Consider the following 57,671-nt stretch of genomic DNA (forward strand, 5'->3'; position numbering starts at 1 on the left):
GCCGACAAAGGTCGTCACCAGGATGATCGCCAACGCAATCGCCGAAAGTGACGTCAAGAAGCGCACCGCCCATTCGACCGGAGTCGAATGGGACAGGCCACACTGCTTTTGCGTTGACGAGGCGTCAGTCATTCTTCAACGCTTCAACATAGGCGCGAGCCGGCGCGCCGGTTGCCTCGACTTCCGCGATCACCTTATCCACGGCCTCGGCAGAAGCGGCGTTGAACTTGGCGATCTCGTCATCGGAAAGCGTAATGAGTTCCTTGCCCTCAGTCTTGGCGAAGCCCTCAAGCGCGGAGGTTGCAACCTCTGCCCACGCCTTGTGGCCATTGCGGGCTGCGTCCTGGCCTGCCTCGAGCACGACCTTCTGCTGGTCCTCGGACAGTTCGTTGAAGCTGTCGCGGTTCATCACGAGGAAGAACTGTGAAATCGACGTGTCCATGCCAACAGTGATGTACTTGGTGACCTCCGCCAGACGGAACGCCTGAAGCGTCGTGGTGTCAATCATCGCGCCGTCGATGACGCCCGTCTGCATCGAGTTGTAGACGTCAGATGCCGGCATCGAGACCGGCACGCCGCCCCAGGCTTCAACGACCAGACCTGCGTTGCGCGATGGCACGCGGATCTTCATGCCCTTGAGGTCTTCGAGGGTACGGATCGGTTTGTTAGCCGAGAACAACACGTTCGGCTGGTTGATCCACAACGAGACGAGCTTCGCGCGGCGATATTCCTTCGCGAGCAGATCCTGCGCCGCGATAAGCGACTCCGTGCCGTTTTCGGCGTCAATCACACCCGGCAGCTCGGCTAGCAGCGTCAGCGGGAAAGTGGACGCGGTATAGCCAGGAAGGCTGAAGGCGAGATCGGCAACGCCGTCGACAGCCCGGTTATATTGCTCAGCGGGGCCAGGTCCAAGTTCTCCGCCCATGTAGGTTTTGAGGGTGACCTGGCCATCGGTGCCAGCTGCGACGGCCTCACCGAACGGCTTGAAAACCTTTTCAAGGACGAAGTGGGTGGACGGATGGAAGTCCGCAAGCTTCAGCTCTTTGGCCGATGCTGCGGATGAAGCGAGAAGGCTCGCGGCCATCATCGCCGCCGTAATCATCTTGGGAAACATGCGTACCTCCTAAACAAGTCTGCCCCCAGGCAGATTGCCAACCATGAGGGCAACCGTACCGTTCACCGCATCGCGGCGACTGATCGGTCATCCTTGGATGTGCCAGACAGCAGGTTCAGCCGAACTGGCAATCGACGCCCATTAGTCGAAAGGGCAAATCGCTGGCAAGAGTAAAGGCAGCGAGCAAATCGTTTAATTGCGTATTAAATCGCTGACATTCAGGAAATATCGATAAAAAAACCGCAGTGCGCCAAGCAATAACGTTAGGTAACTCCAGCGGGAGTTGTCGTTACGTCAATTTTATACACATTTTAGTTATCTACATGCGGACGTAGCGTAAGAATAAATGGGTGACGTAACGGGAGGCGCGCGCGATTAAGGGCGCGCTCATGGCTGTGACAAATTCGAGTTCTGATGGAAAAGGCGGGGAGGATGCCTGTCGAGCGCAGGCGAAAGCCTGAAACGAACACAAAGTTCATTTGCCATAAACGGCGAGCGGCGGCCGAACGAAGTTCGACCGCCGCATCTTGGGAGGTAACTATTAGATATTAGAGCCGGGGGGACATCGGATCTGTGATCCGGTGCGCCTGGAAGGTCTCCGGCAGGGGTGTCAATTCAATGGTCTCGACGATTCCTGCTACAGTGAACGCGTCGCCCTCAGCAAAGGCACGTGCGTCCTCCAGCGTTTTTGCTTCAAGGATGCCAAAGTTCCCGGCGGTCTCGCCATTTTCTTTGAGAATCGCAGAGCCGATCAGCACGGATACGAGACCGTTTCCGCCTGAGCTAACCCAGGCGCGATGAGCGGGGCGGTGTTCGTCGCGGGCAGCATCCTGGCCTGGCTTGTGCAGGCATTTCATCAGAACAAACATGATCAGGCCGCGTTCTCGAGGACAACCATGCCAGCACCGGTCATCGATGCGGGAGCGTAGTAGTGCTTGTGGACGAGGTCGACCTTCTCGTTCATCGCGGCGCGCATGACGAGCCACATGATGAGTTCTGCGCCTTCCGAGCCGAACTGCTCGACATAATCCTCGCGGGTCATGTTGCGGTAGTGCTCAGGGTTAGACGCGATGCCGTCTAGCCAGGCGCGGTCTGCTTCCTGGTTGATGAAGCCGGCGCGCGCGCCCTGCAGCTGGTGCGACAGCCCACCGGTGCCGAGAATGACGACCCGCTCGTCGCCCGGCCATGACTCGATCGCCTCGCGCAGCACCTTGCCCATTTCCCAGCAACGCTGCGGGGTCGGGATCGGATACTGGATCGTGTTGACCCAGATCGGAACCACCTTGACCGGCCACGTCTCCGGGCGACCGAAGAACAGCTCCATCGGCACCTGCATGCCGTGGTCAACTTCGATCTCGCGGCAGACCAGCGGGTCGAAGTGACGCTCGACAAGCTTGTCAACGAAATGCCAGGAGAAGTCCGTAGCGCCCTCAAAAGGTGGGATGGCGCGTGGACCCCAGCCCTCATCGACCGGGTTGTAGGTATCGGCGACGCCGACCGCGAAGGTCGGAACACGGTCAAGGAAGAAGGTGTTGCCGTGGTCGTTGAAGACCACCACTGCGATGTCGGGCTTGGCTTCCTTCACCCATTCCTTGCCGGCTTCATAGCCGTCGAAGAAAGGCTTCCAATCTGCGGTGTCGCGCAGACCCTTGTCGAGTGCAGCACCAATGGAAGGAACATGGCTGGTACCCAGCCCACCAATAATCTTAGCCATTTGCACGCTTTCCCAGGCGTTCGTAGAGGAAGTCTTCGTGGCTCATGCCAGCCTGTGCCGCGCCGATCTTGGTGATCGGGGTCGGGTCGATGGCAGAGATCTTCAGGATGAAGAAGAGGTTGCCGCCAAGGCGTACCATCTCATGCCAGTCACGGGACATGACGGCTTTCTTCTCTTCAGCGGTGAGGCGGAAGCGATCGAGATAGGCTTCCTCGTTCTCCTTGAAGGCTTCGCGGTTGGCGGCTTGGCCAAGGGCCATCGCCATCTTGTTGATCCTGTAGCCCCTGATCGACCCGGAACGGTCGAACAGCGGCGTGTCGGGAATGCTCTGATTAGCCATTCTTATATCCAAACCTCCGTTCGAGCCACGAAACGATCTGGGAGGTGACCGCCTCTGGCTGTTCAACCGGCGCGAAGTGTCCGGCGTCCTCGATGATCGCCAATTCCGCATCCGGAACTACGTCAGCGATTTCCTGATGCTGCGCGATCGGGCTCCAGCCGTCCTGGCGGCCAGTGAGAAGCAGGATCGGGCAGCTTATCTGCGAAAGATATTCCGTGGCGTTGGGGCGGCCGATAAGCGCCTTGATCTGGCGCTCGTGAACGTCGGGACCCGCACGCAGGACCATTTCCTTTAGTTTCGCCACCAGGTCCGGATCGTTTCCGCTCCGCTCCGGATGCATCATTGGCGGCAGCCACACATCGGCGAGCGCCGCCATGTCCTTATGGCCGCGCTCGATCATCTCATAGCGCTTCGGCAATTCGGCATCCCTTTTGGGGCCGTGGCCGGTATTGGCGAGCACGAGGCCGCGTACCCTGCTTGGCGCGATGCGGGCCATTTCGAGCGCAACGCGCCCGCCCATCGAGTGGCCGACGACGATGATTTCACCCGCAGTCTCTTCAAGGAGCCGCTCGGCCATCGCGGTGATGGAATCGTCACGGGTCACGTCAGCATGGTGCGAGGGCAGCGGTGCCGCATCGGCCACTGGCTGCCAAACGATCGAGTCCGAGATCAAGCCCGGTATCAGAACGAGCGTTGTCAATGTTCACTCCCTTAACTGGAGGTGAGATACATGCTGTATACAACGTCGTCAATGCGTCGGCGTGTTCCGGTTGAATTTTGCAGAATTGAACGCAGGGGAAGCAATTCTGTATCCAGAGATACACCGCCTCGTGGACAATGGAGTCAGCAGAGGCTTCCGCCCACCGTTAATGGTTCACCCGTGAAAAACGCGCAAAAAAAATGGCCGGTCATGGGAGAGCCGGCCGAGTTGGCTATGGACAAAGGACCGGTGGGGAGGGGCAAGCCGCCGATCCGGCACATTTTCTGAGAGGTCAAGATCTCGTGCCTGACCTACGAACCAGCGCACGCCGTGATTGTTCCATATGCAATTCCCAGGAGTGGTCACGGGAGCCGGTGCCATGAGGCGGGCCGGCTCGATGAGCTTGGGGAAGGTCAGCGAAGCGGGTGATCTTCGACGCGAGCCTGTTTGGAAGCGCGAAGATCAAGGGCGACGATAGCGCCAGCCTTTACCTGCAGAATATTAGAGTACCGAGATCATGCCGCCGTCGACATAGATGATCTGACCGTTCACGTAGTCGGCAGTCGAGGAAGCAAGGAACACGGCGGTGCCGGCAAGTTCCTCCGGTTTGCCCCAGCGGCGTGCAGGTGTTCGACCTTTGACCCAGGCATCGAATTTGGGGTCGTTTATCAGCGCCTCGTTCATATCGGTGAGCATGTAGCCGGGGCCGATGGCGTTGGCCTGAATGCCGTGTGCTGCCCATTCGGCAGCCATCGCCTTGGTCAGCATCTTGATGCCACCTTTGGCGACCGTATAGGGGGCGACGGTTGCGCGGGCGAGTTCGCTCGTCAGCGAGCCGATATTGATGATTTTGCCGTAGCCACGCGCCGCCATGCGCTTTGCCGCTTCACGGCCTACCAGGAAGGCGCTGGTAAGGTTCGTGTCGAGCACGCGTTGCCAGTTTTCTGTTTCAAGCTCCAGCATCGGCTTGCGGTACTGGATGCCAGCATTGTTGACGAGGATGTCGACGGCGATGCCCTTTTTGTCAAAATCCGCGAAAGCTCTGATGACCGAGGCTTCGTCGGTGACATCAAACGCGGCTAGGTCGACGTCGTATCCCTCTCCTCTCAAGGAGGATGCAGTTTCGTCGAGGCGCTCAATATTGACGCCGTTGATGAGGAGGCGTGCACCGGCATCGCCGAGACCTTTTGCAATGGCAAGGCCAAGGCCGCGGGATGAGCCGGTCACCAGGGCGGTCCGGCCCGTGAGATCAAATGGGTTGGTTCTGTTCATATCTCAAAGCTCCGAATTGCGGCTGGTCAGGTCTGGGCGATCGAAGATCGCTGGCTGGAGTTCGGTACCGAGGCCCGGCCCCTCCATTGGCAGGACGTGGCCATCAACGACCTTCGGAAGCTCGGTAACGAGCTCCTTGTACCAGCCAGTATAAAAGGCGCGCACGGATTCCTGGATCATGGTGTTCGGTTGAGAAAATGAAGAATGTACGGCAGCTACATAAGCCACGGGCCCGGTGCAGTCGTGCGGAGCGTAGGGTCGGTGATAAGTGTCGGCGAGTGCCGCGATCTTGCGCCCTTCGGTCAGGCCGCCCGTCCACACCAGATCGGTCATGACGATCCCGACCGCGCCGGCCTCCAGCATGTCCTTGTAGGGGAAGCGCGAGCCGAGTGTCTCCGATGCACAAATCGGAACGCTTGTCGACGCTGCCAGCTCCGCCAGCGCAGAAACGGAGTTCATGCGGATCGGATCTTCGTACCAGGTAGGGTCGAAGGCTTCCAGCTGGCGGGCGATGCGCTTGATCGTAGGCAGGTTCCACAGCGAGTGGAACTCGACCATGATCTGCATCTTGTCGCCAACGCGCTTGCGGATCTTCTCAAAGGGCTCAAGCGCAGTGCGCATCTGCTCGCCGGTGATGAAGCGACCATCATTCTCGATCGCGGCCGGATCAAACGGCCAGATCTTCATCGCCGTGATGCCGTTTTCGAGGAGGTTTTCCGCCAAAGCGCCTGCATCAGTCATGAACGCCTCAAGGTCCTCATAAGGCCCCTCGCCTGCCCGAAGGTTCCAGGTGTCCACGGGCTTGATCTTGTTCGAGCGGACATAACCGTACCCGGCGCACGTGTTATAGACGGGGATGGACGCGTGGCAGGTGCCGCCCAGCATCTGATGTACCGGAAGGTCACAAACCTTGCCGAAAATGTCCCACAGGGCGACGTCGATTGCCGAGGCTGCGCGATATTCCGCGCCGGTCGAGGCCTGTGCCAGCGGCAGGTTCACCATCTCACGTGACAGCGCTTCGATATGAAGCGGACTTCGGCCCAGCAGGCGATGCGAAAGCACGTCGTGGATATGCGCTTCCACCGAACCTGCGCCATAAAAGGTTTCACCGAGACCGGTGATCCCTGCATCTGTCTCGACATGGACCCAAAGGACATTGGCGAACTCTGCCAGTCGAAAGGTTCGGATGGCCGTAATTTTCATGGATCAGCTCCGGAAGGCGGCTTCGGCGGAGATCGCCGGCGAGCGTTCTGTATGCGAGGTTCATGGATCAAGATACCAAAGGGATCGACCACGGTTGGCACGGGGTCGATCAGGGATTCGTGCATCGATTGCGGATTATGGTAACACCACAATGCGCTGGGATTCATGAACGAACTTAGGGAAAGGCGTTTGATTAAAAGTTCAATCCGCCGATGAGTTGGAAACGCATCTTGTAACATCATGGCAAGAGTCAAGAATCGGCTAAGCTGATGAAGAAACTTTTCTACGAAAGAGAGGTGCCTTCTTGATGAGGAGGGCAGCGTTTTGGAAGTAACATCTTCGTCCTGGTGATATATTTTCATTTTGGCACGGAGGGTCCGGGTGTACGCTTATCAAATGAAGATATATCGTAGAGGACGGTCATGGCTGAGCAGAGAGTTCCCACCAGGCGCGATGAATATTGTGCGTTTCGGGTGCTGACCACTCGCTGGCTCGACAACGATATTTATGGGCATCTAAACAATATCGTGCACTACGCGCTCATCGACAGCGCCGTGAACGGGTGGCTGATCGAGCACAAGCTGCTTGATCTTCACCGCAGCACGCAGATCGGCGTGGTGGTTGAAAGTGGTTGTCGGTATTTTTCCTCCATCGCCTATCCGGATCTCGTCACCGCAGGTATCCGCGTTTCCAACATCGGAAACACGTCCGTCCGCTATGAGATCGGGCTGTTTCGGAATGATGAGGATGTTGCCTCGGCAGAGGGATATTTCGTCCACGTCTACGTTGATCGGGACAGTCGGGAGCCACTTCCATTAACGCAGACTTTCCGGGCCGCTGTTGAAACTTTGCAGCGGTGAAAACAATTTCATTTCTGGGTGGAACCTAGACCCTCTCAGTGCATTGGTCGGCCAACAATCGTCACAGGCTTCCAATGGAGCAACCCATGCCGGGTGGGTCCGATCTCACACCGTCCGCTGATGAAATTGTTGCCCTCATACCGGCCCTGCGAGCGTTCGCCCGCACCTTCCGGAAAATTCCTGATGACATTGATGGTCTCGTCGAGACGACGCTGAGATTTGCAATCGCGAACCTCGACGAGTTCAGCCCTGGCCTTGGCATGCGGACCTGGTTGCTCTCGGTCATGCGGGAGGCGGCCAAAGTTCCGTACTCACCGACGAGGGCAAGGGCTGATGGCGACGGTGCTGATCCGAGACCGTCGTCCGAAGCTGAGCGGCAGATATCCGCAGTGATCGATGAACTGGCTACGCCCCTGCGCGAGGTGGCGATGCTGGTGGGGGTATTAAGCCTGCCGTACGAGGAAGCCGCCGTAATCTGCGAGTGCTCGGTTCGAACAGTGCAGGAGCGGGTCGCCGAGGTTGAGCGGGCCCTTTCCGAGAAAGCAACCGGTGTCAGCTTGTACGAAGTCGAAGAGTAAGTCTGTTGTTTGAGATCGGGAGGGGGTGCCGCCTCCCGATCATTTCAAATCAGGACGGCTTGGTGTCAAGTGCGTGGAGGATACCACGCAGCTCAGCAAGGCCGCGCAGGCGACCAATTGCCGGATATCCGGGAGTGACCGTCTTGTTCAGGTCGTCCAGGATACGCTGACCATGATCCGGTCGGAAGATGATGTCCTTTCCGGCTTCACGCTTGCGGTCCTCCGCGACGAGTTCCTTGAGAACTGCGACCATATCGACGTCACCTTCGAGGTGGGCGCTTTCGTGGAACGATCGGCCATCGCCCTCGCGTTTGGTGGCGCGCAGATGGGCAAAGTGGATCCGCGAGCCGAACCGTCGCGCCATCTCGACCAGATCATTGTCGGCGCGAACTCCGAGACTGCCAGTGCAGAAGCACATTCCATTCGCCTCTGACGGAACTGCGTCGAAAAGAGCAGCATAATCGTCGGCAGTGGAGGCAATGCGCGGAAGACCGAACAAGGAGCGCGGTGGATCGTCCGGGTGCAAAGTGAGCTTGACGCCCCTCGCCTCTGCTGCAGGTGTGACGGCAGCAAGAAATTCAATCAGGTGCTGGCGAAGCCTGCCCGCGTCGATGCCTCGATAGGCTTCCAGCTTGTCGCGGAATTCAGGAATCGTGAGCGGTTCCGTCGTCGAGCCCGGCAGCGCCGAAGTGATATTTCGGGTGATTTCCGCAATCTCTTCGTCGGTCATTTCTTCGAACACTTCGCGGGCGCGCTCGATGTCCTGTTGTGAATATTCGGCTTCAGCGCCCTTACGCTCGAGAATGAAGAGATCAAATGCAGCAAAGCGTTCGTGATCGAAACGCATGGCGGTCGACCCGGTTGGTGTCACGTAATCCAGTTCGGTACGCGTCCAATCAACCACCGGCATGAAGTTGTAGCAGATGACCGGGATGTCGCAGGCTGCAACCGCTTCAAGGCTCGCAATCCACGCTTCGATCTCGTCTTTTGCCTGTCCGCCAAGGCGCTTGACAGCATCCGGGATCGGAATGCTTTCAACCACGGACCAGACGAGTGGAGGCCGGCCGGCCGGCGTGGTTTCGATCAGTGATTTCCGCTCGGCGACCTCCGCCTCAGTCCATGCCCTTCCAATCGGGACCTCATGCAACGAGGACACGATATTCGTTGCGCCAGCCTGGCGAACCTCATCGAGGGTAACCGGTGCGTTGGGCCCGAACCATCTCCAACCTTGTCTCATATTATCCTTGTCTCCGGTGTTTAGCGGCCTGCTGTGGGGTCAGCAGAAATAGTCAGGGTGACGAGCGGAGAGTTCCGCCACATCGGGAATCACGGTGCTCAGATGATGAAGCATTGCCTCGCGCGCCGCGGCCAAATCCTGTGCTGCGATGGCGTCCCGGATCGTCACATGCTCGTCGACAATCTGATGCATGCGGCCAAATACGGGCACAGACAAACGCCGCGCACGGTCAATCTGGACTTTCACAGTCCGCAGGAGCGTCCAGATGCCGGGATAGCCTGCAAACTTCGCAATCGCCCCGTGAAATGCCTCATCTTCCTCGTGGAAACCGGACGGGTCGTCCAGGGCTGCGAACTTCCTTTGCCGCTCTATGATGGCATCGAGTTCGGCAATGTCGTCGTGCGTCGCTTTCTGAGCGAGCGCTTCGACAGTCACCGTTTCCAGCGCCTTGCGAACGACCACAGCTTCCGGAATGGCCGAAACAGGAACGCGCGATACAACTGTCGCGGATTGCGGAAAAATATCGACGAGGCCGCCTTCGGATAGCCGCAAGATTGCCTCGCGAACCGGCGTCCGGCTGACGCCAAACTCCTCCGCTATGCGCTTCTCCTGCAAGGATGCGCCTGGCGCGAGACGGAGGGCCACGATGTCGTCGTACAGCTGATTGTAGATTGCGGATGCGGCAGTAACGCGACGCAATTGCAACTGGCGTGACGGGCGGGCGCCCTGTGACTCTGTTGTCATGCTGGTGTCGCGCGCGTCTGACACGAAGGTTCCTCTCCTCAGCTGCCGAACTGGTTCGATCGAAGGGAAACTCGCTCAGCGCAGTTAGTGGATACTAGTATATTAATTTGGACGTTATGCCAAGGGACGTTCGCTGGTTTGCTGCAGCAATTGTCCGGCTCAATGTTGACTGATGGGTCCGCCTTTGCAGCGAAGGCGGTTGGGGAGATTGTTGTGGATCGCGGTGGCGGCTGTCGCAGCCTGACCGAACGCGACGGCAATCTGGTTCAGCGAATGCACCACGTCGCCGGCAGCGTATACGCCTTCGACAGTCGTCTCCTGCCGCTTGCCGACAAGAATGTGCCCCAGATCGTCTCGTTCGATACCCAAGGATCCCGTGAGGTGCGATCGGACCTTGCATCCAAGCGCTGGATAGATCACGTCGAAGGCCTCGCCTTCCTCTGGACCGATTGCCACCAATCCCTCAAAGCTGCTCTCGAAAGATAGTGCAACGGCGATACGGATCCCGTTTCGGCGTGCTTCCTTCTCGAGGGCCACTTCCACAGGGTTTCCTTCTCTTGCGATAAGAGACACGTCAGAAGAGTAGCTTCGTAAAAAGATGGCTTCACGCAGCGCGTGCTCATCGCTGCCAATCACGCCGATCTTAAGGTCGCTTGCTTCGTATCCGTCGCAGACCGGGCAGAGACAAAGCGCCTTGCTACGGATATTGGCTTCGATGTCGGGTATGTTCGGTTCAACGTCAACGACGCCGGTGGCGAAGAGGATCGTGTTGGCAAGAAACTCGGTGGACCCGCACGAGACGCGAAACGACGGATCCATTCTTTCGATCGAGTCCGCGATCCCTTCAAAAAGTTCAATCTCGTAGCGATCGACTTGATCGCGCAGCCGCCTCAATAGATCCAATCCGCTTATTCCATCCGGGAAGCCGGGACAGTTTTGAATTATCGGAATGCGGCGTGCACGGCTCTCGCCTGCGTCAATAAGCAACACGCTGCGTCGAAACCGCGCCAGATACGTCGCGGCGAGAAGTCCAGCCGGTCCGCCGCCAATGATGATGCAGTCGAAGAGCTTCGCTGGTGGCTTCATTTGCATACGCGCGATGATGGGTGGCGGACGTGAAAAGGGGCGAGGCTGGAAAGCCTCGCCCCTTGGAGCTTGGGGTTTAGTAGGATTGAACCTTGGCGCAGAGCTCTTCCATGCTAGCCATGTCAGGCATAGCGGTTGCGGATGCGCCGCCAGTGGTTCCACCTGCCGTGCCGCTCATCGAGCTGTCAGCCGTGCTACCCGTGGTGCTGGAGGTTGCTGTGCTGTCAGTTCCGGTGGTCGCTGATCCGGAAGCGGCGGTATCGGTGCTCGTTCCGCCGGTCGCTGCGGTGCCGCCGCTTGCACTGTCGGTGCTGGTGGTCCCGGTACCGGTGGTTGCGCCACCCGTCGTGCCAGTTCCCGTTGTTCCGCCAGCGCTCGCATATTGTTGGCAGTCGCTGCGAAGTTGAGCCTGTTGCTCAGTGCCAAGGGCGTCGAAAGCAGAGCGGACTTCCTCGTCTCCGCGGAGCGAGCCATCATTGAAGAAGGCATCCTGCGAAGACTGATCCCATTGGAAGCCAGCTGCTTCGGACCCGCCGCCTGCTGCGCCGGTCGTCGTGCTCGTGCCGGAAGTCTGCGCCATGGCCAGACCGCCGCTGACGAGAACGATGGCACTTGCAGTCATGAGCTTGTTGAACATGATTGTTTCCTTCCTGTATGGGTTGGTTGTTCTTGCGATACCCGTGCACCCTCCCAACAGGGTGTGCGAACGATTGTTCCAAATCGCCGGCGTCGGCTTGAATCGCTGGAAAATGTCGTCAATCCGAAGTCGGCCGCCGCTGTTGACAGGAAAAATCAGTTGAACCGCGTGAATTATGTCTTGATCGGGCAAGTTGCTGCACTGGGACCGGAGGGCGTACCGAGTGGCATCAACAAATGTCCGGTGAGCAGAAGCGTTGAGGTCCTACACGAGGGAATTGCGGGAGACGCACAGGGAGATCTGAAGGTACACGGCGGCCCGGAGAAAGCTCTGCACCACTATCCCATGGAGCACTACGCGGTCTGGCGTGAGCGCATCGGCCCTCACGCGCTGCTGACTGCCCCAGGCGCATTTGGCGAAAACCTCTCCACCTTCGGTGTCACGGAAAAAGATGTCGCCGTCGGTGATACGTTTCGTCTCGGGAGCAGCTTGATCCAGGTGAGCCAGGGCAGGCAGCCCTGCTGGAAGCTCAATCTGCGTTTCGACGTTCCCGCAATGGCGACTGATGTTCAGAAAAGCGGAATGACAGGCTGGTACTACCGTGTCCTCGAGGAGGGAATGGTCGCGCCCGGCAGCGATTTGATCTTGATAGACCGTGTTGCACCTGAGTGGACGATTGAGCGCCTGTGGCGTGCTCTTTACGTCAATACGATGAACCTCGAGGAACTTGCGGCGATTGCCGAGCTACCTTTCCTTCCCGAAAAATGGCGAGGATATGCTGCGCGTCGACTGGCCTCGCGCAAAGTAGAAGATTGGTCTTCCCGCCTCACAGGCAAACGATCCTAGGCGTCGCGACCTTCCCGTGGTGACGAGGACGCGGCGGGCGTATGTCATCGCCAGGCAATTATTGCATCGCGTTCAAAAATTACGTGGTTCGAGGAACCTCGAGCGTTCCTGCGCATTTCGTGATGTGGGGCAAGGGGGCGTCAGCACGCGCACAGGGAGAGGACCGTGGCCGGAGAGACTGATCACGCGACTGCGACGGCTAAGTCGGAGGTCGTTGAACTCATACCGGCCCTGCGAGCGTTTGCCCGTACTTTTTACAAGGATCCGTCAGCCGCGGACGATCTTGTACAGGAAACACTGATGCGGGCGCTCGCGAGTATCCATCAGTTCCGACCAGGAACGGCCATGAAATCATGGTTGTTCACAATCATGCGGAATGCTTTCTACACCAAGATCAAGATCGAGACCCGTGAGGCTCCTGGTGCGGCTGATTGCGCGTCGTCGCGCCCGGCGACCAATGCGACTCAAGAATGGTCTGCGCGAGGGCGCGAGATTGCTGAGGCGATCGAGCGCCTGCCTGAGCAGCAGCGTGAAGTCATTATGCTTATAGGCGTCCTCGGTGTTTCCTACGAGGAGGCTGCTCAGATCTGCGAATGTGCGATCGGAACGATCAAGAGCCGGCTAAATCGAGCGAGACAGCGATTACTGGAAGAGCTTGGAGAGGATTCGCCAGATGCTTCCTGGGAGCAGGATCAGGCGCATCCGGTGGAATCCATTCCTCAAAATCGCGTGGGTTAGCGTGACGCTGCGGCAGTGCTCGGTAGCGGAAATGTCCCAAAATCTTCGTAATCAGACAAGACGGCCGCCAATTTTCAGGCTGTAGATATGTCGGGACTCGCGGGACATCTCCAATAAGCTCCCAATTCTGGGACGAAGGAGGTGTTCATGAGCAAGGTTCGACGCGAGATCACACGCAAGCTTCGTATTCTTCAACATGCTGAAGAGACCGGTGACGTTTCGAAGACCTGTCGATATTTTGGCGCCGAGGAGAGCCTTCAGCAGAAGGATCTAAGCCCGCCATCATGTGCCGTCAGGAGAAAAAATCGCCCTCGGCCTGAGCCGAGAGGGATTTGTCGTTAAGAAGGACTATTTCGCGTCGAGTTGCTTCACGTGCTCTGCATGTCGTTCGATGACCGGTGCGGTCTTTTGCGCGTGAGCCTTTAGGGCTTCCTCGTCGCCATTTTCAGCGTAGCCTTCCATCAGTGCCAAAGCTTCTTCGTGTGCGGCGACTTGGGCGTCGATATAGGCAGCGTCGAATTCGGTGCCTGACAGGCTCTCAAGGCTTTGAAGCTGGGAGGAATGTTTCTCGTCCATCCCCCCAGGCAGGGAGACGCCGGCGGATTGGGCCGCTGCCGCCAGTTCTTCACTCGCCTTGGTGTGGTCGGCGATCATCATATTGGCGAATTCTTTCACCTCTTCGCTTTCTGCCAATTCGCGCGCAAGTTCGCTGGATGAAATTTCGAACATGTCGGAGCTGGCGGCGGTGGCCACGAACTCACTCGCGCTCATCTGTTGAGCGAGGCCGGGGGCCGAAAGTGTCAAGATGAAAGCGGCGGCGGTAAGCAAACGGGTCTTCATGGAGAACTCCCTGTGCGTCCAGTTGGAACGTGCTTGGTAGGCGAACCCAACCGAAAGGCCGTCGCGATGTTCCACGGCTCGTGGAACCAGAATCAGGCCGGGGCCGCGCCAGCAGCACCCTGCCCGCTCATCGTTTATGAGTCAGTGTCCCAGCACTCTCTCGATCGCGTCCGGTCGATCGTGTTCTGCAAACTTGTCCATGATGGTTGTGCTTGCCTCGTTCAGGCCGATCACGGAGGCGCTGATGCCGTTCTTGCGAAACTTGACTACGGCCTTGTCAATCGCGTTGACGCCTGTCAGGTCCCAGATGTGTGCTCTGCTGACATCAACGATCACGTCATCGATCTTCTCGTCAAAATCAAAGGCGGCGAGAAACTCATCCGCTGATGCGAAGAAGAGCTGTCCGATCACCCGATATTCCCGCCGTTTGCCGCTTTCCGACAGTGTCGACGTGACCTGAAAGATCTGAGCGACCTTCCAGGCAAAGAAGAGACCGGAAAGCAACACCCCGACCCCCACACCCAGCGCCAGATTGCTCGTTCCCACGACAGTTCCAACTGTTGCGAGCATCACGACGCTCGATCGGCGCGGATGGCGGGTGAGATCGAGAAGAGAACGCCAGTTGAAGGTACCGACCGAGACCATGATCATGATTGCCACAAGGGCAGGCATCGCGATCAGGCCAACGAGATCGCCGAGCACCATCAGGAGGAAGAGCAAGAACGCTCCCGCAGTGAAGGTGGAAAGGCGGGTTCGTCCTCCGGACTTTACGTTAATCACTGACTGGCCAATCATGGCGCAACCGGCCATCCCGCCAAACAGGCCGCTCGCTATGTTGGCGATGCCCTGCCCGATGCTTTCCCGATTTTTGTCGCTGGTTGTATCTGTCATCTGGTCGACGATTGATGCAGTCAGCAGGCTTTCAAGCAAACCAACTGCCGCCACCGCGACGGACGTCGGCAGGATGATCCACAGCGTTTCGAAGTTAAGCGGCACCTGAGGCCACAGGAGCACAGGCAGAGCGTCGGGCAGCTCCCCGAGGTCGGCGACAGTGCGTACATCGACGCCCTGCCATATCACGAAGCCAGTCACGACAAGGATTGCGATGAGCGGCGAAGGAACTAGCTTCGTGAGGCGCGGGAACAGGTAGATGATTGCCAGGGCAAGTGCGATCAGCACGTAAGTTTGCCATGTGACGCCGATCAGCTCCGGTAGCTGGGCCATGAAAATGAGGATCGCAAGAGCGTTGACGAAGCCTGTCATGACAGAGCGGGAAACGAAGCGCATGACCTGACCGACCCGAAGCCAGCCGGCGAGGATCTGGATGGCGCCTGCAAGAATTGTCGCTGCAAGGAGGTATTGAAGGCCGTGCTCGCGTACCAGAGTGCCAAATAGCATCGCGGTTGCCGCTGTGGCGGCGGAGATCATGGCGGGCCGGCCACCTGCGAACGATATGACGATCGCTATGACGACTGACGCGTAAAGCCCGACGCGGGGATCAACGCCAGCGATAATCGAGAAGCCGATGGCTTCGGGAATGAGCGCAAGCGCGACGACGATGCCCGCGAGAATGTCAGCCCGGATGTTAGACAGCCAGTTACGCCGAATTTTATCAAATATCATGGTCATTTCGGGAAGCGACGAGCCGGCGCGAAGGGGCGCCAAGGGATTCGCATCTTAGAAGGTCCGGCGGATTGGCGGCCGGAAGAGCCACCCGGATTTTCACCGGGTCCAGATGAGTACAGCGCTAATAGCGCATGTGGAAGGGCGGGTGCAACCGGTCGCCACGACGTCTCGTCTGATGCTGGCTCAGACGGCGATCGTGGCAGCGCGCAAACCCTTGTCCGGCAAGGCATAGCCGGCTTTGCCAGATTGGTAATATTCGAGCGGGATGATTGGCTAAATGTCGGCTCGTAGGGAGGGTTTTCTCAGATGATCCGGGGATGCTTTTGGCAGGAAGCGAGCAAGTCGGGTTGCCTAACGATTTAATATCTTTATAAGGACGGCACACTGACCTTTCGCCAACCTTCGGCGCCCTGCGAGATATATGTCCGCGGGTCAGTTTTCTATTGCAGCAACTCTCGCTGCTGTCTTGTCCAAATCTGGACGTTACTTCCTCTGGGTCTGACAAAACGGTCGTCTTTCCCTCAGACGGTACGAATTGAGTAAGAACAGAAGCAAACATGCAACTTCAACAATTAGGTACGCCCCTTACGATTTTTCTCCTGATCATGTTTTTTGGTGCCACGTTCGTCGTTACGCTTTCCATCGGAAAGAAGAACGAGAACGCGGACGCCTACATGACGGCGGGGAACAATGTGGGCTTCGGCGTCTCTGCCGCTTCAATGACGGCGACGTGGATCTGGGCATCATCGCTCTACGCCTCCGCAACCTCTGGCTACACCTATGGCGTCTCCGGGCCGATCCATTACGGGCTCTGGGGTGCGCTGATGATCCTCTTCATTTATCCCTTCGGAAGGCGCATTCGTAAGTTGGCGCCGAATGCGCATACCTTGGCCGAAATTCTGCATGCGCGTCACGGGCGCGCCAGTCAGCTGATCCTTGCCGGCTCCAATGTCATGGGCAGTCTGCTGAGCCTTGCATCGAATTTCATCGCTGGCGGTGCCCTGATTTCGATCGTCTCGCCGCTCTCGTTCTCTTCCGGCGTTTTGATTACGGCTGCGGGTGTCCTTCTCTATACGCTGTGGTCGGGCCTGCGAGCCTCGATCTTGACCGACTTCATTCAGGTCTGCGCCATGCTCGGCGCTGTCGTCATCATCGTTCCTGCTGTCTTCCTGGCCTCGGGCGGAATTGGCGTATTTGAGACCGGGCGCAGCAACCTGTCGCCGGAACAGCTCGATTTCTTCTCATCCGACGCCTTCTTCAATCAGGGCGCGCCTTATATCGCGGCCGTGCTGGCCTATGCGATCGGCAACCAGACGATTGCGCAAAGGCTTTTTGCCGTGCGTGAAGACAAGATCAAGATGACCTTCTTGACCGCGACTGTCGGTTATGGTGCGACCGTGATCGGTGTCGGGATGCTTGGGGTGCTCGCACTTTATCTGGGCGTCGAGCCGATAAATGGAGACATGAACAACCTGGTGCCGCAGCTTGCAGCAAGCTATCTCGGCGTCGGCTTCATGTGCCTCTTCTTCATCATGATCATCGGTTCGATGGCATCCACCGCCGACAGTGATCTTTCTGCCCTGTCATCGATCATGATGACGGACGTCTACGGTCGCAACATTGCAAAACCCGGCTGCGCGAATCCGAAGCACATGCTCTTCATTGGGCGGGTGACGATGATCGTGGCAACAGGCATCGCGGTCTACATCGCGTCCAATCGCCTCAACATCCTGGAGCTTCTGGTTCTGGTTGGCGCGATTTGGGGCGCACTTGTGTTTCCGGTCATTGCCAGCTTCTACTGGCCCCGCGTCTCGAATCTCGCATTTACCAGTTCAGTGCTTGTAGCGCTTGCCGTCTTCTTCCCGGTCCGGTTCGGCTTTGTCGAGCTGACTGGAGTGTCGGCATATGTTGCGGACGTGCTGGCTGTTTTCGGGGTGGGCATCATTGCCGGGCTGATGGTGTTCGGCTTTCTTGGTGCTCGTATCGGTATTGCGGTCGGTGTAGTCATTGCCGCTATCTCGATGCCCTACGGGATCGGCTTCTTGCACACCTATCCGGTGCTGACCGCGTCGTTACTGGCATATGCGGTTAGTGCGCTTGTCTGCACTGCAGTATCGCTCGCCAACAAGGTTGAGTTCGACTTCAAGCAGATCAGGCAGGCGACCGGCAATTTCGATGAAGAACCAGTTCTGAGCTAAGGAGGCGTCAAATGTCAGCTGAATTCATGAGCGTTTACCTGTTGATCTGGCCGGTCATTGTGGCCGGTGTGCTGGCGGTTCTCGTTAGGGCTTTCTTCAAAGAGATGATGGCCGCACGACGCGAGGGCCGTCCGATAATCTGACAATCGTCGACTGCAATAGATTGACGAATAATGCGCCGGGGGTCCTTCCCCGGCGCAATGCGTTTTGGAAAAGCTTGAGCGATTTTCTATCTCAGGTTGAGGGCAGTTTTCGAACGGGAGATGGGATCATGACCCTCGACGAAATCACCTCCATTCTTGGACCCGTCGACGCGGGTTTTGCAGCGGAACTGGTTGCCACAGGCGCCAATGCAGATGAACTTCGGGAAGCCTTCAACTGGCTAAACAATGATGAGGCTCTAATTAGCGAGGGCCGTCCCTCGCCAGGCGCGAATATTGCCAGGTTGATTGAAATGCTAGAGCCGACCGAGGATGTCGAATGACAAAATTGTCATTCTGACAAATTTGTCATTGCGATGATGGGGCGGCTGATTTAGCTATCGTGCATGGACGTCATGCACCAGCAGCAGCTTCCCAAATGGCAACGGATGTAATGAAGCCGAATCCGACCATCGCTCGCGCACCGCAAAGGCGCGCCGGGAACAGATGCGTCGACGCCTGATAGAAAGCGCGATTCTTGTCTTCGCCGAGCAAGGGGTCAACTCGGCAGTTATTGGTCAGGTGACCAGGCAGCCGGCGTTTCGCGCGGCAGCTTTTACAATCATTTTCGTACCAATGATGATCTCTGCGATGCTGTCTGCCAGGACATTGCGAATGAGCTGGTGGCCTACACCGAAGAGCTTGTTGCGCGTTGTTCAGCGGCCGATGCCGCCGTGGCGCTCGGGGTGATTACAGTTCTCTCCGCGGCTCAGCATTATCCGGTTCTTGGCCACTTCATGAGTGCGCGCAGTCTGAACGCTGAAATGTTGATGCGCGAGATCAGCGGTGGCCTGACCCGCGAACTCACTGATGGGATGGCTGCGGGTGTCTTCCACTCGGATGATGTCGGCCTTGCCACGGATATGGTTCTTGGCATGGTTCGCGTTGCGATGCTCCGGCTTGCGTCCCGTCAAACAGAGCCGCTGTCGCCCGACGAATACATTAGCGGTGCGATCGCTGCGATATTGCGTTGCCTCGGCGTTGCAAGAAGCCGTGCACTCGAACTCACCTCAACTGCGCCAGTTACTCCGGTCTTCGCCGAGAACAGCATTGTTGCGCGCGCCCAAGCTCGGCGGGACGCTCACGAAAAGGGAGGACACCTGACATGAGCCGGAAATGGCACATAGCCTTAATGTCAGCACTGCTGGCCTCGTCAGCGCCATCCTTTGCGGCGGGCCCGCTTCCCATTGAGGAGATCGTCGTACGCTATCAGCTTGCTGTCTCGGCTCTGGAGCTAACCGGAACGGTTGAAGCGGCCGATGTGGTGCCGCTCTCCTTCAAGAGCGCGGGGCGTATTGTCATTATCGACGTCGATGTTGGCGACGAAGTTAGCTTGGGAGAGGTCCTCGCAAGGCTCGACCCGACACAAGCCAACGCCTTGCTGGGTGCCGCGAGCGCACAATCTGCAGCTGCTACAGCTCAGCTTACACAAGCACAGTCGGTGTATGACCGTCTTGTTGGCTTGGTCGAGCGTGGTGCCAGCACGCGCGCGAGTCTTGAAAACGCCGAGCAGGAACTGATGGCAGCGCGGGCCTCGGTTGACGAAGCGACCGCACAGCTTGCGAAGGCGCAGCAGGCTCTGGACGACATGACGCTGCGCGCACCGGTCTCGGGGATCGCGACCCAAAGGAGCGCCGAGCCCGGCCAGGTGGCGTCTGCAGGCCAGACGCTCGTCACGATTGCGCGCGAAGGGGCACGGGAAGCTCAGTTTTACGTACCCCCCGTACCGCAAATCGATCAAATGATTGGCAAACAGATCGAACTCAGCTCGCTTGAAGACGGCAGCGAGGTCTTCTCAGCCGAAATTTCGGAGGTCGCTCCCCTGGTGAACTCCGCTACCGGCACAATCTCTCTGCGCGCGCGCATCGATGATGAAAACAGGGCGCTCAGCCTTGGCACGCCCGTCAAATCTCGTCTCGAAATCGCCACCGATCGTACGGTGATGCTTCCGGCCGCCGCGCTCGTCACCCATCAAGGCAGGCCTGCAGTGTGGGTGATTGATAAGGAAAGCGCTCGGGCAGAGATCCGTAATGTCGAGATCGCTAAGTTTACCTCCGATAGCGTTCATATCAGCAAGGGACTTGAGGAAGGCGAACGGGTTGCCGGTGCTGGCGCGTATCTGCTGTATCCGGGGCGGGAAGCCGTCGCCGTGGGGACGAAGCCATGAGATCGTTTCCTCTCATCTTCTTAGCGATCGCATTATCGACGTTTCCTGTCTCAGCACAGGATCCAGCGTCGTCAGTCCGTCGCCCGGTTTTCTCTGAAGTTGTGGCGCCTTCAGCTGCGAACTTTCGATCTTTCCCCGGCATCGTACGGGCCACCCGTGAAGTGAACCTCGCCTTTCTTGCGGCTGGTTCAATCGAGACACGGCCAGTCTCGCTTGGTGATGCCGTTGAGAAAGATACCATTATCGCTACGCTCGACGAGCGATCATTGCGAGACGATGCGGTTGCAGCACGTGCGTCATTGCGGGCAACCGAAGCTCAGTCGGCGCAGGCAATGCAGGGCTATCAGCGGGTTGCCGAGCTTAACAGGCGCGGCGTCGCTTCTACCAGCAATCTGGAAGCTGCAAGGGCTGCCATGGACACGGCAGCTGCCGCTGCCGACGCAGCCCGATCAACGGTGGAGCGAGCTGAGGATGCGGAGCTCTATGCCACCTTGCGGGCGCCAATGGCTGGCATCGTCACGGCAATCCAAGCGGAACCGGGTGCCACAGTCAGTGCGGGCCAACCAATTGTCACTCTTGCGGCGAGCGAGGGCCGCGAGGCGGTGATCGATGTGCCGTTGACCTATTTGCCTTTGTTCAATCAGAACATGCAGTTCCAGGTCTCCCCCCGCATCGTGGGCGGTAAGAGGATAGCCGGTACCATAAGGCTCGTTGAGCCGGTTGCTGATCGTGCGGCCCGGATGCACAGGGTGCGAATATCTCTGGAAGGAAATGGCCTCCGACTAGGTTCTCTCGTCGATGTCGCAGTCGATCTTGGCGAGGGGCGCATCATCAGCGTTCCGGCAAGTGCGATCGACCGCCGCGAGAGCGCGCCAAGGGTCTGGCGGGTCGGTCCCGACAGGAAGCTAGAACCGGTTCAGGTTGAAATGGGGCCAGAGATTGAAGGCCGTATCATCGTCACGTCTGGCCTGAAGGAAGGTGACGAAATCCTTACGCGCGGTATTGAAGCCGCGACAGCGGGCCAGATCGTAGGCGAAAGGATCAGCCGATGAGCTTCAATCTTTCGGACTGGTCGCTCAAACACCGCTCCTTCGTCTGGTTCCTGATGATCGTGTCTCTGGTCGCCGGGGCGCTGGCCTATGTCAATCTTGGCCGAGAGGAAGATCCATCCTTCTCCATCAAGACGATGGTGATCACCGCGCAGATGCCGGGCGCGACCACGGATGAAATGCTGGAGCAGGTGACGAAGCGGATCGAAAACAAGCTCGAGGAACTCGACGAGCTCGACTTTACCCGCTCCGAGACGTCGCCGGGCATCGCAGTGGTTTACGTCGATCTCAAGCCAACCATCCGTGGCGAGAAGATCCAGAACACCTGGCTTCGTGTCCGCAACATGATGACGGACATCCGCGGCGAATTTCCGGCCGAATTTGCGGGCTTCGGCTTCAACGACAATTTCGGTGACGTGTTCGGTACCATCTACATGCTGACCGGTGATGGCTATTCGAAATCGGAGCTGCGCGACCTTGCCGAAGATCTGCGTGACCGGATCCTGACGCTGGACAATGCCGGCAAGGTCGAGATTGTCGGCACGCGCGACGAGGTCGTGTTCATCGAGTTCGACACGCGGCGACTAGCGGCACTGGGACTCGACGTGAAACTGGTGATGCAGACGCTGGCCGACCAAAACGCGATCAGTCCTGCAGGCGTGATCCAGACACCGACAGAGCAGATTGCCCTTGAGGTCGGAGGCCGCTTCAATACAGCTGTCGAATTGGCAGCCGCTCCGCTGCGCGCAGGCGAAGTGTATTTCACGCTCGCCGATGTCGCCAAGGTGAGCGAAGGCTATGCTGATCCGCCTTCGTCACTGGTCCGGTTGAATGGAAAGGACGCTGTCGGGCTCGCAATCGGGATGGAACAGGGGGCCAATATCCTCGAGTTCGGCGAGGCTCTCGAAACGCTCATGGTGGCAGAAGCCGCCCGTCTTCCCTTCGGCGTCAACGTTAGCAAGGTTGCGGACCAGCCGCAGGTGGTTGAGCACTCTATCGATCAGTTCATGACAGCACTGGTCGAGGCAGTCGTGATCGTACTTGCGGTCAGTTTCATCTCGCTCGGCCTTCGTGCCGGGCTTGTGGTCGCAATGAGCATACCGCTCGTTCTCGCTCTCACCTTCGTAATCCTGGATCTCATGGGTATCACGCTGCAGCGAGTCTCGCTCGGCGCTCTCATCATCGCGCTAGGCCTTCTGGTAGATGATGCAATGATCGCGATCGAGACAATGATCTCGCGGCTGGAGCTGGGCGAAAGGATCGATAAGGCCGCGTCCTACGCCTGGACGTCCATCGCGTTTCCGATGCTCTCAGGTACGCTGGTGACCGTTGCAGGGTTCATCCCGATTGGCCTGAACAATTCGATGGCCGGCGAATACACTCAGTCCTTGTTCTACGTGATTGCGATATCGTTGCTCCTGTCCTGGGTGGTTGCAGTGCTGTTTGCGCCGCTGCTGGGGGCAACCTTCCTGCCAGCCCAGTTCAAGCACCACAATGCACCGCCGGGCCGTCTCCGCCGCTTCTTTCATCGCGCATTGCGCTGGTCGATGTTGCACAAGTGGACGACCATCCTCGCGACGCTGGCCATTTTTGCGGTCTCACTTGTCGGCATGACAAAGATTGAGCAGCAATTCTTCCCGACATCGGATCGTCCGGAATTGTTGATCGATGTATCGCTGCGTCAAAACAGTTCTATTGCGGCTACCAATGAGGCCATCGGGAAGCTCGAGGCATTCCTTGCCCAGCGCGAGGAGGTCTCGTTTTTCACCTCCTATGTCGGTCGCCCGACACCACGGTTCATCCTCACCCACGATGCACCGACGCCATCACCATTCATGGGCCAGATCATTATCCAGACACCGGGGATAGAAGAGCGGGACAAGCTGCGCGCAGCAGTTCGTGATTATGCCAGCCGGCAGCCGGGCGTCGAGATCTTTGCCAAGCTGATCGAGGTCGGCCCGCCGGTTGGCAAGCCTGTGCAATACCGCGTCAGCGGCCCTGATATGGCTGCAAACATTACCGCGGCGCGCAAGGTTGCGGCTCTTCTGGGAACCGACCCGCGCCTCGACAACATTACGATCGATACCAGCGAGCCGGTACGCATCGCTCGTATCGTCATCGATCAGGAGCAACTGCGTATGACCGGGATGACCCAGTCTGATGTTGCCCAGGCGTTGGCTACGGTTTCCTACGGCGTATCGATCACATCATTGCGCAATGGTGACAAGCTGATCGACGTCATCGCTCGCGGCAATGAAGAGGATCGTCACTCTATTGAGGCCGTTGAATCGCTGCAGCTCATGAGCCCAAGCGGAATCCCAGTGCCGCTCGCGTCAATTGCCGGGATCGAATGGGACATCCAGCAGCCAATGATCGCTCAGCGCGACCGAGTGCCCACGGTTACCGTCAAGGCGGCCGTCTATTCAAAGGACCAGCCGACGACGGTCAATTCCGACCTGGCGCCTCAGATAGGTGAAATTGCCGCGAATCTGGCGCCGGGCCACAGGATCGTCACCGCGGGCATCAATGAAGAGACGGAAAAGAGTCAGGGTCCGATCGCTGCGGTCGTACCGCTGATGATCCTGACCATGCTGGTCCTGGTCATGGTTCAGATGCAGAGCTTCCGGCTCATGTTCATCGTCATGGCGGTCGCCCCGCTGGGCATTATCGGTGTCGTTGCATCCATGTTGGCCCTGAATGCGCCGCTCGGATTTGTCGCGTTGCTCGGCGTCCTGGCACTCGTTGGAATTCTGATCAGAAATTCAGTCATCTTGATCCATGAAGTGCAGGTGCTGATTGAGAAGGGGCGCTCCCGATGGGCCGCAGTGTTCGAAGCCTCTGACAGCCGCGCTCGCCCTATTTTGCTTACCGCAGCTGCTGCGTCGCTGGCACTCATTCCGATTTCGCGCCAGATCTTCTGGGGACCGATGGCGATCGCCATGATGGGCGGTATTATTGCGGGAACGCTGATCACGCTCCTTTTCGCGCCGGCACTTTATTGCGCTGTCTATGGCGTGAAGGCGGACGAAGATGAGACGATGGCGTAAATCTGATGGTGCGAACCTCAGCGTTCAAAGTCTGAAGATCGGGCCCCTGCATTGTGGCCACCGTTAGCGCATCATGATGCAGACGCACGCCGCGGAAGACCAAGATGGGGCCGATCTCAGGGAGGGCTGCGCCAGACGAAGGTGACGGAAGTACTTCCGTCACCCGTCAAGATACGTCAGTTGATCAGAATGTACTCTTTCCGCGAAGCCGCGAGAGCGTTCGGGTTAGCCTCATTCAGGATACGCATGAACTTTGCGAACGAGGCGAATGACTGGCGGGCACTGCTGACAGGGTACTTGCCCTTGAGTGCAAGGTCGCATGCGCGACGTGCAGTGCTGAAAGTCGGTCCACGCCGATGGCTCGGCCACTTGTCCAGGAACGTTAGCGCATCTTCGAGGGATACAATTTCCTCGATCGTCATATCCTCGGTCTTCACGAAAACCGGGACGTCAAACACACGAGTGTGCATCGTCTACTCCTCCAGCATATGTTCCAGAAGCAGCGGCAGCTCTAACAGCTTGCTCTGGTTAACAACATATGAACGGAGAAGTGGCCGAAAGATGGCCTGGGCCCAACGCCTCGGAGCAATGGCTCCAGGCGTTGAACAAGTGGGCTCAAGGCGCAGATGATTTCAATGGTATTTCGTCGTCCCCAACTGCCTAAAAATCCCGCGGGGACGTAGCCGCGTCAGGCGACGACGTTCTCGGGCAGGCCCAGCGACGATGTCAGGCGCGCCAGCTTTTCCGGATTGATATTTCCAGCTTCCAGTTCTGCGACCTCGGCAACGGCAAGCCCGGAAGTCGTCGACAGATCCTCGATCGAGTACCCGTATGCGTCACGAAGGGCGGTGATTACATTCACCCCTGAACTGAGAGCGGCGGTGATGGACTCCACGATTGCGGCCATACTCTAATCCTCTCTTCTTGTGGAAATGGTGTGACAAAACCGCCGCCGGAGACGGCAGCGTTCTCGCCGTAGATGGGCGACGGCCACACGAAAATCAAGAAGAAACGTCAGCTGACGGTACGATATGTCTGGCGATTTGCGTTGAGCGTTCGTTTGGAAGCTCATGTTGAATCGCGGAAGAGACCTTCAAAACTGGCTATTTAGGGGGCAATGCCCATGCCCAGAACACGTCGTCACAGCGGGTTTTGCGATCAAGAGCGCGTCTCACCCAGCGCTCGTTGGCTCTCTGCCCTGCCTCATCATTATCCAGTACGGGCGCTACAGTCTCCGGGTCGGTGGGAGGCCACCGAACTGCATTTTCGAGCAGTTTAGCTGCCATTTTGGCGTTTCGCTGCATTCGTTCCTCCAGCCTACTTAGAATCCGCGATCACGTTCCGAACTGGCACCGTCTCAGTATGTTCCTGCACAAATCTTCCAAACGCGTGCGACGAAATGGAACCTCCGTCGGGCTGGCCGGTTCGAGTTGCAACAACCCTTCCTCTGGCGGTGTTTATGCAGCCTTCGCGCCCTTCTCTGAAATCCGGCCTTCCGTTCCCCCTGGGTGCAACCTGGGACGGTACAGGGGTAAATTTCGCTATCTTCTCGGCAAATGCGACCAAGGTGGAGCTCTGCCTTTTTGATCGCGCGGGCAAGCGCGAACTGGAGCGCGTGGAGCTGCCCGAATACACAGACGAGATCTGGCATGGGTACCTCTCGGACGTTCGGCCAGGTCAGCTCTATGGCTACCGGGTATATGGGCCTTATGCCCCGAGCGAGGGGCATCGTTTTAATCCGAACAAGCTGGTGATCGATCCGTATGCCCTTGCGCTTCACGGCGAGATCAAATGGCATGATGCGCTTTTCGGCTACCGGATTGGGGGCGCAAAGGGCGATCTCGTCATGGACAGGCGGGATTCAGCATCCGTGATGCCAAAATGTATAGTGGTCGATCCCGCTGTCACTTGGGGGAACGATCAGCGACCGCGTACGCACTGGATGAATACGATCGTCTACGAGGCGCATGTGAAGGGCATGACAGCCCGGCGCGAAGACGTGCCGCAGCAATTGCGAGGCACTTTCGCGGGCCTTGCCCAGCCACAGGTGATCGACCATCTCGTCAAACTTGGGGTCACAGCCGTTGAGTTGATGCCGGTGCAGGCCTTCTTCGATGACCGGCACCTGATCGAGCGCGGTCTTTCCAACTACTGGGGCTACAACACGATCGGCTTTTTTGCGCCGGCTCCTCGGTACATCTCGCCGGAGGGCAACCTTCACGAATTCAAGCTGATGGTGCGGCGCCTGCACGAGGCAGGCATCGAGGTGATCCTCGATGTCGTCTACAATCATACGGCGGAAGGCAACCATTTGGGGCCGACGCTTTCCTTCCGAGGCATCGACAATGCGAGCTATTACATTCTTGCGGACGATCCGCGCTATTATTTCGACACCACCGGTTGCGGCAACACAGTGAACCTGCGCCATCAGCGCGTGCTGCAGATGGTGATGGACTCCCTGCGATATTGGGTCGAGCAATGTCACGTCGACGGCTTTCGCTTCGATCTTGCAAGCTCGCTGGGACGCGATCGAGATGCATTTGATCAGCACTCGGTGTTTTTGGATGCGGTGAGGCAGGATCCGGTATTGTCGCGGGTGAAGCTTATAGCCGAGCCATGGGATACTGGCCCGAACGGCTATCAATTGGGGAACTTCCCTCCGGGATGGGCCGAATGGAACGACCGCTATCGCGATACGGTACGTGGTTTCTGGAAAGGCGATGAGGCGATGGCTGGTCCCCTTGCCAGTGGGCTACTGGGGTCGGCTGACCTGTTCGAAAAGCGTGGGCGACGACCTTGGTCCAGCGTCAACTTCGTAGCCGCGCATGACGGTTTCACTCTGAATGATGTCGTTTCCTACAACGACAAACACAATGAAGCGAATGGCGAAGACAACAATGACGGCCATTCGCACAATTTGAGTTGGAACTGCGGGGTTGAAGGTCCAAGTGATGACCCTGACATCGTCAAGCTGCGCAAAAAGATGCGCCGCAACCTCATCGCTACCGTACTCCTGTCGCAGGGAACCCCCATGATCCTGATGGGGGACGAGATCGGCCGCACCCAGAACGGCAATAACAATTCATATTGCCAGAACAACGAGATGAACTGGCTGGACTGGTCGGAAGTTGGCGACCGCCCGGAAGGCTTTCATGCGTTCGTCGCGCGAATAGTAGAAGTTCGACGCCGACAACCGCTCCTGGCGCAGGCGCGCTTCCTGCATGGGGACGAAACGGATGGGGGGGCCCAAGACGTGCGTTGGACCCGCCCCGACGGCGAGCGCATGCAGCAGTTCGATTGGGAGAACCCGGATACCCGCGCCATGAGCGTCTATTTCAACGACGATCTGCAAGAGCTTGGAATGTTGTTCAACGCACATCATGAGCCGCTCGAGTTTCATCTCCCTGAGGGGCAGGAATGGCGCATCATTGTGGATACGCAAGATGGCGAGCGAGGCAAAGCGGGAGATACGGCCGTTGGCGCTGTGCTCCTAGGCGACCGATCTCTGATCCTTGTAGAGCGCCGTCATGCCTGAGCCCGATCGCGAGTTTCGCGTATATCCGCGGCATTGGGGCGCTGAATATGTCCGGGCGGGAGAGGTCCGGTTCCGCATCTGGGCTCCAGCATTCCAAGAACTGTCTATCCGCATTGAGGATGAAGAGTCCGAGATGGGGCGCGACAAGGATGGCTGGTTCGAACTGCTTGCTTCGGGCGTTTCACCGGGCACGCCATATAGCTTCATCCTGCCCGATGGACGTGCTCTGCCGGATCCCGCCTCCCGAGCGCAGCTGACGGACGTACATGGACCGTCGCTTGTGGTCGATCCAACGTCTTATCGGTGGCAGAATTCCGGTTGGCGGGGTCGTGATTGGCGCGAGGCGGTCATTTGCGAGCTGCATGTCGGTACCTTTACCGAGGAAGGCACGTTCCTTGCTGCCATAGACAAGCTCCCCCTTCTGGTCGAGGCCGGATACACGGCTGTCGAACTGATGCCGGTTGCACAATTTCCGGGTGCACGTGGCTGGGGCTACGATGGTGTCCTCGCATATGCACCGCACAACGCTTACGGAACGCCCGAGGAACTGAAGCAGCTGGTCGATGCGGCGCACGGTCAAGGACTGATGATCCTGCTTGACGTCGTCTACAACCACTTTGGACCAGAGGGGAACTATCTTCCGACATTTGCTCCGCAGTTTTTCGACGAGGATCGCCACACGCCATGGGGTGCCGCGATTGCTTATGACAGAATTCCTGTGCGCCAGTTCTTCCTCGACAACGCCCGCTTCTGGCTGGACGAGTACAATTTCGACGGACTGCGACTTGATGCGATAGACCAGATCCGTGATCCGTCTGAAAACGAGCTGCTTTTGGAGTTGGCTGAAAAGGTGAGGCGCGAATTTACCTATCGCCCCCGCCATCTGGTTACCGAAGATAACCGAAATCTTGCCTCGCTGCACGCGCGGGAGAACGGTGAGGTGGAACTTTTTACTGCGGAGTGGAACGATGACTTCCACAATGCGGCACATGTTCTCCTGACCGGGGAGACCGAAGGTTATTATGAGGATTATTCTGAAGAGCCAGCGTCGCTGATCGCGCGCTGCCTCGCCGAGGGCTACGCTTATCAGGGCGAGCCGTCAAAGCATCTTGGCGGCAAGCTGCGAGGCGAGGTCAGTACCGATCTTCCCACCACGGCCTTCATCAATTTCCTGCAGAACCATGATCAGATTGGCAACCGGGCCCTCGGCGAGCGGCTGACTGAATTGGCCGCACCGGAACCGCTGAAAGCGTTGACCGCAATTCTTCTTCTTTCCCCTCACATTCCCATGATGTTCATGGGCGAGGAGTGGGGAGAACGTCGCCCGTTCCAGTTCTTCACCGATTTTCACGGCGATCTTGCCAAAGCTGTGCGTGAGGGAAGGCGCAGTGAATTCTCGCACTTCAAGAGCTTCGGCAAAGACCCCAAAGCCATTCCCGATCCGAATGCGGTACGAACGTTCAACGCGTCGCGCATCGATTGGTCTCAACGAGAAAGCGACGAGGGAAAGGCGTGCCTCGGAAATGTAAGCGCCCTGCTCGCGCTACGGAGGGAGCATATCGTTCCTCACCTCGATGACAGCGCTTCCTCGCCCGGCGTCGTCCTGCCTGCCGATCCAGGCCTGATCGCCATCAACTGGCAGCTTGGCGATGTGCGTCTCGCGCTACGCGCCAATTTGATGGATGAGGCGTGTGCCTGCCCCCTCCCCGACGGACAGATCATCTATCGCAGCTTCGACGTCCAGGAGAGCGACAGTGATGTTTTGCAGCCTTGGGATGTGCTGGTGGCCATCGAGACATGAGATCCATGCTACATCCCGCCCGGTCCGCCTCATGTTTTCTGCCGGAGTGGCTGGAGAGAGGCCGCGCGTGGGGCGTTAGCCTCCAGCTCTACGAGATACGCTCCGATCGTGACTGGGGCATTGGCGACTACGCGGATCTCGCGAAACTCGTGACAATTGCTGGCGAAGCAGGCGCAAGCTTTGTCGGCCTCAACCCGCTCCATGCCCTGTTCCTCGGAGAGCCAAACCGGCGAAGTCCCTTCTCCCCATCGAACCGGCGCTTCCTAAACCCGCTCTACATAGCGGTCGACAAGGTCGATGGCTTTGAAAATGGGATGGTGGATGAGGCGGTCTTATCCACGCTTCGGTCTGCTCGGCTGGTTGACTATCCCGGTGTCGCCGAAGTGAAGCTTGCGGGGCTTAGGCAGATCTGGCGGGAACAGCCGGCGAAGATTGTGGATGCTGATCAACAGCTTCGTCTTCATGCCCTGTTCGAAGCGCTGTCACTGCAAATGGTCGCTCAGGGTTTCGGCGCGGGATGGTTGGCGTGGCCAGAAGAATTTCACGATCCGGCATCCGCTGCAGTGGCTCAATTTGCGACTGAGAACGCAGATGAAATCAATTTCCAGATATGGCTGCAACAGATCTGTCGCGAGCAACTTGCGCGTGCGGCTTCTGTGGCGGCGGATGCGGGGATGCGAATTGGGCTTTATCTGGATTTCGCGGTAGGCGAAGCACCAGATGGTTCGGCGACGTGGGGTGACAAGAATCTTGCTGTACGGGGAGTTTCGGTTGGTGCTCCTCCAGATGTCTTTACTGCTGAAGGGCAGGATTGGGGCCTGGCGCCACTGTCTCCCGAGGCGCTGGAAGCCGACGACTTTGCCTCCTATCGCGGATTGATGGAAGCGGCGTCGCGTAATGCAGGTGCGCTTCGGATCGATCATGCAATGTCGCTACGTCAATTGTTCTGGATACCCAAGGGGGCCGCTCCGGCAGAGGGCATCTATGTGCAATATCCGCTTGAAGGCACCATCGCCGCCCTTGCGGAAATTTCACAGCGGCAGAAGCTCGTGGTGATCGGAGAAGACCTGGGTCATGTGCCTGAAGGCTTTCGCGACACGATGGCAGAAGCGGCGATCCTCTCCTATCGGATCCTCTATTTCGAAAAGAGCGGCTCGAATTTTATTGCCCCGAAAGACTGGCTCCTTTTGGCGCTCGCCTGCCTTTCAACTCATGATCTTCCCACCCTCAAGGGCTGGTGGGCTGGCGACGACATCAAGCTGCGTGCCGAACATGAATTGATTGAGGCGGCATCAGCGTCCGCCCAGCGTCATGTGCGAGTTCGCGAGCGACGGAATTTGCTTATTGCGTTCGCCCGGGCCGGTCTGATCTCCAAGCGCGTAATGCGCCGCCTGTTAGTTGCGCGACGCCTGGATGACGCGGATTATGCAGCGCTTGCGTTGGCTGCGCATCGCTACATCGCGCGCACGCCGTCGCGGCTGACAGCAATGCGTTTGGCGGATGCGGTGGGAGAGTTTCATCCGACCAATCTACCTGGCACCGCGGACGAATATCCCAACTGGCAAAGAAAGCTTGAGCTGACATTGGAAGAGGTCGCTGAAAGCGCTCTGTTTGCGCGGCTCACAGCGGCACTTCGAAAGGAGCGCCCGACATGAGCGCATCTGCGCCAGTAGCTACTTACCGTCTGCAGTTCCGCAACGGCATGACCTTCGATCGTGCTGCAGCGCTGGTTCCTTATTTGAAGAAGCTCGGCATCAGCCATCTCTATGCATCGCCAGTCTTTGCAGCGACCAGGGGATCGACACACGGCTATGATGTCATTGACCATAATGTCTTCGATCCTGATCTTGGAGGGGACGAGGGCTTCGAGCGCCTGCACGCGGCACTTGATGCTGCCGGGCTGAAGCTCATCCTCGACATCGTACCGAACCACATGGCCGCATCGCTGGAAAATCCATGGTGGCGCAGTGTGATCGAGTTCGGCAGCGACAGCGAATTTGCTGACCACTTCGACATCGACTGGAGCCGACGTCTCACCCTTCCGGTTTTAGGAAAGCCCTTTGATGAGGCGCTGGAGGCTGGCGAAATCCGCCTCGCGCTCGACCGCGCCCATGGCTGTCTCGCGTTGGGCTACTTCGACAATCTCTTCCCGCTCAATCCGAACAGCTACGGCTTTGTCGCGGGGTCATTTCCGCAGGCTTCGTCCTTCGCGGGCAAGGATGGCTGGCAGGCGCCGTTTGACGGCCGCATCGATGACGAACTGGAGAGACTCTCGCAGGACCGTTCGTTTCTCGCTGCGCTTCATAAGCGCCAGTCATGGGAACTCACATACTGGAAGGATGCGCGTAAGGATCTTAGCTACCGCCGCTTCTTCGAGGTAACCGGTCTGGTTGGCCTGCGGGTTGAGGATGAGGCCGTGTTCAACGACGTCCATAGGCTGATCCTCAACCTCGTCCGCTCTGGCAGAGTGGATGGCCTTCGCGTCGATCACGTCGATGGCCTTGCGCGCCCCGGGGAATATCTTGCGCGGCTCCGCGCGCAGATGGAGGCAGGACAGATCTTGCTCGTCGAGAAGATACTCGGCCCGGGGGAAAAGCTACCCGCCGATTGGGGGAACGTCGGAACCACGGGGTATGAGTTCATCGAAACCCTGTCAGGCCTCTTGGGCGAGACGGCTGGGCGGGAGGCTTTTCGAAGCGCTTATGAGGCTTTTTGCAGCAAGTCGCTGAATTTACCTGAAGAGATCAGGGCGGCGAAGGAGTTGATCCTTCGCCGCAATTTTGAAGGCGAGCTAATGCGGCTGGCGGCAATTGCATCGGAACATGCGGCCAAGAGACAATTGCCGTTGCAGCGAGAGGCGCTGGCTGCAGCTTTGGCTGAGATCATAATCGGGTTCGAGGTCTATCGTACCTATGGCGAAGATGAGGGGCTTTCATGCCCGGATCTGGCTGTGCTCGGTAATGCCGTCGGCTCTGCTCTGGCACGAGAAGAAGCAGAGCCCCAGGCGATCAAGTTCGTAACGTCCCTGATTCACGGAGAGCATGAGGACAGGGTATTCCGCGCGCGCTTCCAGCAGCTTACCGGGCCGGTGATGGCCAAGGCGATCGAAGACACTCTCTTCTATCGGGTCAATCCTTTCATCGCATTGAACGAGGTGGGCGCTGACCCTCTGGGGAGCGAAGGCGGCGTTGACGCATTCCATGCCGCGATGATGGAAGAACGTCCGCTTGGACTGCTGGCGACAGGCACCCACGACACCAAACGCGGGGAGGACGCGCGGGCGAGGCTGTATGCGTTGGCCGAGGCTCCGGATATTTTTTCTGAAGCAGTCAGCAGGTGGAGCCGAATGAACTCGAGCCTGCGCGGAGATCTTGGAGGGCATAGCCTACCCGAGCCCGACGTCGAATGGCTGATCTACCAAGCGCTCGTTGGTGTTTGGCCGTCAGATGAGGATCTCTCCGGTTCGGTGCTTTCGACGTTGTCTGAGCGCTTTTTTCCCTATCTTGAGAAGGCTCTGCGCGAGGCGAAGCTGCGCACCGATTGGCTTGAGGAAAATCCGGAGTATGAGGCGGCGGTGAAGTCATTCGCCACGCGGCTGTTGTCCATGGACAACCAAGCCTTCATCGAGGATTTCGCCGCAACCATACGGACTTTCATTGCGGCGGGGCACATAAATTCGCTGTCTCAGACGATGGCAAAGTTGACCGCGCCCGGAATCCCGGACATTTATCAAGGGTCAGAAGTTCTGGATCTCAGCCTCGTTGATCCAGATAATCGCCGGCCCATCGACTTCGCCACGCTTGAAGCGTGGCTTGATGAAACAACTGATCTGCCGGACTTTAATGGCAGCGATACAGACGGCCGGATCAAGCAACAGATGATCGCACGGGTTTTGAATGCCCGGGCGCAGCATCCGGAGCTATTCCTTGCAGGCGATTACGTACCCCTAAGCATCAGTGGACCGCTCGCATCCTACCATGCGGCATATCTGCGGGTGCTGGGCGGGCAGGTCGCACTGATCGTGCTGACGCGTCTCCCCCTCACCCGCGCTGTTCTTTCCGGGGTCTCAGACACCGTCATCGACCTAGGTGAAGGGTCGGGTGTTTTTCGACATGTCCTGACCGGCAAGTCCTTCCATGCCGAACGCAAGGTGCCGCTACAGGCGGTTCTAGGCAATCTTCCGGTCGCGATGGCGGTGCGGATTGAGCGCGACGACTAAAGCGCGTCAGGCCAAACGGAGTCATGCGCCAAGCCTCAGGTTCTTATTCGTACGCATGTTTTGAACCCGAAAGAGTCCTCTAGGCTTCCTGCTCAGCGTCTTCTTCATTCATATGGATCGCCATATCCGTCAGCATGTCGCTTACGTGGCAATCCGCCAGCTGGTAAAACACCTGCTTCGACCGGCGCTCGCCTTTCATCAGGCGGGCGGCGCGCAGCAGCCGCAAATGGTGGCTGACCAGAGTTTGCGAAAGATCGAGGCTTGCAGCGATATCATTGACGGGTTTTGGGCCGTCAAGGCAGTAAAACAGGATACGCAGGCGCGTCGGGTCTCCCAGTAGGCGGAAAGTCTCCGCGAGAACGCTTACTTCCTGGACGCTAGGCACTCTCGTTTCGCTCACGGCTTGGCCCTTACTTGCAAGTCTTGCGGGCCATGCTCTTCCGAGCAATTGTGGGCGTGGTCTGACGTTTCCACCGTTGCCAGGCTGCATTTCGCGGTATCTTCCCAGTCGACCGCGATTGTCGCGTGGGAAATCCCGAAGCGCTGGTGAAGGGCAGCTTCAACTGCGGCAACAACATTTCGCGCGTCTTTTGCGTCAACAGGGGTCACATGCAATGTGGCCAATGCTTTGCCGGACGTCAGCGACCAGACGTGCACGTGGCTCACGTCAGATACGCCATCAACATTGAGCAGATGCGATTTGATGTCATCTGCCGAAGCCCCTTCGGGCGCTCCCTCTAGCAGGATGTGCAGGGACGCTTTCAATAGTTTCCAGGCACTTCGGAGTATGAGCATGGAGACAAGGACCGACAAGATCGGGTCGATCGGAGTCCAGCCTGTATAAGCAATGATTATGGCAGCCCCAACCGCGCCCACCGACCCGAGAAGGTCGCCAACTGCGTGCAGCAGCGCGCCCCTGATGTTCACATGCTCGGCATCGCCTCGCGTCAAGATCCAGATCACCACCAAATTGACGATGAGCCCGGCCACTGCGACACCAAGCATAGGTCCCGCAAGGATTTCGTAGGGAGACTGAAAGCGCTGCCACGCTTCGTAGAGAATCCAGAGAACAATCGCGAAAAGCGTCAGCGAGTTTACGAATCCGGCCACCACCTCAAGCCGTGCGTAGCCGAAAGTCCGCTGCTGATCAGCACTGCGACGGCCAAAGCGAAATGCGGCATATGCGAGCGCGAGAGCTAACGCATCGGAGAGCATATGGCCTGCGTCGGCGAGCAGTGCGAGGGAGCCGGAGATGAGACCGCCGACCAATTCCACGACCATGAAGACTGAAATCAACACCAGCGAGATGAGGACCTTGCGCTCATTGGTGCTGGTGACTTCAGGTGCGTGGGAATGATCGTGATGCGAATGATCTGCGGGTGAGTGCGTCATGGAAGCTCTCTTCGTCTCACATATGAATAGGTGTTCATATGTGAGACGTCAAGCGGTAGATATCACGCTTATGCGGGGGCTCGCGTCGTAACGTGTTCCCCGCCATTAGGAAGCGCGCGTAGAGTTGCCGCGCCGACGCGTTGATCGAGGTGTGTCCTTAACTCGTCGCTATCTCCAGTGCCGCGTCGATCCTCTGTCCCTCATCGTCGGACCATGCCATTTGCAGCTGACCTGCGCCCGGCACCTTGAACTTGAACTCGATGAACGGGTTTCTAGACACAGCGGTGTCGAGATCGCCTGCGAAGATTGTTTGGCCATCGAAGCTGCATTCGAAGCGGTTGATGATGTTGCGCGGGATGATTTCGCCAGCCGGAGACTTACGAAATCCCGTCTCCATGGCATGCGATACCATGGCTCGGACGGTGACCACATCTCCCACCTGAGGTTCCCGATTGCTGATCCAAACGCGTGGTTTGCTGGTCATGATGGTCTCCTCAAAGGCCGCAGCCGCCGACAGTCAGCTTGACCGGCGCTTTGGCCGTTACGACGCTTCCGTCGCTCATCCTGGCGAGCGCCATGACTTCCTGCCCTTCCGCGAAGCGCAGGTTGGTGGTGAAGTCGGGCTCGGTCATGCTCGAAAATGTGAAGCGACAAGCTGCGGGCCGCGGGTTCTTTTCCAGTACGAGCAAGACTTCTTCGCAGAAAATCCCAAGCTCCTTTGGTGGCACAACCTGAACACGTACTTTCACGGCGCTGGGATTGTCGGCTTCTTCCGGTGCGGTCAGGATCAGCCAATCAGCCACCGCAGGTTCCGCGTCCATCAAGTCTGACATCAGAGCCTGAAGCGTTTCACGCGACATAGCGGGTGTACAGACAAACGCCGCCGAGAGCACCACGAACGCGCGCAGCGCTTGTCGCCTTGTCATCAACTCCATCTGCTATCTCCGTTTCAGACGAGGAAGTCCTTGAAGGTGCGATTGATCCAGCGGAAGTCTTCTTCGTATTGATCTTCCGTTCGGACATCGATGTCTATTTGCGTCTGGTGGACGACCCCTTCCCCTGTAAGCTCATATTCGAAAAGGACCGAAATCGCCTCCTTGGGCTCCCCGTTGACCATCATGTAGCAAAGGTTGTCGGGCAGGAGTGGCGTGACTTCCTTCTCGGCAATTCGCTGGCCAATATAGGTAGCGACGATCCTGCCCATGAAATTCGCGACATGTGCACTCTTCGGGTAATGACCGAATTGCGGGGAGATCGCGCCCATGCAGTCACCGATGACATAGACGCTGTCGTCGCTCTTTGCGTGGAGCATCAGAGGATCAATATCGGCCCATCCGCCGGGGCCCACCTCGGGCTTGTGTGCAATCAGAGCGGCATACCAGACCATGTCACATGCCTGGTGCGGAGGCATGAGAATGGCGTCGTCGAAGTCAAAATCACCAGCGGCGGTGCTGATCCGCTTGTTGAACGGATCAAGCTCCTTCACCCCCGCATTCGGAACGTGCTCGATGATGTCCGGATAAAGTTCTTCGAATGCCATTGTGAACCCGCCATTGATCGGCATCACGCGGGGCTTGGGGTCTAGAATGAGGATCTTTGCCGGGATCTTCTTTGTCTTGAAATGGTGCGCAATGATGCAGGCGCGTTCATAAGGCGATGGTGGGCAGCGGTGGGGCGGAGGCGGCAGCGTCATCACCAGTGTGCCGCCCTCAAAATTCTGCACCTTCTGCTTCAAAGAAAGATGCTCCGCGCTGGGGATGTATGCGGAGGGGAAGTTCTTCCTGGTGAACGAGATCGCCTCCTCGTCATCCCCGAACCACGCATCGTATGCGTTGCGGATGCCCCCGGCTATGATCAGATAGTCATAGTCGAGCGTGCCGTGGCTGGTGCGAACGCGCTTGGCATCGCGCTCGATTGCGGTGACTTCAGTTTGAATGATCTCGTAGCCATATTTTTTTGCCGGTTTGTAGAGATCGTGCATGATGAAGTCGGTCGGAACGATATCAACCAGCCACTTGTTGCTCATCGGGCAGGACCAGAAGACCGGGTTCCTCTCCAGGACGATAATCTCGGCATCCGGCGCGCTCTCACGCAGATATCTTGCCGCAGTGAGGCCCCCCCATCCGCCGCCGGCAATGACGATCCGTGGTTTGCTGCCACGCTGGCGCAATACTGTGTTGGCCGTTATTGCTGATGGCGCAGCAAGTGCCGGAGTGGTCAGAGCCGCTATGGTTCCCGCAGCGGCTGACGCCGCGATAAAATTACGCCGATTTATCACTGTTCTTCCCCCGATGGTCTGATCTTGTTGATGGGCATGCATGACGATGCTCTTCGAGCAGCAGAAGAGCTGTCAAAGACGCGGAAAGGATTTTGCGTAGCTGGGATTTCAACCACACACGCCGCCGCAGGGGCACCTCATCCGGTGCCGCGGTACAGTGGTTGTTTATTGCGCCCCGACACGCGGGAGCGGCAAACATTTGCATGGATCGATCTGAACGGAGAAAAATCTCGTTGTCAATCGATGGATGCTCTGGGTCCAAGTAAAGAAAAAGGGCGGCGCAAGTCGCGCCGCCCTGATTTGGTGTAGATGCGCGCAGATTTACTCTGCTACGGAGGCTCCTGCCTCGCTCATGCCCTCTGCAGGCTTGGAAGCGCTGCCAGCGCGAACCTTCGCTTCGATGCGTGCGCCAACGTCAGCGTCGATGTTCTTCCAGTACTGGAAAGCGCGGCTCAGGACCGGTTCGCGGACGCCGCCCAGCAAAGCGCCGGCGACGGTCTCGACCAATGCGTCGCGCTGTGCGTCATCGAACACCTCGCGAACAAGGATGCCCGGCTGGCTGAAGTCGTCGTCATCAGCGCGGAGGGTGTATGCGCTGCGGACCATATCGCCGTCAGCTTCCCAGCCATCATCCATCTTGCCGGTCTCGTCGGCCCACGGACGCCCATAGCTGTTGGTCGCGTAGACCGGCGCGTTGCCGCTGTGGTGGTACGCCATGTGTCCATCGAACATGTAGGTGTTCACAGGAACCTTCGGCTGGTTGACCGGCAGCTGGTGGAAATTGGTGCCGATGCGGTTGCGCTGCGCGTCATTGTACGCAAATGCGCGGCCGAGCAGCATCTTGTCCGGCGACAGACCAATACCCGGAACGGTGTTGCCCGGCGAAAACGCTGCCTGCTCGATCTGAGCGAAGAAGTTCTCCGGGTTGCGGTTCAGGGTCATCGTGCCGACCTTGATCAGCGGATAGTCGGCGTGCGGCCAGGTCTTGGTCAGGTCGAAAGGGTTGATGCGATAGGTCTTCGCTTCTTCATAAGGCATGACCTGAACCGACATCGTCCAGCTCGGGTGATCGCCACGCTCGATCGCGTCAAAGAGGTCACGGCGGTGGAAGTCAGCATCTGCACCGGCCATCTGTGCAGCTTCGTCATTGCTGAAGAAGGCCATGCCCTGATGGGTGTGGAAGTGATACTTCACAAAGAAGCGCTCACCCTGGGCGTTGATCCACATATAGGTGTGCGAGCCGTAACCGTTCATCTCGCGCCAGGTGCGCGGCAGGCCACGCTGGCCCATCAGGTAGGTGACCTGGTGAGCGCTTTCCGGATTGTTGGTCCAGAAATCCCACTGCATGTTGTTGTCGCGCAGACCCGAATCCGGGAGGCGCTTCTGGCTGCGGATGAAGTGCGGGAACTTCATCGGGTCGCGGACGAAGAAGACAGGAGTGTTGTTGCCGACGAGGTCGTAGTTGCCTTCGCTGGTGTAGAACTTCAGCGAGAAACCGCGCACGTCACGCCAAGTGTCCGGGCTGCCCTGTTCGCCGGCAACGGTCGAGAAGCGAGCAAGCATCTCGGTCTGAGCGCCCTTCTGGAAGAGCGCTGCCTTGGTATAGCGTGACACGTCTTCGGTGGTCTCGAAGACGCCGAAAGCACCCGAGCCCTTGGCGTGCGGCTGGCGCTCCGGAACCTTCTCGCGGTTGAAGTGTGCCATTTGCTCCAGGAAGTGAACGTCGTGCAGGACGATCGGGCCGTCTGCACCGATGGTCAGCGAGTTACGATCACTTGGAGCTGGTGCGCCCGTGCTCATGGTGGATTGCGATGCGTCAATCTTCGATGACATCAATTTTCCTTTCGCGGCTGCTAGCGGCATCATAGGTAGATGCCATAAAGTGAAATTCCAATGACGCTGCGCAATAAGTCGCAGCTCTTTAGAATGAATCTAATGTAGCTACTTCCTAGCGCATGCCGCCGAATTTGAAAACCCCTGAGTAGCAGTCCTTCGGGTTTCGATTTCTGTGCAGCAATTTATCATCCCGCCCGCCCTATCGACCAAAACCTGTTTGACGGGTTGCATCCCCGGCAGGAATGGAAGAGCAATCCACTATGGCTTTTCGTTTCGTACATACGGCAGACATCCATCTGGATTCTCCGCTCCGCTCTCTTGCAATGCGCAACAGGGACCTCGCCGAACTGGTTGGTGACGCGACCAGACAGGCGCTGGTGGCAATTGTTGATTTGTGCATCGAAGAAAGGGTCGACGCGCTCATCATCGCTGGCGATCTTTATGACGGTGATCAGACATCGATGAAAACCGCGCGTTTTCTGGCGTCTCAGATGCAGCGGCTGGATGAGGCGGGCGTGTCGACATTCGTGATCCGTGGAAATCATGATGCTCTGTCGCGGATTACGCAGGAACTGGTTTTCCCGCCTTCCGTAAAGGTCTTCACCGGCCGCGCGGAGGCGGCGCCTCTTTCGGCGGGGGGCCTCGAAGTCCACGTGCATGGGCTGAGCTTTGCAAAGCCGCACGCGCCGGAAAGCTTGCTTGAAAAATACCGCCGGCCTCAGCCGGACACCGTGAATATCGGCATCATGCACACAAGCGTTGGGGGCGCGGAAAGACATGACCCCTATGCGCCTTGCAAGCCGTCGGATTTACATGAATGGGGCTTCGACTACTGGGCCTTGGGGCATGTTCATGTCCGGGCGCGCCACGAGGGTGAACGCGTTGTGATGATGCCGGGGATGCCGCAGGGACGCGACATCAATGAGAGCGGTGAAAAGACTGTCTCACTAGTCACGGTTCACGATGACCGCCGGATCACAGTCGAAGAACGTTTGACCAGCATCGCCCAGTTTGAGCGTGTACGCGTTGACCTTTTAGGAGCGGAAAGCTGGCGTGATGCGGCGGACGCTATCGAACAGGCGCTGGGAGAGGCTCGAGACGAGACACGCTCCGAGCATCTCGTCGGGCGCCTGCTCATCACTGGCGCAACACCATTGTCCTGGACGCTACGGCGCGACCGGGATCTGTTGCTTGCAGAGGCCGAGCAGCGCGCGGAACGGCTGGGCCGCACGTGGATCGAAAAGCTCGAGATTGAGACGACTTCGCCTCGACTGAATGCTGCCGCTGCGGACAACGCCGATCCACTTCTCGAGCTTGGAGAGCTCATGCGCGAAGCAAGGCTTGGCCAGCATGCCGTGCGCGATGCGGTAGCCGATCTCGTAAAGGAAATCCGTGACGATCTTCCAGCGGAAGCACGCGGCTTCAGTGGCAGTGATGAGGATGAATTTGAGGCTTTGATTGATCGGCTGATCGCCGAGGGTAGCGATGATATCCTGGCGCGGCTTCGTCTCGACGCTTCGGAGACAGCTTGATGCGTCTCAGAAGACTAGACCTTACACGGTACGGCAAGTTTACCGATTATTCGATCGACTTTGGAGAGGCCACGCCGGGCGAGCCAGACCTCCACATCGTCTACGGGCTTAACGAGGCAGGGAAGTCGACGTCGCTTTCTGCATATCTTGATCTTCTTTTCGGGATCGAGGAACGGACCCGCTACGGCTTTCTGCACCAGTCAAAGTCGATGGAAATCGGTGGATGTCTCGAGTTCGGTGGCGCCGTGCATGAATTCAAACGGGTCAAGCAGCGGAACAATTCGCTGCTGGATTCGCATGGGCAGCCCGTCAATGAAGCTGTCCTCAGCGTTCCCCTCGCCGGTCTAAGCCGCGATGCTTACCGGATGATGTTTTCGCTGGATGATCACACCCTTGAGGAAGGTGGGAATGCCATTCTGGAAAGCCGGGGCGATCTGGGAGAATTGCTGTTTTCAGCGAGCGCTGGCCTTGCCGGGACCGCGTCCATTCTTGACGGGGCGATAGGTGAAGCGCAGGAGATTTTCCGCAAGCGTGCGCGTTCTACCAAGATCGCGACGCTTAAGCAGCAGATCATCGAACTGAAGGCACAACGCGACGAGATTGATACGCAGACGTCTGCCTACACCAACCTGAAAAGCGAGCTGCAGAGATCTAGCGCCGCCTATGACCAGGCGATGACCGAGACTGCCGCCGCGCGTGCTCGTCGGGATGAAGTCGCACGGATACTTCGAGCCTATCCACTGATGAGCGAACGTCAGACACTGCTGGCGGCTTTTCGTCCTTATCAAGAATTGCCCCGTCCACCATTGGAGTGGAACCGCTCACTATCAGCATTGATTGATGCAGAGGCTCGCTTGCAGACCCGCAAAGCAGGTCTTGAAGCGCGTGTCGAACAGCTGCGCGGTGAACTGGAAGAGCTGTCTGACGACGCTGAGATATTGGCTTATGAGAACCGTATCGAGCGACTTTCGGAAGCGGCGGCGCGTTATCTGACCGCTGAAGAGGACCTGCCCAAGCGAAAAGACGCGCTCGCAAAGCAATTGCAGCAGCTGAACATAAATCTGGTGCGGTTGGGTAAAGAAAGTAATCCTGACGCCAAAGCGCTGGTGGTGCCCGCCGCAACGATCGGTGTGCTGCGTGAGTTGCTAACGGAGCAGACCGGCGTTCAGACGGTTCTTCAGTCAGCGATGAAGGAATTCCAAAACAGCGAGCGTGCCTTGGAGGACCTCAAGGTAGAGCAGGAAGCGCGGCACAAAGATGCCGCGCTCGATCCGGTGACACTCGCCGGCCTTCAATCGACCTTGGAGCGAATTCGGCAAAGCGAGCTCATCGCTGAACTGAAGCATGCAGAGCAGGTGCTCAAGGAAGCAACGGCGAATTATGAAAGCTTGGCCCTCGGACGACCTGGCGCAAAGGTCGAGGATCCTCGCGAAATCGCGGTTCTTGACGAAGCGCAGATCGACCTCTGGCGAGGAACGGCCCAAAGTCTGGAAAGTCGGCTGACGCGCCTGAGCGAACAGATTGAGAAGGCCGGAGAACAAGTTTTCGACGCGGAAGCGCGCGTCAAGGCACTTCGCTCCACGGGTGGCGTTATAAGCGATCAAGAGGCGCAGGCCGCGCAAGAGCAGCGTGATCAAGCCTGGCGAAAGCACCTTTCGCGCCTGGATGTGGAGACGGCGTCTTCATTCGAAGTTTTGATGCGAGACTGTGATCGGATCGCCGAGCAGCGTATTCGCTCCGGCAAGGATCTGGAGGAACTTCGTCGTCTTGAGGCTGATATCGTTGTCTGCTCTGACGCATTAAAGCGCCTTCAGGGCGAACTCAGAGACACCGAACTGAGGCTCGCGGCGCTGAGAGAAGAGATCCGCGCGCGAACATCGGATTGGCTGGAGCTTGATCCCGAAATGCCGACAGCGAGCTGGCTGATGGCGGTTGAACGGTGGGCACAGGCACACGCACGCGCAGTTGATGCCTTCGAGCGAATGCAGCTTGCCCAGCGAAGGTTGGACCAAGTGCAACGCGACATTGCCGACGAGCACGCGGCGCTGTGCGATATCCTCGGCAAACGAGATCTGGCAGTCGAAGGTGAAGCGTTTGCAGTGGTCATTCGCGCAGGCGAAAATCTTCTTGCCGCACATACGGCGTCGCAGCTGGAAAAGGCCAACGCTGAGAAGCAGATCACGCAGGCAAGCCGAGCAGTAGCAAGACGCCAGGATGATCTCGAGGCCGCGCGTGCAAATCTCGCCGATTGGGAACGCCGTTGGGACGAAGCCATAGAGCAAAGCTGGTTGAGAGACCGAAAGGACAGCCCGACTGCGGTTCGCGAATTGCTCGACATCGTTTCGGAACTGCCCGCTCAAATTCAGGCCCTTAGCGAGACGCGTCATCGTGTCGAAGCGATGGAAGCAGACCGGAAGGCGTTCGCCGATACAATCGCCGAGTTGGCGCATGCCCTCGAAACGTCAGCGGGGAAAAGCCCGCTCGACACCGCCGCCGTGCTGCAGAGGCGATTGGAGCAGGCACGTCATACTCGAACGCGGCGCAAGGATAAGCAGCGGGAGTTTGGTGACGCTCAGGCGGAAATCGATGTATTGCACCAGGACCTTGCACTGCACGACAGCCGGAAGCTTGAAATGACGTCCTTCTTTGGCGTCGAGACGTTGACCGAACTTCAACAGGCACTCGACGCGGTCGCGCAACGCAACCGGATCGAAGAGGATCTTGAGCGCGTCAACCGCCAGATTCTGACTGAAACTCAGGCAGAAAATCTGGATAGCGGGCTTGAGCTGTTGGGGAGTGAAGATCGCAGCGCGCTTCAACAGGAACTGGCGGAGCTTGAAGCTCGCCTTGAGGATCTGGAACTGCGTGCGAAGAACCTCTTTGCAGAACGGGCACGCGCTGCCGACCGGCTGGAAGCGGTTGGCGGCGATGACGCAGTTTTGCGTATTGAAGCTCAGCGCGGGACGCTGCTTCTGGAAATGGAGGAGCAGGCTCTGCGCTATCTGCGGCTGCGTAGCGGTAGTCTGATCGCTGAACATGCGATCCGGGCCTATCGTGACAAACATCGCAGCGCGATGATGCAACGCGCGTCCGACGCATTCAGGCTGATGACCAGGGGCGACTATACCGGTCTGACGACCATGCCGGAAAAGGACCGGGAGGTGCTGATTGGCTTGCCGGCGAACGGTGGATCAAAGCTCGCGGCGGACATGTCCAAGGGAACGCGCTTTCAGCTATATCTTGCGCTTCGCCTTGCAGGGTACGAGGAATTCGCATCGGCGCGGCCATCGGTTCCCTTTGTTGCCGATGACATCATGGAGACGTTCGACGAGCCGCGTTCGGAAGAAGTCATGCGCCTTTTTGGCGAGATGAGCCGGGTGGGCCAGGTGATTTATCTGACCCACCACCGTCACTTATGCGATCTCGCCGCCAAGGCTGTGCCGAGCGTCAAGATACACGAGATAGCGTCCTGAGCTTTAAGCTCATAGACGCTTCTTCTCAGTTTGAGTTCGCGTCCTCTATGTGTCCACCGAGGAATAGTTGCCCGACGCGCGGATCTGCCAGCAGCTTGGTTGCCTCGTCATGCATGCGCGTTTGTCCGAGTTCGAGCACCAGACCATAGTCTGACATTGCGAGTGCCGATTTGGCGTTTTGTTCGACCATCAAGATGGTCACGCCTTGGTCCCGAAGGCGCTGCAGTGTCCCAAACACTTCCTGCACGAGCTTCGGCGAAAGACCGATCGAAGGCTCGTCAATCAGGATCAGCTTAGGATCCAGCAACAGCGAACGCGCGACTTCCAACTGTTTTTGCTGGCCGCCGGACAATTCGATCGCTTTGCGATTGCGAAACTCACGGAGCATCGGGAACTGGTCCATAACCACTTCGATCCGATCCCGGATTTTGGTCTGGTCCTTCGCCGTAACGCCGCCAAGCTCAAGATTGTGATAAACCGACAGCTGAGGCACCACGTTTCGGCCCTGCGGAACGTAGGTCACGCCGTGGTAGATCATCTGCCGCGGTGACTGCCGCGTAACGTCCTTCCCATCAAGCAGGATCTGGCCCTTGCTGATGTTGAGAAGCCCAAATATCGCCTTGAAGGCAGTGGATTTGCCGGCGCCGTTCGGCCCGATCACCGTTGTGATCGTTCCCTTTGGGATTTTGAACGAGACTCCGTTCAAGATCGTCATTTTGCCGTAGCCACCATGGATATCCTGGAGTTCTAGCACGGTCAGCCTCCCAGATATGCGTCGATGACAGTTTGGTTCGCGCGGATTTCAGCTGGTGTGCCTTCCGCGATGATCGCACCTTCTGCGAGGACGACGATCCTGGTGCACAGGCTCATCACGAACTCCATATTGTGCTCGATCACCACGAATGTGGTCCCATGTTCCGCGTTGTAGGCGATCAGCCTCTCTTTAAGGTGCGCCAACATCGTCAGGTTGACGCCGCCCGCGGGCTCATCGAGCAGCACAAGATCAGGTCCGGCCATAAAGGCCATCGCGACGTCCACCAGCTTCTGCTGGCCAAAGGACAGCGAACCGGCCGGAGTGTCGCGCAGATGGGTGAGACGGAAGAACTCGATCATCTGGTCCGCTGCTGCGGTCAGACCTGCGTCCGGAGGGCCGAACAAGCGGGACGTCAGTGTCCCTTTATGCTCTTGCCCAGCCACGATGATGTTCTCCAGCACGGTCATTTGCGGGAAAACGGACAATTGCTGGAAGGTGCGGCCGACGCCCAAGCGATTTAGCTTGCTCGCCCGCATACCCGTGACGGGAGTTCCCTTGACCTCCACCGTGCCGTTATCAGGTGGCAGTTGGCCGAGAATGCTGTTGAACAGCGTCGACTTTCCGGAGCCGTTGGGGCCAATCAGACCAAGAATTTCGCCCTGATGTACGTCGAAGGAGACGTCACGCACGGCATGAATGCCGCCAAAACTCTTGGAGATGTTCCGGATTGAGAGGATGGGCGCGGTCATTTCAGTGTCGGCTCCTGCTTCACATCAGCGCGAATTTGAGCCTTGCCGAAAAGACGGTTTCGCAAGAGGTCCCAGACCCCGATTAGTCCCTTTGGCGTGAACACCAGCATCAGGATAACGAGGGCGGCGTAGATGATCAGGTAATAGCCTTCGGTGAAGCGCAGCATTTCAGGCAGGAGGATAACGACGCCTGCACCGAGGAATGGGCCAAAGAAGAAGCCTGCACCTCCGACTACGACCATCAGCAGGATCCGGAAGGAGTGAGCAACTGCAAACGATCCGGGCTCGATGAACTGAACCAGGGGAGTTACCAGCGCGCCAGCCAGCCCGCCATATGCGGAACCAATCGCGAAAGCGAGAAGCGTGATGCGGCGTGTATCGACGCCAAGGCTCTCCGCCCGGATCGGGTTCTCACGCAACGCCTTGAATGCGCGGCCCCATGGTGAGCGAACGATCCACCACATGATCGCCGCTGCAACGATAGTGATTGCCAAAGTGAAATAATAGAAATTGTGCTGCTTCATCGTGGAGAAGAAGCCGAAATCAGGCCGGGGCATGCCGACCAGACCGTAATTGCCGCCGGTGAGCCAATCCTCATTGCGCAGCACGAGAAAAACCAGAGTGTTGAAGGCCAGGGTGACGAAGGCAAGGAAATGCCCCTTCACACGTAGCGCCGGATAGCCCAGCACAAGGCCGATCACGAAGCAAAGAAGAAGCGCTGGCACCAGCGCCGCCATCCAGTGCCACCCTGCAAGGGTCAGAAGGGCGGTCGTGTAAGCGCCGATCGCCATGAAGGAGGCTTGGGCGAGCGAGATCTGTCCAGCATAGCCGAGGGTCAGGTTGAGCCCCATCGAGGCAATCGAGAAGATCAGCCACGAGGTCAGGACATAGGTGATGTAATTGCCCTGTCCGATCGGCGCGACGATTGCTGCCAGCAGAAGAAGAGCGATCAGGAAGGGTCGCAGCAGAGAGCGCATCAGACGGCCCTCCCCTCAGAGGTGCCCATGATGCCCTGCGGACGCAGGAGAATAATCACGATCAGCAAGATAAGCGGTAACGCAGCGCGATACTCGGCGGTGATGTAAGTAGCGACGAAATTATCGAGCACACCTATGAGCAACCCACCCACCAAAGCGCCGCGGATCTGGTTGAAACCGCCGACAATAGCCGCAATGAAAGCGACGAGGCCCAAGGTCTCGCCGTTGGAGAATTTGGCGAGGTAGACCGGCGTGATCAGGAATGAAGCAAGGGCTGCCAGCGCCGCATTGATCAAAAACGCATACATGATCATGCGTTTGACATCGACGCCGAGGATCTCGGCAACGGCCGGGTTTTGAGCCGCAGCCTGCATCGACCGACCTGTGCGGGTGCGGTTCAGGAAGAGCGTCAGGAGAATGACGACGCCGAGTGAAATCACCAGGTTCAGCAGGTCTTGCATCGAGACCACTGCACCGAACACATGGATCGGGTCGGTCGGGAACAGCGGCGGGAACGGTTGGGCTTCAGCACCATAGAACTCCTTGACGCTTTCTCGCAGGAGGATGCCAAGCGCCATCGTGGCGATGATCAGCGAGATGCCGCCCGACGGCAGGATCGGTTCGACAATCAGCTTTTTGAACACGAAGCCAAGAACGACGATCGACGCCAGAAGGGCAAAGCCCACAGCCAGAGCAAGCGGGAAACCCAGCACATGCATGCCGACCAGCACGAAGAAGGCCGGGACCATCACGAACTCGCCTTGGGCAAAGTTCACGGTTTGGGCGGCTTGCCAGACAAGGGTGAAACCGATTGCGACGAGCGCGTAGATCGATCCGGTAGCGAGACCGGACAGCAGAACTTGCAGGAACTGCGACATAAGAATTCCTTCAGGCAGGGGCGGCCACCCGAAGGCGGCCGCGACTGCATCGAAAAGGGATTAATTGGCCGGGACTGTACCGATGACCACAGGTGCGCCGTCCTTGACCTGAACCATGAAGCTCGGGCGCGACATCTCGCCTGTCTCATCCCAGCAAGTGTCGAGCAGCATGCGTGGATATTCGGCGACAGGGAGGCACAGGTTCTTCATCGCGTCAGCGAACTTTGCGCCGTCGAACTCGCCGACCTTTTCGGTGACATACTTCGTGGCCCAAGCACCGATATAGCCCTTGATCGCATCATGGGTCGGGTTGCGCTTGAACTGTGCAACGAACTTTTCGTTGAACTCGGCAATGCCAGGGATCTCGGTTGCCGTTGCAGTCACTCCGACATGCGCGATAGCGTTTTCAGCGGCACCGCCAGCAAGCTCGATGACCTTAGCCTCAGTGAGCGTCACTTCGCCGACGAGCGGCATTGAAAGTCCCTGCTTTTTAGCTTCGATCAGGAAACGAGCTGCTTCTTCCTGGTTCATGTAGACGAACACGGCGTCTGCGCCCGAATCCTTCAGCTTCGCGACGTCGGATGCATAATCGGTCGCGCCCTGCTCCGAGGGAACGTCAGCGATGACTTCAATGCCGATCTTTTCCATCTCAGCGGCGAAGACGTCGCGACCACCCTTGCCGAATTCGTTGTTCACCCAGGCGATGCCAACCTTCTGCGCTTTGAGCGTATCGGTGAAGTAGGGAACCAAAGCAGGAACGCCCTTTTGTGCGCCGGAGGAGGTGCGGAAGACGAACGGGTTGCCCTTCTGGACGATGGTGGGAGCTTCCGAACCTACGAATTGCGGGATCTCGCTCTGCTGGGCGACCAGCATGTTGACGAGGGTCGAGCCGGAATAGATGGTGCCCAGGATGGCGAAAGCGCCGTCGTCAATGGCTTTCTGCACCATTGCGCGCGAGACCTGCGGGTCGGTCTGCGTGTCGTACTCCGGCAGTTCTACCTGCTTACCGAGAATACCTCCGTCGGCATTGATTTCCTCGATAGCGATCTTGATGCCATCGCGCCAATTGGTGCCTGCCGGCGCGCCGGCGCCAGAAAGTTCCGCTACCATCGCAATCTTGGCGACGTCCTGAGCCTGAACTGAAGACACACCCATAAGCAGCGCCGTGCTAAGCGCCAGAAGAATTTTTCGGTTCATTCCACCCTCCCTCAATACCGGGGCCCAACCGGCGCCGTCCCCCTATGCGCCGCCGCGGCATCAAAATGCTTCGAGGAGACTAAGACTGGTGGATGTCGCACATTCCCCGGGGGCAAGGCAAGATAATCTCATGGGGTAAGCGGAGTGGGTGCACAAAGGAGGATATTCGCTTCAAGGCTTAAGGACGACCTTTATGCAGCCGTCTTTTTTGTCACGGAATGTCTTGTAGAATTCAGGGCCTTCTTCGAGTGTTCCGCGGTGGGTGATCACGAACGATGGGTCAATCTCTTCATCGAGAATGCGCTGCATGAGGAGAGGCAGGTAGCGCTGGACCGGGGTCTGGGCCATGCGGAAGGTCAGGCCGCGATTGACGGCAGAACCCATCGGGATCTTGTCGAGAAAGCCGCCATAGACGCCGACGATTGAAACGGTGCCGAAATTGCGCGTGCACTGGATCGCCTGGCGAAGAACATGCGGCCTATCGGTCGCCATGTATGTAGCGACCTTTATACGGTCGATAATCGAGTCAAAGCTTGCCGCGGCATGCGCTTCGCTGCCGACGGCATCAATAGAGGCGTCGACACCACGGCCGTCGGTCATCTCACGGAGCTTTTCGTAGATGTCCTCATCCATGAAATCCAGCGTCTCTGCGCCTGCGGCCCGAGCCATCGCTAAACGCTCGGGCACTGTATCGATCGCTATGACACGGTGGGCACCGAGGATGAACGCGCTTTTGATTGCCATCTGCCCGACTGGCCCGCATCCCCAGACCGCAAGCGTGTCTTCGGGCTGAATGTTGCAGAACTCCGCAGCCATGTATCCGGTCGGAAAGATATCGGAGAGGAACAGGGCCTGTTCGTCGGATAGCCCGTCCGGAACCTTGATTGGGCCGACATCTGCAAAGGGCACGCGCAGGTATTCAGCTTGCCCGCCGGAATAACCACCCAAAAGATGCGAGTAGCCGAAAAGTCCTGCGGGAGAGTAGCCCCACATCTTCTCCGCTTTTTCCTTGTCCGGGTTCGACCTCTCGCAAGCGGAATAATACCCGCGCTTGCAGAAGAAACATTGACCGCATGAGATGGTGAACGGGACAACCACCCGATCGCCGACTTTCAAGTCACCTGCATCAGGGCCTACTTCGACGACTTCGCCCATGGTCTCATGCCCGACAATGTCACCAGAGTGCATGTCCGGAATTGCGCCGTCATAAATGTGAAGGTCCGACCCGCAGATCGCGCAAGCTGTTACTTTGATGATCGCGTCACGCGGATGCTCGATTCTGGGATCGGGGACGCTTTCGCAGCGTATGTCGCTTTTCCCGTGCCAGGTGAGAGCTTTCATTGCAGTCTCCGATGGCTAAGTCTGAAAGGAAGAAAATGGGCGCCTGCACTGGCAGACGCCCACGGGGATCAAATGCGTCCAGGCAGAGGCTTGTCGCCTGGCGGGTTTTCGGATCGATCACTGCCAGTTTGTGTTGGTTCGGAACCTGGATCGGTCTGCGTGCTTCCCAGCGCGTCATGCGCGGCTTGCGAAAGCTCCTCGCCTGCAGCTTTTGCTACTTTTGAGATCCGCTCGGTTACCGGCTCACCTGATTTGGTCAGGCCCTGCCGGTGTGCCTCGTCTTTGGCTGCGGAGTAAGCGTCACCAGCCACCTCTTTTGCACGTTCGACACCTTCCGTCAGAACCCGCTCAGCTTGTTCTTTAGCTGAACGTGCTGCTGCCCCAAGATAACGTTCCTCGGTACGTGATGCGGGGACCATGGCTCCGAGTGCGGCTCCAACGGCTACCCCAATCGCGCCGATAATAAGGGGCTCTCGTTCAAGCGTTTCAGAGAACGTATCTCTTGCCCTCAGACCTGCCTGGCTCGCCGAGTGGTGGAGTGAGCTCGCACCTGAATGGAGCTGATCGCGCATGTCATGCATGGTCTCGCGTGCATATTGGCCAGCTTGGCTCGCAGCGCCCCCAACGGTTGAGGCGGTACGTGACGCAGCATCGCCTGCGCTTGCGAGGCCAGAACCAACGGAAGACGCCAACGATGAGGCGTCGTCCTCCGAGCCGTCGTCACCGCCTGACTCCGCGTAGTTGCGAGCTGACCCGGCGTGCAGGGACGTCGCCATGGTGTGGGCCGGCCGACTGTGCGTTGTACCGGAACCGGACATCAGCCAGGCGACACCACCGCCTATCAATGCGAGTGCAAGCGGATTGTCTCGCACCTGATCCTTCAGATTGGTGAGGAAGCGCTGCGCATCTCCTTCCTTGAAGTAACCAAGTGCCTCGTCCATCAACTGCCCCGGAGACATCTTGTCTCGTAATTGGCGCGTCGTTTCGCTGATCTCGGCGCGAACCTGTTCGGCTTCGCGCCCAAGTTCGGAGGGGGATCGATCCGTCATGGTGTCTGCTCCCGTGCGAGTTGTCCGTCCTTGCGAAGCTGCGCCGCCGTACGGCTTGGCGTAAGCTCGGATGGGGACATATTGGATGTGCCACGTTTGACCAGAATGGCTCCGATCACGGCCACGATGATGCCGACGATGAGAGCGGCCCACCCTGCTCTCAAGCCAGCTTCAACGAGCCCTGCGATCAACGCCTGAAGAAGTACGATCAACGCTGCCAGAAGAAGCATCGCTCCGGCGGCGATTTCCATGACGCCGCTCCCCGCCCGGCTGGCATTTTCCTTGAGCTCGCTGCGCAAAAGCTGGCCTTCTGTGCGCACGAGGGTCGAAAGCTGCTCGACCAGGTCGGTTACAAGGCTTGGGATCGTCTTGGGATCGCGATCAACGCTCATGACGGATCCTCCTGGGTGCGATCGGCAAAATTTCTGCTCGCGCTTGAGGTGTCGTGAGCGCTGGAGGAACGGCTACTCCCCGAAGTTGCCGTCGATGCCACCCGGCCGAGTGCGAAACCCGCCAGAATCGAACCGGCGACAAACCCCAAAGGATTTTCGCGACCAAACCTCCGGACGGCATCCAGCATCTCACCAGACGATTTGCCATCAATTGAGCGAGACAGAGTCTCCAGGCCGGAGGCCGCATGTGAGACCAGTTCCGCAGCGGGCCCGGTCTTGTTCCGCGATAGTTCATCGCTGGCCGCTCGCAATGCGCCCGCAAAGCCCTCCAGGTGGGAGGTGGCGGCACCTTTCGCCCGCTCAGCTTGCTCGGCTGCCGTGCGCGCGGCTTCTTCTTTCAAAGTTGCAGCCTCATGGGCAACCGCATCCCGAGCTCCGGATGCCATTTGCCCAAGCGAGGAACGCTGGGAGGTCGATTGCTCACCGGATGCGCCCGGTTGTTGCGGTGTGCCGGCGGTTGACGCACCTGGCGTTGCTGTAGGTGAGGTCGATGTGTCTGGTGTGCGCTCATTCGGGTTCATGGTGCGCTCCTGATGAAAAGCCCGCAATGCGGGCTGCCAAGGACTAAGCTGCAAGCTGTTTTCCGCATCCGAACATGCAATATTGCGCGATGTTCCTCGCTCGCAGTGCTTGAGAAAGAAAAAGGACCGGGCTGCCGGTCGTTCTATAGGCGCGTGCTCTCCGCGCTTTGCTTCGTCCAGAGATGCTTCCTGCCGGACAAGGTGCTGGATGGCGATTTCGCCCATATTATCTTCCAGCCACGCCGCCATGGCTTCTTCTTCCGCGCAGATTTCTTCGCACACTCGAGCCGTTTCCATGTCCCCGTCAGCCTCGGCCGCGGCGACAAGAATGCGGTAGGAAGCAATCTCCATATGCTCGAACGTGTAGCTGGCTAGGACGCCTTTAACGACCTCGTCGCCTGCAAATACGCCGCTAAGATTTTGCATCATCGCCGTGAATTTCATCGCATGTCCTTGATACCGGACGATGAAGCTCCCCGTCGTTCGATGCAGGATTCAAGCCGTGCCCGCTGGCGCTTCGTCTCCTCAAGATGCTGTTCGATGCGCGCTTTGAGGGACGGATAGTTCTCAATGCGCATTGCCGGGCCATTGAGCATTGTTTCCGCCTGCTCCTCCATGGCGTGCGCGTCACGAAGCCATTGGTCGACCCGGTCTTTGATGTCGGTCATGTCGTTCTCCTGGGTTGAGAGTTCGGGCTCCCCAACCGGCTCTGTGGCGACATGTTCCCTTGTCTACACCAATGTCATCGTCACGCATCCCAGAGGAACATTTGCAGTGGAAACGCTGTTCGGCCTGCAAAACAGAAGCCCGGAAGCAGTCCCACATTTTCCACTTCCAGTGCATTTGCAGGTTGTCCGAAAGGTCAGAACCGGATGAATTCCACTCCCGAGACGATGCCGCAGACTGTTCAAATACCGCCCGGGTCGGACGTAAGAAAGCAGCTGATGCAACTCGCGCCCCATCGCCTCGCCATTGAGAACATCAGCGCGGAGATCGACGGTGGAAGGTTCCCGGCCAAGGCGACTATCGGACAGAGATTCCGAATTGAAGTCGACATCTTCAGCGATGGACACGACGCACTTGGCGCGGTTGCGCGCGTTTGCCCGGCCGACACGTCGAAATGGCATGAGATCAGGATGCTCTTTGACGACAACGACAGGTGGGTCGGCGAGGTAAATTTCAATCAGATCGGTTTTTGGGACCTCACAATCGGCGCTTGGCGCGATCTTTTCGCGACGTGGCGGGCAGACACCATGAAGAAGTTGGCGGCGGGTCAGGCCGTCTCACTTGAGATCGTCGAAGGTCGTCAGTTGGTGGAGGCAGCTGCGCAGCAGTCAGGGCGAGACGAGCTGCAGAGCCTGCTCGCCTCGTTGCAGGACCGATCTCCAAGCGATTTGGAGCAGGAAGAGACGCAAATTGCTCTGCTTCTGTCGGAACAGACCCTCGATATCATGCAAAGGTTCGGCGTTCGGACCAACCTCACCATCTATCCGAGGACGATAAGGGTATGGGTGGATCGTGAACTTGCCGGTTTCAGTGCCTGGTATGAGTTGATGCCCCGCTCTCAGACCCGCGATCCCGAGCGCCATGGCACCTTTGACGATGTCATAGCTCGACTGCCTTACGTCCGGGACCTCGGCTTTGACGTTCTCTACTTCCCGCCAATTCATCCGATAGGTCGTACGAACCGCAAGGGTCGCAATAACAGCCTCGTCGCGCAGCCGGGTGATCCGGGAAGTCCTTATGCAATCGGATCGGAGGATGGTGGGCATGACGCAGTCCATCCGCAACTCGGCACCCTCTCAGACTTCAAGCGGCTGGTGGACGCGGCGGCCGATCAGGGGATGGAGATCGCGTTGGACTTTGCGATCCAGTGCTCACCTGATCATCCCTGGATCCGCGAGCATCCGGAATGGTTCGACTGGCGCCCGGACGGCACGATCAAGTTCGCGGAGAACCCGCCGAAAAAGTACGAGGATATCGTCAACGTCCATTTCTATAGGGATGCCATTCCGGGGGTCTGGCTCGCCCTTCGGGACGTCGTCCTTTTCTGGATCGAACAGGGGGTGAAGATTTTCCGGGTCGATAATCCCCACACAAAGCCCTTCCCTTTCTGGGAGTGGCTGATCAGTGACATTCGGGCCAGACACCCTGACGCGATCTTTCTTGCAGAGGCGTTCACACGCCCAAAAGTCATGGCTCGGCTGGCGAAGCTGGGCTTCACCCAGTCCTATTCTTATTTCACCTGGCGCAACACCAAGGCGGAACTGGAAGAGTATCTCGGCGAACTGACGCAAGGGCCGAACCGGCAGACCATGAGGCCGAACTTCTTCGTCAATACGCCCGACATCAACCCAAGGTTCTTGCAACAAAGCGGCCGCGCTGGTTTCCGCACTCGGCTTGTCCTCGCAGCGACACTTGCGGGAAACTACGGGGTTTATAATGGCTTTGAGATTTGTGAGGCCCGCGCCGTACCTGGAAAGGAAGAATATCTCGACTCGGAGAAGTATCAAATCCGGGTCTGGGACATGGATGAGCCCGGGCATATCAAGGACGACATTGCCTTGATCAACCGTTTGCGACGGGAGCACCCGGCACTAAGGGCGTATGAGTCCCTGCGGTTCTATAACGCTTGGAACGACGAGATCCTTTATTACGGCAAGAGTGATCCGGCTGCGTCGAGCTTTCTTCTCTTCCACGTCAATCTGGACCCCCATAACGCGCAGGAAACCGAGTTTGAAGTCCCCTTGTGGGAGTTCGGACTGAAAGACACCGATGCAATCGAGGTGGAGGACCTTCTGCGCGGCAACCGTTTCGAGTGGCGGGGGAAGCTTCACCGTCTGCGTCTGGATCCCGAAGAGCGACCGTACGCAATCTGGCGATTGTTTCCGCCGGAGGGCAGCGGCCGATGAAGCACTTCACCCAGCGCAGCACTCGACGGCGTATCGATATCATCGATCGAACAGATCGCGAGTGGTACAAGGACGCCATCATCTATCAGCTCCACGTCAAGGCGTTCCAGGATTCGAACGGGGACGGGATTGGTGACTTCGCCGGGCTCATGGAGCGGCTCGACCATATTCAGCAGCTCGGTGCGACTGCGATCTGGATGCTGCCATTCTACCCCTCCCCTCTGCGCGATGACGGCTATGACATTGCAGAGTTCAAGGCGGTCAATCCGTCATACGGAAAGCTGGCCGACTTCCGAGCCCTGGTGAACGAGGCGCATCGCCGTGGACTACGGGTCATCACGGAACTCGTCATCAATCACACGTCCGATCAGCATCCCTGGTTTCAGCGCGCGCGCCACTCCAAGCCAGGATCTGCCGCCAGAGATTTCTACGTTTGGAGCGATACGGATACGAAATTCCCGGAAACCCGGATCATCTTCCTCGACACAGAAAAATCCAACTGGACCTGGGATCCGGTGGCGGGTGCTTTCTACTGGCACCGCTTCTATTCGCATCAGCCGGACCTCAACTTCGACAATCCGCGAGTGTTACGCGAAGTCTTGCGGGTGATGCACTTTTGGCTGGACATGGGGGTAGACGGACTGCGCCTCGATGCAATTCCCTATCTGGTTGAACGAGAAGGGACGAATGCCGAGAACCTGCCCGAAACCCACGCCATCCTGAAGCAGATCCGTGCCGAACTGAACGCTCATTACCCTGATCGCATGCTGCTGGCTGAGGCTAACCAGTGGCCGGAAGACACGCGACCCTATTTCGGTGAAGGGGATGAGTGCCAGATGGGTTTCCACTTCCCCTTGATGCCGCGCATGTACATGGCGGTGGCACAGGAAGATCGCCACCCGATCACCGACATCATCCGCCAGACGCCCGAGATTCCACCCAACTGCCAGTGGGGCATTTTTCTTCGCAACCACGATGAACTCACTCTGGAAATGGTAACGGATAGTGAGCGCGACTATCTCTGGCAAACCTATGCCGAAGACAGCCGAGCGCGGATAAATCTCGGGATACGCCGCAGGCTCGCGCCGCTGATGCAGAACGATCGGCGTAAGATCGAGTTGATGAACTCGCTTCTTCTGTCGATGCCGGGAACGCCGATCATCTATTACGGCGATGAGATCGGCATGGGAGATAATTACTATCTGGGCGATCGAGACGGTGTTCGCACACCCATGCAATGGTCCTCAGACCGCAATGCGGGCTTCTCACGATCTGACCCGCAGCGCCTCTATCTGCCGCTCGTAATGGACGCGACCTATGGCTATCAGGCGATCAACGTTGAAAGCCAGGACCGGGATCGCTCCTCGCTGCTCAACTGGATGCGGCGCATCGTTTCCGTGCGCAAAAATCACCAGGCATTTGGCCGCGGATCCATGATCCTCCTCTACCCTCGCAACCGCAAGATTCTGGCCTATGTCCGGGAATATGAAGGCGAGAGGATCTTGTGCGTCGCCAACCTCTCCGCAGCTGCCCAGGCCGTCGAACTGGACCTGGCGCAATGGAAAGGCGCTGTCCCAATCGAATTGGCGGGACGCTCCCCGTTTCCACCAATTGGCACCCTCCCCTACCTGATCACTCTCGCCGGCTACGGTTTTTATTGGTTCTTGCTGGCAGAGGAGACGGCTGCACCGCAATGGCATGTCGAGATGCCGGACGTACTTCCGGAATTTGTCACGCTGACAACCCGTGATCAACGAATTGAGACGGCGCTTTCAGGTCGCGATCAGCGGCACTTCGATCAAGAGATACTACCCGAATTTCTGCGACTGCAACGTTGGTTCGCTGGGAAGGATCAGCAACTTGGACAGGTTACGTTGCAACCACTCGTTTCGCTCAGCAACGGGCAGTATGTGCTGAGCGTGATTGATGCGCAAACTCAGGACGGTGATCAGCGCTACCTCATGCCTTTGTCAGCGCGGTGGGGCGAGGAGAGTGTCCGCTTCGGAGCGCCAAAGCTGTCATACACGATTGCCAAGCTACGACGTGGCTCTACCGTCGGTGCTCTTCTCGACGGCTCGTATGATGAGAATTTGGCCGCAACATTGCTCGATCATTTGCGACGCGGAGGCTCGCTTAATACCAGCGGTGGGGGGCTCATCACTTTCCAGCCATCAGAACGCCTGGCATCCGTGGCTGTGACAGAGGCGCCGCGCCTGCTTGGTGTTGAGCAGAGCAATGTGTCGGTGGCATTCGGCGACCAGATCATCTTGAAAATCTATCGTCGTCTACGCAGTGGCGTTCAGCCCGATGTCGAGATGTCTAGCTTTTTGACGCAGAGCGCCAATTTCCAGCATACGCCTGCCTTTCTCGGGTCGGTTGAATACCAATCCGCCGATGAAGAGGTCACAACGCTGGCGGTCGCCTTCGAGTTTGTCCGAAATCAGGGTGATGCGTGGAGTGCAGTGACCGAAGCGTTGCGCCGTGAAGTGGACGAGTTCGCACACGAGGATTCTTTGGAAGAGGCAGCAGGGAACGGCGAGACTGCGACATTCCAGTTCCCCCTATCAATTGGAGCCCTT

General features: G+C 58.1%; 49 protein-coding genes, 1 pseudogene and 1 other annotated feature (1 of these 51 running past the window's edge). Of the genes and pseudogenes, 20 read left to right on the forward strand and 30 right to left on the reverse strand.

All coding sequences use genetic code 11. The features are described from left to right. Positions 1-124 precede the first annotated feature (124 nt). From IOD40_RS12905 to IOD40_RS12935, 7 genes are all read right to left on the reverse strand, one after another. A complete protein-coding gene (locus tag IOD40_RS12905; protein WP_198476956.1) occupies positions 125-1,114 on the reverse strand; it encodes a TRAP transporter substrate-binding protein in 990 nt (329 codons plus the stop codon). A gap of 548 nt (positions 1,115-1,662) precedes the next feature. After that, positions 1,663-1,983, reverse strand: coding sequence for a YciI family protein (locus tag IOD40_RS12910; RefSeq protein WP_198476957.1), 321 nt, complete (start codon positions 1,981-1,983; stop codon positions 1,663-1,665). Between the two features lie 2 nt (positions 1,984-1,985). Further along, positions 1,986-2,828 (reverse strand): class III extradiol dioxygenase family protein, encoded by an 843-nt coding sequence (locus IOD40_RS12915; RefSeq protein WP_198476958.1) that lies wholly within the window; start codon positions 2,826-2,828, stop codon positions 1,986-1,988. Next, a complete protein-coding gene (locus tag IOD40_RS12920; RefSeq protein ID WP_198476959.1) occupies positions 2,821-3,168 on the reverse strand; it encodes an extradiol ring-cleavage dioxygenase in 348 nt (115 codons plus the stop codon). The genes IOD40_RS12915 and IOD40_RS12920 overlap by 8 nt, the downstream gene beginning before the upstream one ends. Next, positions 3,161-3,868: an alpha/beta fold hydrolase gene (locus IOD40_RS12925; RefSeq protein ID WP_198476960.1), complete on the reverse strand. Its 708-nt coding sequence runs from the start codon at positions 3,866-3,868 to the stop codon at positions 3,161-3,163. Before IOD40_RS12925 ends, IOD40_RS12920 begins: the two co-directional genes overlap by 8 nt. Positions 3,869-4,369: 501 nt before the next feature. Next, positions 4,370-5,140: an SDR family oxidoreductase gene (locus IOD40_RS12930; protein WP_198476961.1), complete on the reverse strand. Its 771-nt coding sequence runs from the start codon at positions 5,138-5,140 to the stop codon at positions 4,370-4,372. A 3-nt stretch (positions 5,141-5,143) separates the two neighbouring features. Continuing rightward, on the reverse strand, positions 5,144-6,343 hold the full coding sequence (locus tag IOD40_RS12935; RefSeq protein WP_198476962.1) for a mandelate racemase/muconate lactonizing enzyme family protein: 1,200 nt from the start codon (positions 6,341-6,343) through the stop codon (positions 5,144-5,146). 422 nt (positions 6,344-6,765) lie between these two features. On the opposite strand from IOD40_RS12935, the gene IOD40_RS12940 reads away from it, so the two are divergent. Both IOD40_RS12940 and IOD40_RS12945 read left to right on the forward strand, forming a co-directional pair. Then, the gene (locus IOD40_RS12940) at positions 6,766-7,203 is read left to right on the forward strand and encodes an acyl-CoA thioesterase (RefSeq protein WP_198476963.1); all 438 of its coding nucleotides are present in this window, start codon (positions 6,766-6,768) and stop codon (positions 7,201-7,203) included. An 86-nt stretch (positions 7,204-7,289) separates the two neighbouring features. Next, positions 7,290-7,781 (forward strand): hypothetical protein, encoded by a 492-nt coding sequence (locus IOD40_RS12945; protein WP_198476964.1) that lies wholly within the window; start codon positions 7,290-7,292, stop codon positions 7,779-7,781. Positions 7,782-7,830: 49 nt separating this feature from the next. Here the strand turns inward: IOD40_RS12945 and uxuA are convergent, their stop codons facing one another. The 4 genes from uxuA to IOD40_RS12965 all read right to left on the reverse strand — a co-directional run bounded on the left by uxuA (position 7,831) and on the right by IOD40_RS12965 (position 11,485). Next, positions 7,831-9,018, reverse strand: a complete 1,188-nt coding sequence (gene uxuA, locus IOD40_RS12950) for a mannonate dehydratase (protein WP_198476965.1) — start codon at positions 9,016-9,018, stop codon at positions 7,831-7,833. Positions 9,019-9,057: 39 nt separating this feature from the next. Next, positions 9,058-9,762, reverse strand: coding sequence for a GntR family transcriptional regulator (locus IOD40_RS12955; protein ID WP_198476966.1), 705 nt, complete (start codon positions 9,760-9,762; stop codon positions 9,058-9,060). A gap of 159 nt (positions 9,763-9,921) precedes the next feature. Next, a complete protein-coding gene (locus IOD40_RS12960; protein WP_198476967.1) occupies positions 9,922-10,848 on the reverse strand; it encodes an NAD(P)/FAD-dependent oxidoreductase in 927 nt (308 codons plus the stop codon). Positions 10,849-10,924: 76 nt separating this feature from the next. Further along, the gene (locus IOD40_RS12965) at positions 10,925-11,485 is read right to left on the reverse strand and encodes a hypothetical protein (RefSeq protein ID WP_198476968.1); all 561 of its coding nucleotides are present in this window, start codon (positions 11,483-11,485) and stop codon (positions 10,925-10,927) included. 159 nt (positions 11,486-11,644) lie between these two features. Here IOD40_RS12965 and IOD40_RS12970 point away from each other — a divergent pair, with 159 nt between their 5' ends. Then, positions 11,645-12,331 carry an MOSC domain-containing protein gene (locus tag IOD40_RS12970; RefSeq protein WP_233713974.1) on the forward strand — a complete coding sequence of 229 codons (687 nt, stop codon included), beginning with the start codon at positions 11,645-11,647 and terminating at the stop codon, positions 12,329-12,331. A gap of 165 nt (positions 12,332-12,496) precedes the next feature. Continuing rightward, positions 12,497-13,069: a sigma-70 family RNA polymerase sigma factor gene (locus IOD40_RS12975; RefSeq protein WP_198476969.1), complete on the forward strand. Its 573-nt coding sequence runs from the start codon at positions 12,497-12,499 to the stop codon at positions 13,067-13,069. Positions 13,070-13,417: 348 nt separating this feature from the next. Here IOD40_RS12975 and IOD40_RS12980 read toward each other — a convergent pair whose 3' ends face one another. Both IOD40_RS12980 and IOD40_RS12985 read right to left on the reverse strand, forming a co-directional pair. Further along, positions 13,418-13,909, reverse strand: a complete 492-nt coding sequence (locus IOD40_RS12980) for a DUF4142 domain-containing protein (protein ID WP_198476970.1) — start codon at positions 13,907-13,909, stop codon at positions 13,418-13,420. 141 nt (positions 13,910-14,050) lie between these two features. After that, positions 14,051-15,532 (reverse strand): SulP family inorganic anion transporter, encoded by a 1,482-nt coding sequence (locus IOD40_RS12985; RefSeq protein WP_198476971.1) that lies wholly within the window; start codon positions 15,530-15,532, stop codon positions 14,051-14,053. A gap of 57 nt (positions 15,533-15,589) precedes the next feature. Continuing rightward, positions 15,590-15,645, reverse strand: a sequence feature (sul1 is cis-regulatory element that is thought to sense ions involved in sulfur or methionine metabolism; They are found in Alphaproteobacteria). Between IOD40_RS12985 and IOD40_RS20220 the strand changes: the two genes are divergently transcribed. The 8 genes from IOD40_RS20220 (at position 15,645) to IOD40_RS13015 (ending at position 24,196) form a co-directional block, all read left to right on the forward strand. Next, complete coding sequence (locus tag IOD40_RS20220) at positions 15,645-15,767, forward strand: hypothetical protein (protein WP_267905091.1); 123 nt, start codon at positions 15,645-15,647, stop codon at positions 15,765-15,767. It overlaps the preceding feature by 1 nt. Before the next feature lie 373 nt (positions 15,768-16,140). Further along, positions 16,141-17,733, forward strand: a complete 1,593-nt coding sequence (locus IOD40_RS12990) for a sodium:solute symporter family protein (protein ID WP_210336901.1) — start codon at positions 16,141-16,143, stop codon at positions 17,731-17,733. An 11-nt stretch (positions 17,734-17,744) separates the two neighbouring features. Continuing rightward, a complete protein-coding gene (locus tag IOD40_RS19875; protein ID WP_210336902.1) occupies positions 17,745-17,876 on the forward strand; it encodes a putative transporter small subunit in 132 nt (43 codons plus the stop codon). 128 nt (positions 17,877-18,004) lie between these two features. Next, positions 18,005-18,217, forward strand: coding sequence for a hypothetical protein (locus tag IOD40_RS12995; RefSeq protein WP_198476973.1), 213 nt, complete (start codon positions 18,005-18,007; stop codon positions 18,215-18,217). 339 nt (positions 18,218-18,556) lie between these two features. Then, positions 18,557-19,042, forward strand: coding sequence for a hypothetical protein (locus IOD40_RS13000; protein WP_198476974.1), 486 nt, complete (start codon positions 18,557-18,559; stop codon positions 19,040-19,042). Positions 19,043-19,065: 23 nt separating this feature from the next. Then, positions 19,066-20,100, forward strand: a complete 1,035-nt coding sequence (locus IOD40_RS13005) for an efflux RND transporter periplasmic adaptor subunit (protein WP_210336903.1) — start codon at positions 19,066-19,068, stop codon at positions 20,098-20,100. Continuing rightward, the gene (locus IOD40_RS13010) at positions 20,097-21,152 is read left to right on the forward strand and encodes an efflux RND transporter periplasmic adaptor subunit (RefSeq protein ID WP_198476976.1); all 1,056 of its coding nucleotides are present in this window, start codon (positions 20,097-20,099) and stop codon (positions 21,150-21,152) included. Before IOD40_RS13005 ends, IOD40_RS13010 begins: the two co-directional genes overlap by 4 nt. Continuing rightward, complete coding sequence (locus tag IOD40_RS13015) at positions 21,149-24,196, forward strand: efflux RND transporter permease subunit (RefSeq protein WP_198476978.1); 3,048 nt, start codon at positions 21,149-21,151, stop codon at positions 24,194-24,196. Before IOD40_RS13010 ends, IOD40_RS13015 begins: the two co-directional genes overlap by 4 nt. Positions 24,197-24,372: 176 nt before the next feature. Here IOD40_RS13015 and IOD40_RS13020 read toward each other — a convergent pair whose 3' ends face one another. After that, positions 24,373-24,666, reverse strand: a complete 294-nt coding sequence (locus IOD40_RS13020) for a DUF982 domain-containing protein (RefSeq protein ID WP_198476980.1) — start codon at positions 24,664-24,666, stop codon at positions 24,373-24,375. Positions 24,667-24,884: 218 nt separating this feature from the next. Next, positions 24,885-25,103 carry a helix-turn-helix domain-containing protein gene (locus IOD40_RS13025; protein ID WP_198476982.1) on the reverse strand — a complete coding sequence of 73 codons (219 nt, stop codon included), beginning with the start codon at positions 25,101-25,103 and terminating at the stop codon, positions 24,885-24,887. 552 nt (positions 25,104-25,655) lie between these two features. Here IOD40_RS13025 and glgX point away from each other — a divergent pair. Genes glgX through treY form a run of 4 tightly spaced genes read left to right on the forward strand, consistent with a single transcriptional unit; the run spans position 25,656 to position 33,751 of the window. Further along, positions 25,656-27,731 (forward strand): glycogen debranching protein GlgX, encoded by a 2,076-nt coding sequence (glgX, locus tag IOD40_RS13030; protein WP_198476984.1) that lies wholly within the window; start codon positions 25,656-25,658, stop codon positions 27,729-27,731. Next, positions 27,724-29,532, forward strand: a complete 1,809-nt coding sequence (gene treZ, locus IOD40_RS13035; protein ID WP_198476985.1) for a malto-oligosyltrehalose trehalohydrolase — start codon at positions 27,724-27,726, stop codon at positions 29,530-29,532. Before glgX ends, treZ begins: the two co-directional genes overlap by 8 nt. Before the next feature lie 5 nt (positions 29,533-29,537). Further along, positions 29,538-31,187: a 4-alpha-glucanotransferase gene (gene malQ / locus IOD40_RS13040; protein ID WP_198476987.1), complete on the forward strand. Its 1,650-nt coding sequence runs from the start codon at positions 29,538-29,540 to the stop codon at positions 31,185-31,187. After that, complete coding sequence (treY, locus tag IOD40_RS13045) at positions 31,184-33,751, forward strand: malto-oligosyltrehalose synthase (RefSeq protein WP_198476989.1); 2,568 nt, start codon at positions 31,184-31,186, stop codon at positions 33,749-33,751. The genes malQ and treY overlap by 4 nt, the downstream gene beginning before the upstream one ends. A gap of 79 nt (positions 33,752-33,830) precedes the next feature. Here the strand turns inward: treY and IOD40_RS13050 are convergent, their stop codons facing one another. From IOD40_RS13050 to IOD40_RS13075, 6 genes are all read right to left on the reverse strand, one after another. Beyond that, positions 33,831-34,151 (reverse strand): ArsR/SmtB family transcription factor, encoded by a 321-nt coding sequence (locus tag IOD40_RS13050; RefSeq protein ID WP_325099734.1) that lies wholly within the window; start codon positions 34,149-34,151, stop codon positions 33,831-33,833. After that, on the reverse strand, positions 34,148-35,143 hold the full coding sequence (locus tag IOD40_RS13055; RefSeq protein ID WP_198476993.1) for a cation diffusion facilitator family transporter: 996 nt from the start codon (positions 35,141-35,143) through the stop codon (positions 34,148-34,150). The genes IOD40_RS13050 and IOD40_RS13055 overlap by 4 nt, the downstream gene beginning before the upstream one ends. A gap of 157 nt (positions 35,144-35,300) precedes the next feature. Beyond that, a complete protein-coding gene (soxZ, locus tag IOD40_RS13060) occupies positions 35,301-35,627 on the reverse strand; it encodes a thiosulfate oxidation carrier complex protein SoxZ (protein ID WP_198476995.1) in 327 nt (108 codons plus the stop codon). 10 nt (positions 35,628-35,637) lie between these two features. Next, on the reverse strand, positions 35,638-36,078 hold the full coding sequence (locus tag IOD40_RS13065; RefSeq protein WP_210336904.1) for a thiosulfate oxidation carrier protein SoxY: 441 nt from the start codon (positions 36,076-36,078) through the stop codon (positions 35,638-35,640). A 14-nt stretch (positions 36,079-36,092) separates the two neighbouring features. Beyond that, the gene (locus IOD40_RS13070; protein ID WP_198476997.1) at positions 36,093-37,421 is read right to left on the reverse strand and encodes an NAD(P)/FAD-dependent oxidoreductase; all 1,329 of its coding nucleotides are present in this window, start codon (positions 37,419-37,421) and stop codon (positions 36,093-36,095) included. Between the two features lie 321 nt (positions 37,422-37,742). Further along, entirely contained in the window at positions 37,743-39,254 is a 1,512-nt protein-coding gene (locus IOD40_RS13075; protein ID WP_198476998.1) for a catalase, read from the reverse strand. 263 nt (positions 39,255-39,517) lie between these two features. On the opposite strand from IOD40_RS13075, the gene IOD40_RS13080 reads away from it, so the two are divergent. Both IOD40_RS13080 and IOD40_RS13085 read left to right on the forward strand, forming a co-directional pair. Further along, positions 39,518-40,789: a metallophosphoesterase family protein gene (locus tag IOD40_RS13080; RefSeq protein ID WP_198476999.1), complete on the forward strand. Its 1,272-nt coding sequence runs from the start codon at positions 39,518-39,520 to the stop codon at positions 40,787-40,789. Beyond that, entirely contained in the window at positions 40,789-44,262 is a 3,474-nt protein-coding gene (locus IOD40_RS13085) for an ATP-binding protein (RefSeq protein WP_198477000.1), read from the forward strand. Before IOD40_RS13080 ends, IOD40_RS13085 begins: the two co-directional genes overlap by 1 nt. 25 nt (positions 44,263-44,287) lie before the next feature. Here the strand turns inward: IOD40_RS13085 and IOD40_RS13090 are convergent, their stop codons facing one another. The 9 genes and pseudogenes from IOD40_RS13090 to IOD40_RS20085 form a co-directional block, all read right to left on the reverse strand. Further along, a complete protein-coding gene (locus IOD40_RS13090; protein ID WP_198477001.1) occupies positions 44,288-45,016 on the reverse strand; it encodes an ABC transporter ATP-binding protein in 729 nt (242 codons plus the stop codon). A 2-nt stretch (positions 45,017-45,018) separates the two neighbouring features. Next, positions 45,019-45,765, reverse strand: coding sequence for an ABC transporter ATP-binding protein (locus IOD40_RS13095; RefSeq protein WP_198477002.1), 747 nt, complete (start codon positions 45,763-45,765; stop codon positions 45,019-45,021). Next, entirely contained in the window at positions 45,762-46,742 is a 981-nt protein-coding gene (locus IOD40_RS13100) for a branched-chain amino acid ABC transporter permease (protein WP_198477003.1), read from the reverse strand. Before IOD40_RS13100 ends, IOD40_RS13095 begins: the two co-directional genes overlap by 4 nt. After that, entirely contained in the window at positions 46,742-47,620 is an 879-nt protein-coding gene (locus IOD40_RS13105) for a branched-chain amino acid ABC transporter permease (RefSeq protein WP_198477004.1), read from the reverse strand. The genes IOD40_RS13100 and IOD40_RS13105 overlap by 1 nt, the downstream gene beginning before the upstream one ends. A 60-nt stretch (positions 47,621-47,680) precedes the next feature. Further along, entirely contained in the window at positions 47,681-48,817 is a 1,137-nt protein-coding gene (locus tag IOD40_RS13110; RefSeq protein WP_198477005.1) for an ABC transporter substrate-binding protein, read from the reverse strand. Positions 48,818-48,988: 171 nt separating this feature from the next. After that, a complete protein-coding gene (locus IOD40_RS13115) occupies positions 48,989-50,158 on the reverse strand; it encodes a zinc-dependent alcohol dehydrogenase (protein WP_198477006.1) in 1,170 nt (389 codons plus the stop codon). 68 nt (positions 50,159-50,226) lie between these two features. Continuing rightward, positions 50,227-51,207: a DUF3618 domain-containing protein gene (locus IOD40_RS13120; RefSeq protein ID WP_198477007.1), complete on the reverse strand. Its 981-nt coding sequence runs from the start codon at positions 51,205-51,207 to the stop codon at positions 50,227-50,229. Further along, positions 51,204-51,599, reverse strand: a complete 396-nt coding sequence (locus IOD40_RS13125; RefSeq protein ID WP_198477008.1) for a phage holin family protein — start codon at positions 51,597-51,599, stop codon at positions 51,204-51,206. The genes IOD40_RS13120 and IOD40_RS13125 overlap by 4 nt, the downstream gene beginning before the upstream one ends. A gap of 767 nt (positions 51,600-52,366) precedes the next feature. Beyond that, positions 52,367-52,848, reverse strand: a pseudogene (locus tag IOD40_RS20085) (YciE/YciF ferroxidase family protein); the annotation flags it as partial. Between the two features lie 276 nt (positions 52,849-53,124). On the opposite strand from IOD40_RS20085, the gene IOD40_RS13135 reads away from it, so the two are divergent. Together IOD40_RS13135 and treS are read left to right on the forward strand one after the other, a co-directional pair. Then, positions 53,125-55,092 (forward strand): alpha-1,4-glucan--maltose-1-phosphate maltosyltransferase, encoded by a 1,968-nt coding sequence (locus tag IOD40_RS13135; RefSeq protein WP_233713976.1) that lies wholly within the window; start codon positions 53,125-53,127, stop codon positions 55,090-55,092. Next, positions 55,089-57,671 carry the 5' portion of a maltose alpha-D-glucosyltransferase gene (gene treS, locus IOD40_RS13140; protein ID WP_210336905.1) on the forward strand. Its footprint extends 735 nt past the window's final position, so only the first 2,583 of its 3,318 coding nucleotides appear in the window; the start codon lies at positions 55,089-55,091; its stop codon lies off the right edge, out of view. Before IOD40_RS13135 ends, treS begins: the two co-directional genes overlap by 4 nt.

Origin of the sequence: Aquamicrobium zhengzhouense (assembly GCF_016124105.1) — a bacterium.
Lineage (GTDB): Bacteria > Pseudomonadota > Alphaproteobacteria > Rhizobiales > Rhizobiaceae > Aerobium > Aerobium zhengzhouense.

Bases quoted from the DNA above. Each gene is read 5' to 3' on its own strand.
- IOD40_RS12905 (WP_198476956.1), bottom strand. From the start codon at position 1,114: ATGTTTCCCAAGATGATTACGGCGGCGATGATGGCCGCGAGCCTTCTC.
- IOD40_RS12910 (WP_198476957.1), bottom strand. From the start codon at position 1,983: ATGTTTGTTCTGATGAAATGCCTGCACAAGCCAGGCCAGGATGCTGCC.
- IOD40_RS12915 (WP_198476958.1), bottom strand. From the start codon at position 2,828: ATGGCTAAGATTATTGGTGGGCTGGGTACCAGCCATGTTCCTTCCATT.
- IOD40_RS12920 (WP_198476959.1), bottom strand. From the start codon at position 3,168: ATGGCTAATCAGAGCATTCCCGACACGCCGCTGTTCGACCGTTCCGGG.
- IOD40_RS12930 (WP_198476961.1), bottom strand. From the start codon at position 5,140: ATGAACAGAACCAACCCATTTGATCTCACGGGCCGGACCGCCCTGGTG.
- IOD40_RS12935 (WP_198476962.1), bottom strand. From the start codon at position 6,343: ATGAAAATTACGGCCATCCGAACCTTTCGACTGGCAGAGTTCGCCAAT.
- IOD40_RS12940 (WP_198476963.1), top strand. From the start codon at position 6,766: ATGGCTGAGCAGAGAGTTCCCACCAGGCGCGATGAATATTGTGCGTTT.
- IOD40_RS12945 (WP_198476964.1), top strand. From the start codon at position 7,290: ATGCCGGGTGGGTCCGATCTCACACCGTCCGCTGATGAAATTGTTGCC.
- uxuA (WP_198476965.1), bottom strand. From the start codon at position 9,018: ATGAGACAAGGTTGGAGATGGTTCGGGCCCAACGCACCGGTTACCCTC.
- IOD40_RS12955 (WP_198476966.1), bottom strand. From the start codon at position 9,762: ATGACAACAGAGTCACAGGGCGCCCGCCCGTCACGCCAGTTGCAATTG.
- IOD40_RS12960 (WP_198476967.1), bottom strand. From the start codon at position 10,848: ATGAAGCCACCAGCGAAGCTCTTCGACTGCATCATCATTGGCGGCGGA.
- IOD40_RS12965 (WP_198476968.1), bottom strand. From the start codon at position 11,485: ATGTTCAACAAGCTCATGACTGCAAGTGCCATCGTTCTCGTCAGCGGC.
- IOD40_RS12980 (WP_198476970.1), bottom strand. From the start codon at position 13,909: ATGAAGACCCGTTTGCTTACCGCCGCCGCTTTCATCTTGACACTTTCG.
- IOD40_RS12985 (WP_198476971.1), bottom strand. From the start codon at position 15,532: ATGATATTTGATAAAATTCGGCGTAACTGGCTGTCTAACATCCGGGCT.
- IOD40_RS20220 (WP_267905091.1), top strand. From the start codon at position 15,645: ATGAGTACAGCGCTAATAGCGCATGTGGAAGGGCGGGTGCAACCGGTC.
- IOD40_RS12990 (WP_210336901.1), top strand. From the start codon at position 16,141: ATGTTTTTTGGTGCCACGTTCGTCGTTACGCTTTCCATCGGAAAGAAG.
- IOD40_RS19875 (WP_210336902.1), top strand. From the start codon at position 17,745: ATGTCAGCTGAATTCATGAGCGTTTACCTGTTGATCTGGCCGGTCATT.
- IOD40_RS12995 (WP_198476973.1), top strand. From the start codon at position 18,005: ATGACCCTCGACGAAATCACCTCCATTCTTGGACCCGTCGACGCGGGT.
- IOD40_RS13005 (WP_210336903.1), top strand. From the start codon at position 19,066: ATGTCAGCACTGCTGGCCTCGTCAGCGCCATCCTTTGCGGCGGGCCCG.
- IOD40_RS13010 (WP_198476976.1), top strand. From the start codon at position 20,097: ATGAGATCGTTTCCTCTCATCTTCTTAGCGATCGCATTATCGACGTTT.
- IOD40_RS13015 (WP_198476978.1), top strand. From the start codon at position 21,149: ATGAGCTTCAATCTTTCGGACTGGTCGCTCAAACACCGCTCCTTCGTC.
- IOD40_RS13020 (WP_198476980.1), bottom strand. From the start codon at position 24,666: ATGCACACTCGTGTGTTTGACGTCCCGGTTTTCGTGAAGACCGAGGAT.
- IOD40_RS13025 (WP_198476982.1), bottom strand. From the start codon at position 25,103: ATGGCCGCAATCGTGGAGTCCATCACCGCCGCTCTCAGTTCAGGGGTG.
- glgX (WP_198476984.1), top strand. From the start codon at position 25,656: ATGCAGCCTTCGCGCCCTTCTCTGAAATCCGGCCTTCCGTTCCCCCTG.
- treZ (WP_198476985.1), top strand. From the start codon at position 27,724: ATGCCTGAGCCCGATCGCGAGTTTCGCGTATATCCGCGGCATTGGGGC.
- malQ (WP_198476987.1), top strand. From the start codon at position 29,538: ATGCTACATCCCGCCCGGTCCGCCTCATGTTTTCTGCCGGAGTGGCTG.
- treY (WP_198476989.1), top strand. From the start codon at position 31,184: ATGAGCGCATCTGCGCCAGTAGCTACTTACCGTCTGCAGTTCCGCAAC.
- IOD40_RS13055 (WP_198476993.1), bottom strand. From the start codon at position 35,143: ATGACGCACTCACCCGCAGATCATTCGCATCACGATCATTCCCACGCA.
- soxZ (WP_198476995.1), bottom strand. From the start codon at position 35,627: ATGACCAGCAAACCACGCGTTTGGATCAGCAATCGGGAACCTCAGGTG.
- IOD40_RS13065 (WP_210336904.1), bottom strand. From the start codon at position 36,078: ATGGAGTTGATGACAAGGCGACAAGCGCTGCGCGCGTTCGTGGTGCTC.
- IOD40_RS13075 (WP_198476998.1), bottom strand. From the start codon at position 39,254: ATGTCATCGAAGATTGACGCATCGCAATCCACCATGAGCACGGGCGCA.
- IOD40_RS13080 (WP_198476999.1), top strand. From the start codon at position 39,518: ATGGCTTTTCGTTTCGTACATACGGCAGACATCCATCTGGATTCTCCG.
- IOD40_RS13085 (WP_198477000.1), top strand. From the start codon at position 40,789: ATGCGTCTCAGAAGACTAGACCTTACACGGTACGGCAAGTTTACCGAT.
- IOD40_RS13095 (WP_198477002.1), bottom strand. From the start codon at position 45,765: ATGACCGCGCCCATCCTCTCAATCCGGAACATCTCCAAGAGTTTTGGC.
- IOD40_RS13100 (WP_198477003.1), bottom strand. From the start codon at position 46,742: ATGCGCTCTCTGCTGCGACCCTTCCTGATCGCTCTTCTTCTGCTGGCA.
- IOD40_RS13105 (WP_198477004.1), bottom strand. From the start codon at position 47,620: ATGTCGCAGTTCCTGCAAGTTCTGCTGTCCGGTCTCGCTACCGGATCG.
- IOD40_RS13110 (WP_198477005.1), bottom strand. From the start codon at position 48,817: ATGAACCGAAAAATTCTTCTGGCGCTTAGCACGGCGCTGCTTATGGGT.
- IOD40_RS13115 (WP_198477006.1), bottom strand. From the start codon at position 50,158: ATGAAAGCTCTCACCTGGCACGGGAAAAGCGACATACGCTGCGAAAGC.
- IOD40_RS13120 (WP_198477007.1), bottom strand. From the start codon at position 51,207: ATGACGGATCGATCCCCCTCCGAACTTGGGCGCGAAGCCGAACAGGTT.
- IOD40_RS13125 (WP_198477008.1), bottom strand. From the start codon at position 51,599: ATGAGCGTTGATCGCGATCCCAAGACGATCCCAAGCCTTGTAACCGAC.
- IOD40_RS13135 (WP_233713976.1), top strand. From the start codon at position 53,125: ATGCAACTCGCGCCCCATCGCCTCGCCATTGAGAACATCAGCGCGGAG.